Origin of the sequence: Arthrobacter sp. M4 (assembly GCF_020251205.1) — a bacterium.
Taxonomy (GTDB): Bacteria; Actinomycetota; Actinomycetes; order Actinomycetales; family Micrococcaceae; genus Arthrobacter.
This window is the reverse complement of sequence record NZ_JAIWYX010000010.1, coordinates 1-56,911: the sequence shown is the minus strand read 5'-3', so window position 1 is coordinate 56,911 and position 56,911 is coordinate 1. Positions and strand designations below refer to the sequence as shown.

Below are 56,911 nucleotides of genomic sequence, written 5' to 3'. Positions count from 1 at the left end.
CTGGCCCTGGCCTCCGGACTCGGAGGTCTTGAACAGGTCGGCGTACTTGTTGAGGTTCTTGGAGTCGGTGATGTCCGGGTACTGCTTGGCCATCCATGGCGGCACGTACCAGCCGATCACGCCGGTGTTGCCCGTGGGTCCGGCGTCGACGGCGGTCTTCTGTTGCTTGATGTACTTCTCGGTCAGGTCCGGGTGGCCCCAGTTCTCCAGAACGGTGTCCACATCGCCGCTGCCGAAGCCCTGCCAAGCGACTTCTTCCTTGAGGGTCTTGTAGTTGACGGTGCAGCCGAGCTTCTCCTTGGCCACAGTGCCCACCACGTGGGCGTCCGCTTCGTACCCGACCCACGGATTCACAGCGATGTTGAACGTGCCGCAGTTACTCTTGCTGCCGCCGCCTGAGGCTGAGGCTCCGATATCGCCGCCGCAGGCTGTCAGCCCAAGAACCGCTGAGATGGCGAGTGCGGCAAGCGTGCTCTTCCCCGCCCTTGAGGCAAGGTATCTTGATGGTTTTTTCACAGTATTCCTTTGTTGGGGGTCTGCCGAACGGGCAGTTATGGAAGGCTGCCGAACGGGCTGTTATTGGGGGGCTGCCCAACGGGCAGTTATCGGGGGCTGCCCAACGGGCAGTTATCGGGGGCTGCCGAAACGGGCAGCCGCGTGCTGGGTGATGCGGTCGAGCATGACGCCGAGGGCAGTGATCGCGATGCCGGCGGCGAGCCCCTTGCCGAAGAGTTGACTCTGCGAGAAGCCGGCTACGACGAGGTACCCTAGGCCCCCACCACCGACGAGTCCCCCTACGACAACCATCGAAAGGACGTAGAGCAGGCCCTGGTTCGCGGCGAGGACCACGGCTGAGCGGGCCATGGGAAGCTGGACCTTCGAGACCATCTGCCACGGGGTGGTGCCCATCGATTCCGTTGCCTCAATGGTGACCGGGGAGACGCCGCGTATACCGTCCGCGACGAGCTTCGTGGCGATCGGCACACCGTAAGCGAACGCGGCGACGATAGCTGTGAACCGCGTGGGGCCAAAAAGGGCGAGCGCTGGCACGAGGTAGACGAACGACGGAATTGTCTGAAAGGCATCGAGCACAGGGCGGATGACCGAGTCGGCAAGCTTGTTTCGGCCCATCCAGACGCCCAGGCAGATAGCCACGAGCACCACTACGGCCGTTGCCACGAGTGTGGTGGCGAGCGTCTTCATGCTCTCGTTCCACAGGCCTGTGCCGAGGATAACCGCCTCGCAGGCTAGGGTGATGACGGCGGCCCGTCGACCGGCGAGCACAAAGGCGAGACCAAGCAGGACAAGCCCTGTGGCCCACCACGGAGACTGTGCAAGGAGGGACTCCAGAGGGTTGACGAGCAGGGCCGTCACCGATTCCTTGAGCCATCCTGTGAGGCCGGCGAAGGTGCCCACGAACCAGGATGTGAGGGACGATACCGCCTTGCCCAGCGGGCCCCCAAGGTCGGGCGACGACGGGAACTTCGCGAAAGCCAGGAAGTTGTGCGAGAGGTAGATCGCCGCCGCGGTAACTACGGCGCCCGCGAGGATGATCATCCTGCGCCGCCGCTGGCCGCCGAGGATGCCGTTCCGGCTGGCTCCGGATCCACGCTGGATGCGCGCAGCGATGCTCGAGCGTTCAGATGCGGCTGTTGTGGTGCGGTCCAGCATGATGGCCATGAGAACGATGGCAAGGCCGGAGACGAAGGCAGAGCCGACGTCGAGGGACTGCAGCGCCTGCACCACGGGGATGCCGAGGCCGGGGCCGTTGATGAGAGCGGAAATGGTCGCCATGGAAAGCGCAGCCATAGTGCACTGGTTGATGCCAACAACGATCGTGCGGCGAGCCATGGGTAGCTGCGCTTTCGCCAGCGTCTGCCATGAGGTGCTGCCCATGGACGTTACTGCTTCAAGCGTGGTCGGAGAAACGGTCCGGATGCCGTGCTCGGTGATGCGCACAAGAGGCGGGAGCGCGTAAATGATCGTCGCGACGATCGCCACCGCTGGCCCGATGCCGAACACCAGCGCGAGCGGCGCAAGGTAAGCGAAGGACGGTAGCGTCTGCATGACATCCAGCACGGGCGTGACGGCGGCCGATGCTCGGCGGCTTCGCGACATCCAGATACCCAGTGGGAGCCCGACGACGGTACTGAGGCCAACTGCGACGAACGTCACGATGAGCGTGTCGATGCTCTCCCGCCAGTACCCGAAGAAGCCGAAGAGCAGCACGAACACCCCGACCAGGAGCATCGAGCGTACCCCGGCGAAGGCGAACGCGAGCCAGACGAGCAGCACAACTAGCCCGAGCCACCCGACTTCCGGAACCGGCCGCCCGGCCGAGGCTTGGCTAAACAGGTGCTGAAGGAACGTCACCAGCCCATTGATTCCGTCCGTAATCGGCTGGACGACGTAGGCGAAGAACGGCGAATCGTTCCGGGCCGCGTCGAAGCTGTTCCGCACGTTGTTGAGCCAGAGATGGACTTCGGTCTTGTCAGCTCCGCCTAGCTCGAGTGTCTGGGTTCCTCTCTGGGCGGCCCAGAGGACGAGCCAGAAGGCTGCCAAGCCTGCAATAGCCAGGCTGCGCCAGTTTCGGCGGAGGAATCCAGGTGCTGTATTCCCGGCGGAAACCACAGGCGGGGTGGTGGGGGGTCGCCGGCGCGGAGGTTCGGAAGGCTCCTCGCCGGACCGTCGACGGCGGTCGGCCCGTTCTGTTGCGATGCTCACGACGCACCGCCAGAGTTGGACGCCGGGGACGACTCTTCGGCGACGACAACGCGCAGGATGTCGTCGTCGTCGACCAGTCCGAGGAACTGCTCGCCGTCGTAAACCCGCACTGGCATCGCCGAGCGCAGGACTTGCTGGGCAGCGTCCCGCACGATGCGGTTGGCCTGCATCACCGGCCCATCGAGTGGCTCACCGTGGCGAGGCGGGCGCACCACGTAACGCAGCGTTAGGACGTGCGAGCGGGGAACCTCGGAGACGAAGTCACGCACGTAGTCGTCCACAGGGTTAGCCACTACGTCGGCCGGAGTGCCGACCTGGACGATCTCACCGTCACGCATGATGAGGATTCGATCGCCAAGCTTGAGCGCCTCCTGCAGGTCGTGAGTGATGAAGACCATCGTCTTCCCTACTTCCTCATGCAGCCGGACGACCTCATTCTGCATGTCACGGCGGATCAGGGGGTCCAGCGCAGAGAACGGCTCGTCGAAGAGCAAGACCTCTGGATCCACAGCGAGTGCGCGCGCCAGGCCGACGCGCTGCTGCATTCCGCCCGACAGCTGGTCCGGGAACGAATTCTCGTAGCCGGAGAGCCCTACGAGGTCCACCATGTCCTGGGCCCGTGTGAGGCGCTTGGACTTCCCCTCGCCGCGGACTTCCAGGCCGTAGGCGACGTTGTCGATCACCTTGCGGTGCGGCAGAAGGCCGAACTGCTGGAAGACCATTGCCATGTGGTTCCGGCGGAGGGACCTCAGCCTGGCCTTGCTCGCCCGGGTGACCTCCTCACCGTTGATCGTGACGCTCCCGGCTGTCGGTTCGATGAGCCGCGTGAGGAGGCGCACCAGGGTCGACTTGCCTGAGCCGGAGAGGCCCATGACGACGAAGACTTCGCCAGGGGCCACCTCGAAGGAAACGTCCTTGACTGCGGCGAGGCAGCCTGTCTTCTGCTGAAGGTCCTTGCGCGAGAGCTGGGCGTCCGGTGTGCCCATGATCTTGTCGGCCTTCTGGCCGAAGATCTTCCAAAGGCCGTCGACCTTGAGCGCGCTCTCTTTCGCATTAGCGCTGAGGGTCACGTTCCCCACCGTGTGGGTGGTCATGATGACCACCTCTTTCCTGTTCCCCCAACTTCGATGGATCTCAAGTGCATGGCTGTCATGCTCTGCTCCTAGGCAAGGCCGTCGACGCTGATCCGCGGCGGCGTGTTTGGTACTTCGTCGGATTCGTGAAGGTAGACGTCGCCGGTCGCGTGCCTGTCGCCCTCTTCGGTGTCGAAGAGCGCGACCGGCGGACAAGTCTCAAGCCGCGTTGCATCCCCCTGGGCAGCAGCTGAAGCGGAAGGCGGATGGGAGACATCGGCTTGCCCCACGACGGTTTCCGTTCAGCCGTGCTGACTGACGGGGACGACGTCGCCGATTTTTTCGTTGACCCAGTCGTGGAAGGCGCCGATGTGGTGTTCGCTGGGGACCAGGACACCGCCCTTGGCGTAGATCTTGGAGCCCATGGCGGGCTGGCAGCGTTCGCAGGCGTCGAAGTCCTGCTGGTTGACCCGGTGGAACAGTTCCACGGAGGCGCTGACGTCCTTGCCGGATTCCACCACGGACGGCAGGTAGAGCCAGTCGCATTCGACGATGGTGTGGTCCGCGGCCAGCGGGAACATCCGGTGGATGATCACGTGGTCCGGGACCAGGTTCACGAACACGGTGGGCTTGATGGTGATCGCGTAGTAGCGGCGGTCCTGGTCCTCGGACACGCCGGGGATGACGTCCAGGCCCTCGGAACCGTCCACGGTGAAGCCCTTGATGTTCTCGCCGAACTCCGCGCCGTGGCCTACGAAGTACTGCGCGGCCAGCCCGTCGGCAAACTCCGGCAGCACCTCGGTCAGTTCCGGGTGGATCGTGGCGCAGTGGTAGCACTCCATGAAGTTCTCGATGATGAGCTTCCAGTTGGCCTTCACGTCGTACTTGATCCGCCGGCCCACGGACAGGTTGGCCACGTCATACCCGTCGATTTTGTGCACGTCCCCGAGGCGTTCCTCGATCGCGCCCATCACTTCCTCCTCGAAGGAGGGCGGTTCCTCGGCCAGGCACACCCACACGTAGCCCAGGTACTCGCGGACGGGCACCTTGACCAGGCCGTACTCGTCCCGGTCGATGTCCGGCATCTTGGTCAGGTTCGGCGCTGCGATCAGCTTGCCCTCGAAATCATAGGTCCAGGCGTGGTACGGGCACTGGAAGGAACGGGCCGCTTCGCCCTGCTCCTCCATGCACAGCTTCACCCCGCGGTGCCGACAGATGTTGTAAAACGCCCGGATCTGACCCTTTCGGGTGCGGGAAATCAGCACTGATTCCCTGCCGATCTGCACCGTCTTCCACGACCCGGCCTTCTCCAGGTCCGAAGAGCGGATCGCGCAGAACCACATCTGCTCGAAAATACGCTCCTGCTCGGCCCGGAACACCCCCTCGTCCACATACGTGGACCCCGGCAGCGTCGGAATCAGGCTCGGCGTGGTCACCATCTCTGCAGTCAAAACATCCTCCTAGAACAACAAAGCTCGGAAAAGAAGAAACTCAAAAAGGGTTCAGGGACCGGGGTTTGTGTACGCATCAGTCCCCTCACTGCCTCTGCGCTTAGTGCCCGACGGCGGCACTCGCCACTGTGGCTGCCGGTGAGGCCAGGCTGCGGCGCCACTTAGTGAAGAGCCGGGGCTGGTTCATGCCCAGGACCGCCACCGGGGTCTCGCCGCGGTAGTACACGGCCAGGAAGCTGTGATCCTGCGGGTCGCCGGCCTCGATCTCCAGCCGGTCGTGCCCGGCGGTGTGCCCGGCGAACTGGATCTTCACCCCGTGCTGGTCCGACCAGAAGTAGGGCGCCTTCAGCGGCTGCTGCGGAGCGTCGTCATCCAGCAATACCTGCACCGCCAGCGCCGCGCGCTCCAGCGCGCCGGTCCAGTGCTCAATCCTGTGGTGCGTCCCGACGGCGGCATCGAACCAGGCGGCGCAGTCCCCCACCGCCACAACACCCGGAACATTCGTGCGGCCCATCGAGTCGCACAGGACACCATTGCCGAGCTCCAGGCCTGAGTCACCAAGCCACTCGATGTTGGGCTGCGCGCCAATACCAACCACTACGACGTCGGTGGCAAACTCCCTGCCGTCGGCCAAGCGGAGGCCGGTAACTTGTCCGTCGGCGCCATGGAATTCTTCGACAACTGCGTCAGAAATCAGTTCAACCCCGTTGACTGCGTGGAGCCGGGCAACGATCTCCCCCATTTCGTCACCAAGCTGGACGGCGAACGGCACCGGGGTGTTGTTGATCATGGTGACTTCCATGCCCCGGGACGCAGCAGCGGAAGCAACCTCGGCACCTATGAAACCTGCCCCGATCACCGCCATGCGGCCGCCGGCCACAAGCTTCGGGGCCAGGCCCTGAGCATCGGCGATGGTGCGGAGGTAAAAAACATTGTCTCGGTCGGCCAGGGCCGGGAGCTGACGCGCACGCGCTCCCGTGGCGATGACAACTCCGTCGGCGGTGACGTTTTGGCCATCGTGCAAGGTGATCGTCTTTGTGGCCGCGTCAAAACCGACGGCACCGCCGCCTAGGAGCCACTCCGCATGCAGCCCGTCGTCGTCCGACTCCAGGAAGAGGTCTTCGGCCGTGATTGCGCCCAACAGAAAGTCCTTGGAGAGCGGCGGCCGGTCATAGGGACGGTGATGCTCATCGCCAATGATGACCAACCGTCCCGCAAATCCTTGGGCGCGGGCAGCCCGGGCCGCCGAAAGTCCGGCGAGGGAGGCTCCCACGATCGCAAGCGTCTGCATAAATCAACCCATTTCTAATTGCTTGCTACGCAACAACAATCACGATATGCAACAGAGTGACGCACACCACGTGCAATGTCAAGGATGTGCAAACAATGAGAAAAACCTTGACTTTGCCGGTGAGCTAGAGCACTCTGTTGCTTACCGCGAAATCTGTTGATTGTGACGGAACGCCGAGATTAGCTCAGCCAACGTCCGCAAAATTGATCCCTGAACGAGTCATTGATGGCGAAATCATGGTTAGCGAATCCGACAAAGAGCCCAGCCTTCCTCCGAGGCTGACCCGCGTGGACGCCCCGCTAGCTCATGACTTCAATCAAAAGGAAGCACGTATGGCTATAAACAGTGACGTCAAACCCACGCCGGAGAAACGCCCGCCAGCAGGCAACGGCCCCGATGACCTAAGAACAACAGCACTTGCCTCAGACGAGGCGATCGAAACTATCGTTGCCATTCCCGAAGACGAAACCGCAAACACCCTTCAGGATGCTGAGGAGTATGAGCAGATCCTGCAGGAGCTGCGGTTGACCCGGACGGAGCACGCGGTTTCGCAGCGGCGGAATCGGATGTTGTCCCTGGACAAGGTGACTTTCGGGATCACGGGCGCCATCGCCCTGGCCTTCGTGGTCTGGGGCTTCATGGGCCGGGACAGCCTGTCCGAGACGTCCAAGGGCGTGCTGAACTGGGTGATGGAGTACACCGGCTGGCTCTTTATGGTGCTGGCCTCGTTGTTTGTGGTCTTCGTGCTATGGCTCGCAATGGGCAAGTTCGGCAACATCCCGCTGGGCAAGGACGGCGAAAAACCCGAATACCGCACGGTGTCCTGGGTCGCGATGATGTTCGCCGCCGGAATGGGCATTGGCCTCATGTTCTACGGCGTCGCCGAACCCCTCTACCACTACATCTCCCCGCCGCCTGGCACCGTGGACGGCCACACCCCGGCCGCCATCCAGACCGCGATGGCAACCTCCATCTTCCACTGGACCCTGCACCCCTGGGCGATGTATGCCGTCGTCGGCATTGCCATGGCCTACGGCAGCTACCGCCTGGGCCGGCGCCAGCTGATTTCCGTGGCCTTCACCTCGCTCTTCGGCATCCGCACCGTCGAGGGACCGGTCGGCAAAATCATCAACATCCTGGCCATCTTCGCCACCCTCTTTGGCACGGCCGCCTCCCTGGGCCTGGGCGCCCTGCAGATCGGCTCCGGCATGACCTCCAATGGCTGGGTGGGTGAAATCGGCACTCCCGTCTTGGTCGTCATCGTCGCTGTGCTCACCTTCTGCTTCGTCGCCTCCGCCGTCTCCGGCATCAGCCGCGGCATCCAATGGCTCTCCAACATCAACATGGTTCTGGCCGTCGTGCTCGCCCTCATCGTCTTCGTAGCCGGGCCCACCCTCTTCATCCTCAACCTCATCCCCGCCGCCGTGGGCGACTACGTCCGCGACTTGGCTGAAATGTCCACCCGCACCGAAGCCATCGGCGACGAAGCCCTCCGCGCCTGGATGTCCTCCTGGACCATCTTCTACTGGGCCTGGTGGATCTCCTGGACCCCCTTCGTGGGCCTCTTCATCGCCCGCATCAGCCGCGGGCGCACAATCCGCCAGTTTGTCACCGGCGTCCTCCTGGTTCCGTCCATCGTTTCCGTCATCTGGTTCGGCATCTTCGGTGGCACCGCCTTCCACATCCAGGAGGAAGCGGACAAGACTGGCGCCCTGGGCCTGCTCACTATGACTAACGGCACCCCCACCGTGAACTTCGACGGCGCCCTCTTCGACCTCGTCAAGAACCTGAACATCCCCACCTGGGGAATTGCCGCCGTCATAGTCCTGGCTATGGTCCTGGTCGCGATCTTCTTCATCACCGGAGCGGACGCTGCCTCCATCGTCATGGGCTCCCTGTCCTCCAACGGAGCCGAAGACCCACGCCGCGGCGTCGTGATCTTCTGGGGCGCCCTCACCGGGGCCGTTGCAGCCGTTATGCTCCTCGCGGGCGGCGACGAACCCTCCGAAGCGCTCTCCGGCCTACAACGCATAACCATCGTCGTCGCCCTGCCCTTCGTCATCGTTATGCTTCTGCTCTGCGTCGCCCTCACGAAGGACCTCCGCCGGGATCCCCTCTCCCTCCGTCGGCGCCTTGCCGACACCGTCGTCGAGCGCGCCATCAGAACCGGCGTCGAACAACACGGCGGCACGCAATTCAACCTCGTCACCAAACATGAATGCGACCAAAACTGCCCCGAGGGGGCACCCTGCCCAGGCAAGCAAAACATCACCTAGGCAATACTGAATAAGCGGGTGGTCCCGACACTCATCAAAGTGTCGGGACCACCCGCTTTTTGTTTTGGCAGCGTCCACTTTCCGGAACGGCGCCTTGCTTTCCAGCGCTAAGCCCGTCTAGGGTGTGATGGCGATCACTCATGCAGAGGGTGTCCCATTCAGCAACCGAGGAGCACGTCAATGTCGACCATCTCCGATGCATGGCTTCCCTACGTCCGCCACACGCTTGCCGCAGACACCGTAGAGCTGCTGCAGTCGGGGGCGGACTTTATGCACTGCGGCGAGCCCATGCACACCATCGGCGGTGAAGTCAGCAGCATCCAGACGCCGATGTCCACCGAGACCGACCCCACTGATCGGTCGTTCGACATTTACCTTCAGACCCGAGTCCTGCGCTGTGCCTGCGGCTTCCAAATGGAAATCCCGGACTAGCGCAGCCGCCTGGGGCCAATAGACCGACTCGCCCAAGCGCCCGACAACGGGAGACAACGACGGCGGAACCACACGCCGTCGTCGTCTCCCGTTTGGCCTTCATCGCCTTGCAAAGGCGACGGCCGGCAGCGGAAGGACTTATTCCCCAAAACGGGTGACTGCACGGCGATCGCAGTCCTACAATCAAGGCGTCACGGACAGGCTGAGGGGGCCGGATGGATCACGAGCGCACGTGCCTAATCATCGAAGACGACGATGACATCGGCGGGCTCATCAAACTAGTCCTGTCCAAGCTGGGACTCGAGCCGCACGTAGCCACGAGCGGCGCGGAGGGCCTGCGCCTGGTTCCCGCGATCGATCCGGCACTCATCACCCTTGATCTGGGCCTCCCCGATTCCGACGGCGCCATGCTCATCCACGCACTCAAAAACGTTTCGAAAGCCCCCGTAATTGTGGTCAGCGCCCGCCCCGTCCACCTTCCCACCAGCACTCGTACCGCCGCAGTCGCCGACGCTTACGTGGAGAAGCCCTTCAGCCCCCGCGAATTGCGAGCGGTGGCCAGCGCTTTGCTCGACCCCGGCGGCACTCCCCCGCTGCCAACGACGCTCCGGGCCACCGGCTAAACCTCCTTCGACCATCCGGGTACCTGCCAGTTTTGGTACAGATCAGTCCCCTCATAAGCGCGTTTAAGGGTACGAACTGTCGTGACTTGGCCCGGCGGTGGTGGACTGCTGGCACCCTTCGGGATACCTTTGTGCGCATACCTCGCTGAAGTAGTCCGGCGTCCCTCCATGCAGGAGTTGCCATGGCTGCGCCCAGAATTAGCACAACGTCCCGCTTCCATTCGCCGCGAGACCCAGGGTCCGATTCTCAAGCACCCGAGCCCCGTGCGCCCGCGTCGCAAACCCTTGCGGTCCATGCGCCAGCCATGCATTCGACGCTGGGGCATCCCACGCGCGAGCGTAATTCCACGCGGGAGCGCTCTGCTTCGCGGGAGCGTTCCACTTCGCGGTCGGGCGCCCGCGCCCGCCCGCCTCGTGCTGCGACTTTGGGCAAAGACACCGCGGTGGCGGTTGAGGCAGACGCGCTCGACGGCGGACCCGCAACCCAGGTGGTCCGGTTCTCCTTGGATGGGGTCCAGTACGAGATCGCCTTGAACGACGCTAATGCCGATCGTCTTCGCCAGGCGTTGGAACCGTACGTAGCCACCGGGCGGAAGCTGCGGGCACACAAGAAGAAGCCGGATCCGCGGAGCCTGGACGCTGCCACGGCAAAGGCAGTGCGGGAGTGGGCCTCGGCCCAAGGGATAAGAGTGAGCCCGCGCGGCCGGGTTCGCTACGACGTCGTCGATAGGTTCCTGGCGCACGCGGGCGAGTGACTGCTGGACTTTGCCTTACATCAGCACGGGTGCAAGCTCGAAGATCTCCAAGCTGAACCTGCCGTTGCCCTCGTTGAGGAACGGGTGACCGGCGGCGAGCGCCGTGGCCGCCTCCAAGCTTTCCGCCTCCACAATCGAGTAGCCATTCAGGTCCGTGGCCTCGGCTGTTGTCCCGTCGTCCACCAGGGACGTCCGGGCTGCGAAGGGCTGCCCGCCGTCCAACAGGGCCGGGCCCATCTTGGCCATCCATTCGTTCCAGCCCGCCATGGACTCGGCGGATTGTTCCTCGGTGAATTGGTCAATAGGCGTTGCCGGTCCCTTGTAGATAAACATGTACTTGCTCATTGCTCTCCCTTTCCTTTTTCCTCGAGAATTGATTTCAGTGCGGCTAGGTCTTTGCGGGTGGCCCGCTTAATCATTGGGGCCATCACCGCGCCGGCAATGAAAGAAAAGCCCGACGGTTTTCCGTTATTGCGCAATGTCATTCGGGTGGCGCCTTCTCCGGCGTCTTCCCAGGTGTAAGTGGTTTGCATTGGAAACGGACCCTGGGCGGTACGCATTACGAGTTTCCGACCCGGTTCCCATTCGACAAACTCGTACGTGTACTCCAGCGTCCTGCCCATGAATTGGGCTTTGAACGCCAGTTTCGAGCCAACAGCGAGCGGCGGTGGCGTCTCCCAATGCACGGAATCGATGTTGGAATACCACTCAGGCGCATTGTCCGGGTTGGCGGCATAGCCGGCCACCACCTCCCGCGGGCGGTTGATCACCGCTTCACTCGTAACGTCAACCATGGACCTCTCCTCTCACGTTTGCTGCATCCTGACTACCGCTGTGGTGCCCGACGGCGGCACTGCGGCTTGAGAGGGCAGCGAGCCGTTCGAGGCTGGCTCCTGACTCGGCCAGCAGCAACGCGCCTGCTGCATGTGCGTTTGGTTCCTCGTGGTTCTCGGCGACGGCACCCAGGCCAGCCTCCGGATGTGCGCCGACCACGTTTCCAGCCTCGTCCGCGTGTGCTCGGGCCATAGCCTCAGCACTGAGGGCTTCCCGCCCCCTCGCCAGTACGTAGCCGGACAATGCTTCCGGGACATCGAGTGCTTGTCCCGCACTGTCCGTTGCAGAGTAGGCGTGGACCAGCAGCTCAACCGCCAGGAGGGTCGCCACTGTAGTAACAGGAAGTTCGGCGGACCCCAGCCGGACCGTCCCAGCTTCTCCCCTGGCCCGCAGCGACTCAATTGCCGCTTGGCCCAAATCGGCGACCGTCACCTCAGGCGACCCGGCCCTGGCCCCGCCCAGTCCAGTCTCGCTAGTGGAAACAGGCACGCCCAATGGTGCTGCAACCGCATCGAGGGCTCCAACAAGGCGTTCCAGCTGCGCATCCACCGTTTGTTCCGCCGAAGGATTCACGTGAAACATCACCCTCTGGACGTTGAATAGGGCCCTCTGGGTCAGGGCAAGCGCAGCCTCGGCGCTGCCCAATTCGTTAAGGGGGTCGGGTACGGCAGCCCACTCGTCGGGGCCGGCGTCTCCGTGACTTGCCGCCTGCACCAGACGACCAAGGAAGTGCTCCCACCCCTCAGCATGGCTCGCTTCCTGTTCAGCAGTCAGGCCTTCGTGCACCAGCGTGACAGCGGTACCGCCGTCGACCTTTTCCAACGTCACGGTGACAGTGGACGCTCCGGGCGGCAGGCCGGCGTCGGCCTCTTCCCAGCCCCAGGTGTAGACGACCCGCTTGCCTGGCTCAATTTCCTGGTAGGTGCCACTGGCTGAATGGCCCGGAACCACGGTGAGCCGGTATTCGCCGCCCACCCGCAGGTCCACCCGAGCCGCCACGGCCTTCCAGCGGCGCAGCCTTTCCGGCTGGGTGATCAGCGCGAAGGCCTCGTCCGGGTCGACGGGCAGAACGACGGTCTTGCTGAATGTCATTGGATCTTCCCTTGCTGTGTTTGCTGGCTGAGCCGGTTGGCGTCGACCACCAGCAGATCCAGCTCATGCGTCCAGAAAGCTTCGAATTCTCTTCGCAGCCGGACCATTCCTGCGCCGTCCAGCCGGTAGTACCTGTTCCTGCCGTCCTTGCGTGCGGTGACGAGCCCCACCTCCGACAGGAGCAGCAGGTGCTGGGAGATCGCAGACCGACTGACCGAGAAGTGCCCGGTCAATTGCGTCACAGTCATTTCCCCCTCCGCCAAGAGACGAAGCAGTGCGCGCCTGTTGGGCTCCGTGGCGACTTCCAGAAGATCAGGCACAGCAAATACGTTAGTAGCCACTAACGCATTAATCAATGGTTTTGCCGCCCTGCCCAGCTGCTTTTTCGGCACGACGGCGTGTCATGGCAACACGCCGCGTTTGGGCTGGCTGCTGGGAGGGACGGTTTGGCAACCGGGTAGGAAGGACGCCGGGAAACAGAGGCCCAGGCCTAAGCGGGGGCGGATGTGCTGCTGCGGACCACGAGTTCCGGCCGAACTATGGTGGTTGTGCCCTCCATTGCGCCGCTGAGCTGTCCCAGCATGGCGTCCATGCACCGACGTCCGAGTTCCTCGAAGTCCTGCCGCACAGTGGTCAGGGGTGGCATAAAATAACCGGCCTCAGGCTGATCGTCGAAGCCAACTACGGAAACGTCCTGCGGCACCCGCACTCCTGCCTCGCCAAAGGCGCGCAGTAATCCGAGAGCCATCTGGTCGTTGCCCACAAAAACGGCTGTTGCTGTTCTCTCCTCGGCGAGTTGCTGCCCGATCCTGTAGCCGCTGCCCGCGCTCCAATCACCTTTAAGAATGAGGTCATCCGCCAGGCCACTGTCGCGCAGCGCTGCCCGCCAGCCTTCGGCGCGGGCCGTCGCGTCGATCCAGTCCGCCGGGCCGGAAACGTGGGCAATGTGCCGGTGGCCCTGAGCGATGAGATGTTCGACGGCGATACGCGCCCCGAGCGTTTGGTCCACCATGGCACCGCTGTACCGTTCGGCGCCACCTACGCCCACCACGACAAGTGGAAGGTCAAGGTCCAACGGTTCCAAAGCCTGGAGCGTGCCAGGATGCGGAACAAGGACAACCAGTCCGTCGACGCCCTGGTCCATGAAGTGCCGGACCGCGTCGGCGATTGCTTCCGGGCTCACTTCCTTGAGGGCCGCAATACTGACGAAATAGCCGGCATCGCGGGCGGCCTGCTGCACCCCCAGCAGAGTGTTGGCCGGACCGTACTGGGAGAGTTCGCTGCCGAGTACGCCGATGGTCTGCGAGCGCCGGGTCACCAGGCTTCGCGCGGCGGGATTGCGCCGGTAGCCGAGCTCGGCGATGGCAGCTTCCACCTTTTCGCGGGTTTTTGGGCTCACGTTGGGATGGTTGTTCACCACGCGGGAGACGGTCTGGTGGGATACGCCGGCGCGTTCCGCCACGTCCTCCAGCCGTGGCAGGCGCCGTCCATCACTCGGTCCTGCCATTTGATGTGCCCCCTCGGCCCGGAAATTCTGTACGCCCCCAAGCATATTGAATGGGCCGGTGGCATACTTGATCAGCAGGCAGTCGGCTAATCGGGGGAACCGGACTATGACACTCGACACGGCAAGCCTAAGGGTGGCTTTTGCCGTTGTTGCGCTTACGCTCTGCCTGCTTTTCTATTTCGCGGCCTTTCGAGGCACACGCTCGGCTTATAGCGCCTGGTGGTGTGTTGCGCTGACGCTTTTCCTAACCGGCTCGGCCGCCTATTTATTGAACGGAACAGACCACCAGGTGTGGGCCAACCCTTTAGGGAATTTCCTGCTGGTAGCTGGCGGAAGCAGCGTGTGGGCGGGGGCCAGATCACTGCGCAAAGTCCGACAGCATATGTGGTTCCTGCCTGTGCCCGCCGTGATTACCGTGGTGGTTTCTGCTTTTGACAGCCCTGCGTCTAATACGTGGTCCGGTGGCGCTATTTTCCTTGCGTTTATGTCCACGACTATTGGATTGGCAGCGCGTGAATTGTGGCAGCTGGAGGCCGGTTTTTCCCAGGCTCGAATTCCAATGGCCGTTGCCGCAGGACTCATGTCCACGTATTACTTCGGCAGATTTGTCACCTTCGTGATTCAAGGCCCCAATAGTCCCGCGTTCACTACGTTTTTTGGTTCCGCGGTTACAACCCTGGTGACTATGGCGTTGCTTGCCGTGGTGTCGTTCAGCATGTCCGCGCTTAGCAGTGAACAGCAGAACCGGGACCTTCGTGTAGCGGCGTCCCGCGATGGCCTCACGGGCCTGCTGAACCGCCAGACGTTCCTTGAAAGGGCCGCAAGCGAATTGAACCGGCTGCGGGAAGACGGAATCCACGGGACCCTGATCCTGGCAGACCTGGACCACTTCAAGTCCGTCAACGACACCTATGGGCACGCTGCGGGCGACAGCGCCCTGAAAATCTTTGCCAATGCCTGCCAAGCCGCAGTTCGTTCCACGGACCTGGTTGGTCGGTACGGCGGCGAGGAATTCATCATGCTCCTTCCGGGCGCCAACCCGTACCGCGCCACACTCGTGGCCCACGAGATCAGTGCCGACTTGGAGCGCGCGAAAACCCCGAACGGTTTCAGGATGCCTACCGCCAGCTACGGGATAGTGTCCTTGGACAGCCCGCGCGCCGAGTTGAGGGATTTCATCGCTTCGGCCGATGCCGCGCTCTACAAGGCCAAGTCCCAAGGCCGAAACCGCGCGATCCTGGGGGGATTGCTGAGCTCAGGGAGAGCTACCTCGCCGAACTCGCCGGAAACGCGCAGGCCGCCCGGAAGCGCGTGAAATCGCCCGATGCTTCCAGCGAACTCGAGAGATTGCGCGCGCTCCGAAATGGAATCCTGATAGCCACCGAGGGGCGCCTGGTCTTTTATACAAAGAAGTTCGGGGGTTCGACCTCGAGTCTTTCGCTTACAGGAACATTTCATCGTTCGAAGTCCAAAAGCCCTATGGGTCACAAGATCTCGCTCGTCGCGTCCGGCACCAAGGTATCCGTGAAGTGGATTGCTGACGCGATGGCCATGCAGTCATTTACGGAAGCCGTCAAATCGCCTCGCCGCGTCGCACAGCGCGCCTGTCAGTGTCCAACCAACTCCGGCACGCGCCTACAGCAAAGATGAGGTCCCTGATCTTCACGGTCGGGCTCCAAGGACCGGCAAGAACCCACCACCCCTGGCGCGGGAGCCGGATCTCGTAGATCGAACGGTCCATTTGCCAGTCCACCGAAATGGCCCATGGGACGTCGATCCCGTTTTCCTGGGCCTGCGCCCGGACGCTCGTGATGTAGTCCTCGACGGTCCATCCGATGGATTCCGCAGCTTTTGCCAGGGACGCGCGCTGCTGCCGGAATCCGAGCAACACCTCGGCGTAGGCACACCGGCGGGAGTCAGCGAAGTAGATCGTCGAGCCTACGCTGTCGTCTCGTCCCCGGGAATCGCTAGTTGCAGTCGTTCCTATAGGCATGGGGCCCACGATGGAATTCTTTCCTGACCGATAGTGCGCCGTAGCGGTCCTTCGCTACCCTGAACGACATTTCTCCCGCGGCCGGGACAAGGGTGAGCCCCGTCGAGGCGCACTGGCGCCCCTTCGCAGTCGTGATCATGCGGCGTATGTATCATTCACGAATGCTTCGGCCGCCCCCAAAACCTCACGAGAACGCAACTGCTGGATGTAAAGGACAGGAAGTTCTTCGTCCAGACGGGGGTTGGCACCCATCAGCCAGGCCAACGCGACATGCTTGCCTTCGGCAAGCTCAAGGGTCTTCCACACGCGATGACCCAAACGCAGTCGGGATTCGACTTCCGGCCGGGGCTCCGGGCCGTCAGGCTTGGCCCACCGGAACGGAGACGTGCGGTCCTTGACGCCGGCCATGGTCTGGACGACCGTCGTTCCCAAGTTCTCATTGAGCTCCCGCACGAGGTCGTGAATGTTCATCCGGGTGGTACTCAGATGAATGTCATGCCGGGTCGTTGCTTCCATGTCTCAATAATCGCACTCCTGCAAGTTCAAAGCAACTGAAATGCAACAGAAAAGCAGGTGAACTCAAGGGTCTGAAGGATACTAAGGCCACGCTCCAACCGACGCTGCCAGCTTCATTGTCAGAAAGGATCGAGACATCCCGCGCAGCGGCCGGCCCTACCTGCATGACTTCCCGGCAGACATCCGTCCTATTGTGAAACTTCCCATGGCGATGGAAGAGCACGAAGTGCTGGGCATTAAGCGAGTCCGTTCAGCGGCAAAGGCCGTCAATGACCGCCTATCCTCAATGAGCAATGCGCGGTAGACCTCGGGCATGCCTTGTGCGAATTCGTTGGGTTTTCCGTTGGATCCGATCCGGAAGACAAAGCAGGTCAGAAGCTGATGTGCTCCTGACCTGCTGCAATGGTGGGCCCTGTGGGACTCGAACCCACGACCCACGGATTAAAAGTCCGATGCTCTACCAACTGAGCTAAAGGCCCCTGCCAGCCGTCCGGAGACTGCCAGCCCAGTCCATTTCTGGACCTTAATTACTGTACCGCACCGCACGGCGCGGTTTGGCACCCACCGAGGCGTGCCGCCGTCGTACTTCGCTGCCCCAGCACGGGGCCCCCACACGGAACGGGACCAAACCAAAGGCCAGCTGCCGCGCCTCGACCCCCGAACCCCACAGGAGTAGCGTGGGGGCATGAGCGAACAATCAGGATCAAGGACAGGCGGCACAGCTCCACGGCACCATAGGCCGAAGCCCTTTGCGCCGATCGATTTTGAACCGTTCGCCGGTGGCGCCGATCCCGCCAGGGTCTCAGAGGCAGCACATCTCGCGGCGCAGGCGCTGGTGCGCCATGGCCGGGACAGCGGCGATCCCAAAGTGACCCGCAGGCTGGTCAAACTCGCGGACGAACAGGGCCTGGACGCCATCGCAGAGATGTGGGCCGAAAGCCCTGCCCGCTCCCTGCCGGGTGCCTTGTGGCGCCTGTACGCAATCCGTGCCTTCACTGTGCAGAACCCTGAGCGGGTTTCCGTGTACTTCCGGGCTGGCCGGGACATAGCCCAGGTGTCGCATGTTGTCGCCGGGGCTGCCGAGCCCCCGGGAGCCGAAGAGATGAAACAAATGGCCGACGCTATCCTGTCGGGCGCATTCGAAGGCGAATTTGACGTCGCGCTGGAGCGTTCCGCCGCGTTTTGTCGTGTGATTGCGCTGGGTCAGGCCAACATCGCGGACGGGGCCGAGCACACAAACGAGAGCCACGCGAGCAGGCTGACGCACAGTTCCCACAAACTGGTCAAGACCGCCGAGGACCTGGAGCATGCCGCAAATGCCTGGCGTCTGGGCGAACTGGACTAAAGCTGAGCAAACTTGCCGGACGTAGCCACTCAGGCGCCTCATGTCAATGTTGACTAACGTCCGGCAGGGTAGAAAACTAAAAGTGGTGTCGAGCTGCGAAACCCCCGGGCTTCAACTTATAGCCGCTACGAGCGGCCTACCGCCGAGAGGCGTATCCGGTTCGGCACCACTTTTATGCCCTCTTACTGATTGAGCAAGATTCCGCGCCTCTCTGCGTGCGGGACACAACAATTCGGTTCCTGCTTCCCTTTAACTTCCAGCCGGTAAACTGACGTTCGACCAAGGGGATGCGTCAAGTCAATCCGAACCGGCATGCTGGCCCCCCGCCGCCCTCCCGAGACCGGAAGACCAGTGAAGCTTCGCCTCTTTCCCCAGGAACCTGCGGGGCTGAACCTGCTTTCCCAGATGGCGCACCAGATTGCCCTCGGCGCGGCGACCATGTCCGAAATCCTCGGGGCGTCTGCTGCGGACTACGACCGGCTGGTCGAGGATATGCACAACCACGAGGCCAAATCCACTGAGCTGCACTTCGCCCTCCTCACGCATATGCGCACCAGCTTTGTGAACCCCCTGCCGCGCGAAGACATGTATGTTCTGTCCCGCTTCCTGAACGAGGCCATGGAGAAGCTGGACGCGGCCGCGGACCTAGTGGCCCTGTACAAGCTGGACCGCCTGCCAAAGCGGGCTGCGGACCAGCTTGAGATCATCAGCCGCCAGGCGGACCTGACTGTGGACGCGATGCGGCGCCTGGACGACTTGGACGACCTCGAGGATTACTGGATCGAGATCCTGCGCCTGGCAAAGCGCGCCGAACGCACCCATCGTGTGTGGGTGGCGGACATGCTCAAGGAAATGAAGGCAGCGCAGTACTCACGGAACAGGGATGTTGCCACACAGCTGGTGGATGTCACCAAGGACATGCGGCGCGTGGCCACCCAGGTTGGCAGCATCATCGTCAAGGAATCCTGACGTGACGGTGCCTTTCCTGGTGCTGGTGGTGGTCCTGGCCGGCACCTTCGCCTTCGTGAACGGTTTCCGGGACGCCTCCATCGCCGTCGCCCTGTCAGTCCGTACAAGGGCGCTGACCCCCTCTGTCGCCGTGGTGCTGGCCGCCTTGTTCAACTTTGTAGGTGCAGTCCTAAGCGGCGGCTTCGCCCTGGCCACCAGCATGGATTGGATCATCCTGCCGTCCGGGCCCTCCGGGCTGGCGATCCTGGCTTCCGGCCTGCTCAGCGCCATCCTCTGGGGTGTCTATGCGTGGTGGCGTGGAATACCGTTGTCTTCGACGCACGCCCTGGTGGGCGGGATCGCCGGAGCCGCGACGGCGGGAGTCGCCACCGGCACTGGCTCCATCCAGGGCGCGGATGAGTCCGTCCTGACGCAGATTGTCTTGCCGCTGGTCCTGTCCCCCGTGCTGGCCTTCCTGGCGGCCTACCTGCTGATCTGGCCCGTGACATGGGCAGCCCGCTATGCGCAGCCGAACGTCATCAACAGTCGCTTCCGGCGCGCCCAGGCGGTTTCGACGGCGGCAGTCGCCTTTGGCCACGGGATCCAGGACGGGCAGCGGACAGCGGCCGTCCTGATCCTCGCGATGCTGGCCGCGGGAGTCACGCCAAGCCATGAACTCCCGCCGTGGGTACTGATCGTGGCGGCCTCGTTCCTGACGCTTGGCACTTTGTTCGGCGGTTGGCGGATCGCTTACACGCTGGGCTACAAGCTCATCCGCGTCGATCCGCTGCGAGGCTTCGTGGTGCAAGCCCTCACCTCTGTAATGCTGTTCGTCGGCGCCATCACGCTGCATTGGCCACTATCCACCACGCACACGCTCACGTCGGCCACGCTGGGCGCAGGAGCCAACCAGAAGATCTCCACAACGCACCGCCGGCTGGCCCTCCGCATCTTCAAGTTCTGGCTGCTGACCCCGGCTGTGACGGCCTTCGTCGCATTCATTTTCGCCCTGGCCTGTTCACCGCTTACCCGCTAACGGGCGCCGCCGGGAGGCCCACCCTGGCCGATCGCGATAAGTAGGCGATGAACTCCCCCAAACCGTATTCCCACGGCGGAAGCTCGTCACAGCGGGCCACCACGTTGGCAAGGGTTCCAAGCTTCGGGCTCGAAATCTCCACCCGATCCCCCACGCAATGCGTGAACCCGCGACCAGCTTCTGCACGATCCTGCACCGGGGCAAAGAGCGTGCCGGTATAGAGCGCAAAACCATCGGGATACTGGTGGTGCGGCCCTACCGTCGCGGCAATGAGTTCTTCGAACGGCCGGCTAATACGAGACAGGCTGTTACGCCCTTCCAAGCGGAAACCATCCGGACCAAGCACATCAAGCAGGATGTCCTCGTTCCGCAGCGAGTCCAGCGTAAATGTGTCGTCGAATAGGCGGATGAACGGGCCGAGGGCGCTCGACGCGTTATTGTCCTTGGCCTTGCCGAGCAACAGCGCGCTGCGGCCCTCAATGTCGCGCAGGTTGACGTCGTTGCCCAAGGTGGCGCCAACGGGACGGCCGTCGGGCGAGACCAGGAGTACGAGCTCCGGCTCCGGATTGTTCCACTCGGAGGAACCCAGGATCCCGATTCCAGCCCCGTAGCCCACGGACGCAAGCACCGGCGCCTTGGTGAACACCTCCGGATCCTTCCCGATGCCCACCTCAAGGTACTGGGACCACAGTCCTTCTGCCTGAAACACAGCCTTGGCGCGGTCTGCCTCGGGGCTGCCCGGCCGGACATCAGCCAGGCTGCCGCCCAGCGCGGCGCCCACTCGCTCGCGCAGTTCTGCCGCCCTGCGCGGATCTCCGCCGGCACGCTCCTCGATGACACGTTCAATCATGCTGTCCACAAACGTCACGCCGCACGCCTTCACCACCTGCAGGTCGGTGGGCGCCAGGAAGTGTGGCCTGTTGCGGTCGTGGGCCTCCGCAGCCCGCAAGAGTTCAGCCGTCTGCCAACGTGGGCCTGGGAGTCGGCCAACAATGGCGCGTACGACGGCGGCAGGCTCACTGGCGGCGAGCAGCCCGGCGACGGTTGGCGCCTCCTCTTGAAGGTCATAGACGTCGGCGCCGTGAACCGCGGCCACACGGGGCCCGCCGTTGACCGGATCCCATACGCGCCCGACGAGGACAGCCTGCTCCGCATCGATGGGCAGCACTTGCTGCACGTACTCTTCATCGGTTCTCATGCCGTCACCACCTTTTGTACAGGCTGCTGGACCGACCCTAAGGACGGACGTTCCCAGTTGCCATCCACACGCTGCGGAACGCCCCATGGATTCGCGTCGCGAAGGGGCTCCGGGAGCCGATCCTGTGGCCAGCCTTGGAACGCAACAGGCCGCAGGAAGCGGCGGATGGCAGCCGTGCCCACTGAAGTGCTGGCGCTGGAGGCCGCCGGGTAGGGCCCGCCGTGATGCTGGGCGTAACTCACGGTGACGCCCGTGGGCCAGGCGTTCCACAGCACTCGGCCGCTGCGTTCGGTGAGCTTCTCCACCAATTCATCGACGGCGTCATCAGCCGTTCCGTGAATCGCCGTGGTGAGCTGCCCCTCTAGAAGGTCAACGATGGCCTGCAACTCATCGTCGTTGGAATAGCGGACCACCAGGCTGGCCGGACCGAACATTTCGTTCCGCAGCAGTTCCGGTTCGGAGAGCGCCGCGGATGCTTCGGCCACCAGCACGGTTGGACGTGGCGTGGCATCGAAACTCCCCTGGATGAGCTCCCGGACTCCGCTGCGTTCGGCCATTGACCGGACCGAACCTTCGAATCCCGCGGCCAACCGCTCCGTGAGCAGGGGATGCGGTCGCACTGTAGCAAGTGCGTCTCCGAGCGGTGCCTGGAGCTCCTCGTCCGCGCAAGCCGGCACAAACAGCAAGCCGGGCTTTGTGCAGAACTGGCCCATCCCCATAGTGAATGACGCCGCGTACTCGGCGAGGATGGTGTCCCGCCGCTCAGCCCACGCGGAGGGAGTGACCACAACGGCATTGATACCGCCAAGCTCCCCGAAGAAGGGGATGGGTTCCGGCCGGGCAGCGGCGCGATCCATCAGTGCCCGCCCGCCCGCCGTCGAGCCGGTGAAGCCGATCGCCTTGACCCTGGGGTGTTCCACCAGTGCGACGCCGGCCTCCCGCCCAGTGACGAGGGTAAAGAGCCCTGCCGGGGCGCCGGCGTCGCCGAGGCCCCGCGTAACGGCGGCGGCGGTGCGGGCCGCCAGCTCGGGGTGGCCGTCGTGCCCCTTGTGGACAACGGCGCAACCAGCGGCCAGCGCCGAGGCAGTGTCCCCGCCGGCCACACTGAAGGCAAATGGAAAATTAGACGCCCCGAAGACACCCACTACACCGAGGGGCACGTTCATCCGGCGGATGTCTGGCCGTGGACCCATACCCCAATCCGGGTCGGCGTGATCTACTGTCGCGTCGAGGTGCTCACCTCCACGAATCTCCTCGGCAAGGAGCTGCAACTGGAAGATTGTCCGGCGCAACTCTCCGGTTAACCGTTGAGAGCCCAGGTGGGTCTCCTTACAGGCGACGTCGATGAGGGAGCCGGCATCTGCCTCGAGCGCGGCAGCAACTGCGTCAAGCCACTTCGCCCGTGTGGCGGGGCTGATAGTCCGAGCCTCCAGGAACGCGGCGTGCGCGGCGTCAACCGCGGAGGAGAGTTGCGCCGCCGTCGTCCTTTCCCCAAGCAAGGCCTGATTCATCGCTGCCCCACAACAGTCGCCTGCGAAGCGCTGACCGCAGCGCGGCCGCCCACTTCCAACCACCCTGCGCCCGACGGGAATTCCCACCGCTCGCGCGAGGCGGTAAGCATCTCCGCACCTGTGCCCGGACGCTGAGGTGCGGCGTAGCGTCCGCCCACAATCCTCACCGGCTCCGCAAAGTGCTCGTGTAGGTGGTCGACGTACTCGATCATGCGGCCCTCCTGCGTTCCGGTGACAGCCGCGTAATCGAAGAAGGAGAAGTGCTGGACGAGTTCGCACAGGCCCACACCCCCGGCGTGCGGGCAAACGGGGACGCCGAAACGCGCGGCGAGCAGGATGTTCGCGATGTTCTCGTTGACGCCGGCCACGCGTGTGGAGTCGAGCTGCAGGACGTCGATGGCGCCGGCTTGGAGGAGTTGCTTGAAGACGATGCGGTTTGCAACGGCTTCTCCGGTGGCAACCCGTACCGGCGTGACCCCCCGACGGATGGTCGCGTGGCCCAGGATGTCGTCGGTGCTGGTGGGTTCCTCGATCCAGTACGGGTTGAACTCGGCCAGCTCATTGACCCAGGTGATGGCATCTGGGACATCCCAGCGCTGGTTGGCATCGATCGCGATGGGCAGCGGCCCAACCGCTTCCCGCGCCAGGCGGAGACGACGACGGTCGTCCGCAAGGCTGCCGCCCACCTTGAGCTTGATCATCGAGAAGCCCTCGGCAGCTGCCTCGCGGCTGAGCCGCACGAGCTTCTCGTCGCTGTAGCCGAGCCAGCCCGGCGATGTGGTGTACGCGGGGTAGCCATTGGCTTGGAGGGCAGCGATCCGATCGGCTTTTCCGGCCTCGCCTGCTCGGAGGATGTCGAGGGCTTGAGCCGGTGTGAGGGCGTCGGAGATGTGGGTGAAGTCCACCACGTCCACCAGTTCTTCCGGGGTCATGGTGCTGAGGAGCAGCCACAGGGGCTTACCTTCGCGCCGCGCCCGAATGTCCCAGAGCGCGCTCACCACTGCGCCGCAGGCCATGTGGCTCACGCCCTTTTCCGGGCCAAGCCAGCGCAGCTGCGAGTCGTGGACCAGGCGGCGGGAGGCTTCACCGAGGTCGTTCACCAGTTCGTCCGCGTCGCGGCCTACCAGGAGGGAGGCGTATGACTCGATGGCCCGGACAATGATGTCGTTGCCGCGGCCACATGTGAAGACGAAGCCGTGGCCTTCCTCGCCCGAGTCCGTGCGGACAATGACGTAGGCGGCGGAATAGTCGGGGTCCACGTTGACCGCGTCGGAGCCGTCGAGCTCGAGGGACGTGGGGAAGCGGACGTCGTGCGTGGTGATGGATGAAATGCGGGACACGGGACTCTCTCTCGTCGCTGGGATGGGAATCCTATATGAATATGGAAAATCATATAGGAACCATCGGCCCCGTCAAGGGGGCACTAAGGGAAAATGGGTGCGGGAAAACAAAAACCCCCGGCGGGGCCGGGGGTTTTTCACGGGATTTTGCGCCGACGGCAGCTTAGGGGGCCAAGCGAGTCCTGGGTCGGCTGGATCGCGACAGCGGCGATATTCCCGGTTCCCCCGCGTAGGCCTGCGCAAATCGATCAAAGGAATTGAAGATATGGCGGCTCATCGCAGCTTCAGCGCCGGCCGCGTCGCAGGCCGCAATAGCGCTTGCAATCTCGCCATGCTCCTCTACGGTACGGCCGCCGCTGACGTCCGCGCGGTAGAGACGGAACGTGTGCAGGTGGCAATGGGTCTGATCGAAGGCATGCCGCACTACGGAGTTCCCAACCGCTTCCAGGACGATGTCGTGGAAGCGGGCGTCGTGGGCGACGAGGAGTTGCCGAATGTCACCGCCGCCTGACGCGTTTAGCTCATCGATGCTTTGTTCAAGCGAATCAATTTCGGCCCGAAGCGCACTCCCAGGGTTGGCCAGGCGGTCGACCGCGGCCGAGCGGGCCGCCCAGGGTTCCACGAGGAGCCGGAATTCAAAGAGCGAGCGAAGTTCCTCGGGGCCGAGCAGAGGTGTTGTGCTGTAGCCCTTGCCCGGCGTATACACCACCAGGTTGTCGCCCTCCAGGCGTTGCAGGGCCTCGCGCACGGGGGTCTGCGAGACCTCCAACCGTCGCGCGATGGCATCAATATTCAGCCGCTCACCCGGCTCCAGTGCACTTTCCAGGATCAGGGCGCGTAGTACGCCGTAGGCCTCTCCTGCTGCGGCCTTGCCCCGTGGAGACTCGGGGGACGACCCGGGAATATCCATTGCTCGGGGCATTGGCACCTCTCTGTACGACAAGTCTCTAAATCATATGGGGTTGACTCAGATCACACAGTCTATATGATTGCTGGCGTTCCTATATGATTCCGCGGCGGCGGCTCCGCCAATCCCTTGGATCCTTTATTGAGGATCCTCCGAACGCAGCGTCATCGAATCGTCAAAGGAGACTCCCCATGACCGCCCTCGGAAGTAAAACCGGCCTGGCCGGGGCCGGAACTCCCCCACGGAAACGCCTTAGCTCAAGAATGCGCTGGATGATCATCTGGCTAGCCTTTGTTGGGCTGAGCATCAACTATTTGGACCGTTCAAGCCTGAGCGTTGCATTGCCCTTTATGGGCGAGGACTTCAAGCTGAGCGCCACCCAGCAGGGTCTTATTTTCGCCGCCTTTTTCTGGGCCTATGACTTTTGCCAACTCGCCGCGGGATGGTACGTGGACAAGGTGGGCCCACGCCGCTCATTTACGCTGGCCGCCCTTTGGTGGTCCATTTTCACCATGGCGACGGCATTCGCACGTGGCTTTTGGAGCCTGTTCGCCGCCCGTTTCCTGCTGGGTATAGGCGAGAGCCCGGCGCCCAGCACGTCCGCCAAGGTAGTGGCCACTTGGTTCCCGGTCCGCGAGAGGGCCTTCGCCACAAGCATTTGGGACTCAGGTTCACGGGTGGGCGCCGTCATAGCACTCCCGATCGTGACGCTGGTGGTGTCGTTGATGTCCTGGCACGGCGTCTTCATCATTATCGGCGCGCTCGGCATCATCTGGGCGGCTGTTTGGTGGAAGGTGTACCGCGATCCGGACAAGCACCCTGGGATCAGTCCCGAGGAACTCGCCTACATCCAGGAAGGCGGTGCCCGCAGTGCCAACAGTGACGACGACGGCGCCGCAAAGCTGCCTTGGCGGGCATTGTTCAAATACCGCACCATCCTGGCGATGATGTTCGGCTTCTTCTGCCTGAACAGCGCCATCTACTTCTTCATTACGTTCTTCCCGAGCTACCTCGTGAAGGAACGCGGCTTCGACCTGCTCAAGCTCGGCTTCTTCGGCGCCATTCCGGGCATTTGCGCCGTCCTGGCGGGCTGGCTGGGCGGTTACCTGGCCGACCGGGCGGTGGGGAATGGGCACTCGGTCAACAAGGTCCGGAAGACCGCTATCGCCGGCGGCTTGGCGGGCGGGTCTGTCATCATGTTTGCGGCAATGGTCCCTGAAGCATGGATGGCCCTTGCGCTCCTGTCCATCGCCTACTCGAGCCTGACCGTCGCAGCCACAGGCATTTGGTCCCTGCCGGCCGACGTCGCTCCCAGCTCGCGGCACGTCGGTTCAATCGGCGGCCTGCAGAACTTCGCCTCGAATCTGGCCGGCATCTTCACGCCGATCATCATTGGCCTGCTGGTGGATGCCACCGGCTCGTTCATTGCCCCACTGGCGGTGATCGGCTGCATCGCGCTGCTGGGAGCGGTAAATTACGTATTCTTCCTAGGTCGGGTCGAGCCCCTCAAGGTGGATGGTTCGCAGAGCGTCCCCAGCAGCTGACTTCCTGGAAGCTGGCCTTCCAACGCCCCAAACTAGTCCGGGCAGCAAAACAGCTCCGCACCCGACCCTTCTGAACCTCAGATCGGCCGGGTGCGGAGCACTCGTTTTTTCCTTGGATCTACAGAATCAACCGCCAATCGCGGCCAGTGCGTTCACCTGCCCGCGTCCATTGAAGGAGTTGTAGCCGGTTCCCCCGGTGCACACTTGCGGCGCCCCGTTGTCAACGGCTGGGAACCCCGCGTAGACAGACATGTCAGCCGGGCACGCGACAGGATCGGCTGTGCCGGTCAGTCGCGCAGCGACGTTTCCTGGAGATACGACGCCGGCACTCGCCACAAGTGCCGCGACGCCAGCAACGTGCGGGCCGGCCATCGACGTACCCTGCAGGTAGCAATAGCTCGCACCCGAGTCCACAACCTTCAGCGCCGGCGGGCAGAACGCCGCCGCCGGGTACGTGGACAGCACGCGGCCGTTGACAGCGGCAGGGGTCACCTGGAAGCGGCGGTCCCCACCCGGAGCGATGACATCCGTGACACCCGAGCCGTAGTTCGAGTAGTAGGACTTGAAGCCCTTGTTCCCGTTCGCGGAGACTCCAACAACACCCGGAACTTCGGCTGGCACAACGGCGCAGGCGTTCGAAATCTCGCGCGTCACCGGCGTGGTGTCATCCGGGCTCGTGACGTCTTGCGTGGGATGCGCCAGGTCATCTGATGCGTTGCCCAGCGACGCCACAACCGTGGTGCCCTTCTGCTGTGCGAACCTGATGGCTCGGCGTTCGGCTTCCCAAATGGCCTTCTGTTGCGGATCGTTCTTGCAGTTGAAAAGCCACGGGTCGGCGAAGTAGCTGTTGTTGGTTACTTGGATGCCCTTCTCGGCTGCCCACATGAATGAGCACACCACTGCCTCAGGGAAGAAGAAGCCGTCAGCGTTTCCGGCCTTGATGCCTGCGATCTTCACGTTGGGAGCGACTCCCACAATGCCCAGGCCATTCTTTGCGGCGGCGATCGTACCTGCTGTGTGCGTGCCGTGCCCGTTGTCGTCCATCCACGCAGCCGGATTCGTGTCAGGGACGCCACTGATGCAGGAAACGGAGCGGGCAAAGTCCACGTTCGGTGCGAGGTCGGGGTGGGTGAAGTCCAGGCCGGTATCGATGTCACCAACCACCACTGAGGCACTTCCGCCGCTCAGGGCGCGGGCCTCAGGAGCGTGAATCTGGTCCATGTCCCACTGGAGGCCGGACAAATTGTCGCTGCCGGCTGCCGGAGTGGGCGGAGAGACGGGGCCAAGTGCCGCCGCAGCGTCAGCATCGTTGGCTGCCGAGCCTTCAAGTGCAACACCGAACGACGCCGTTCCCGCCGCTGCCTCGACACTCGAGTCCGCGGCGCGGAGCCGGGTGGAGAAGTCGGAGGACGCGGAGGAGACGACGGCGACACCAATGGCGCCATAGTCCTGGACAAGAGTGCCCCCAGCGGCCTTGATGGCATCGAGCGACTTCCCAGCCGCCTTTCCGCCGGAACGGTAGAGAACGAGGTAGTTCTGGGCGCCCGCAGCAGCCTGCGTGCTCGCACCCGCGGTACCCGCCGTCGTCGTTTGCGCAACGGCGGCGGGGACCGTGCCAGCGAGGGTAAGTCCCGCCACAACCCCCACACAAAGCAGGGGCAACCTCAATGAGCGTGATCGCATCTTGTGCCTTTCATTTCGCCGGGGACGCCTATTCGGCTCCCGGACTGATCCGCTCCCGGGAGGGGGTCCCGGGCGTTCGGGAGGCCTCCGGATCGGCGGGGCCTCCACTCACGGAACCGAGACTAGTGGCGCAAATCACATCACGGAAGAGGTTCGGCCGGCTTTTCCCAACTGACCGTCCGTTAAGCCGCAGGCACGAGATCAGCCGCACGCCAGATCCAGCCGCACGCTAGATCCAGCCGCCTACTCGCCGCGCCGCCACGCGTAACGCCGCTCGGGACGGCCAACCCCGCCGTACCGCAGCTGCACCGTCACGCGGCCTTCCTCATTCAGATACTCCAAATATCGGCGAGCGCTGACACGCGAAGTTCCCAGGACATCCGCAGCTTCCGTGGCGGATACATCTGTGCCAGTGTCCTTCAGCAAACTCTCCACCATGCGCAGCGTCTCCACGGAGCAGCCCTTGGGGAGGGGGCGTTCCCGGCGGCTCACGCCGAAGACGCGGTTCACGTCGGCCTGCTCGGCCGTTGTCTTCGAAGACGTCATGGAGCCATACGTCTGTTGGTAGTGCTCCAACCGCTCACGTAGGTCCTCACCGGAGAAGGGCTTCATGAGGTAGTGCACGATTCCGCCCCGTAGGGCCCTGCGGACCGTGTCCATTTCCCGGGCTGCACTGATCACCAGGACGTCCAGTTCCGGCGCAGCCTCGCGCAGTTGGTGGAGAAGGTCCAGTCCGCTGATGTCCGGCAAGTGGATGTCAAGCAGCACAAGGTCCGGCTTGAGCCGCTGGGCCTCCTCCAGCGCCTGAGCTCCCGTATGCGCCACGCCAACCACGGAAAACCCGGGCGTCTGCCGCACAAACCCCGCGTGGACTTTGGCAACCATAAAGTCGTCGTCGACTATCAGGACATTGATCATTCGGGTGTGCTCCGCTTCTGCAGGCGGGCTGTGAAGACAGCGCCTTCGTCGTTGTGGACGCGTACTTCCCCGCCCCGCCTCAGACATACTAGCCGTGTGATCGCCAGCCCAAAGCCCCTGCCGCCGTCGGGCTTTGGCGCTTTGGTGCTGAATCCCTGACGGAAGATATCCGCCATCCGCCCTTCATCCACACCCGGCCCGGAGTCCCGGACCATCACCAGAATGTCGTGCGCCGACTCCGTCAGAGTCACCTGGACGGTGGCGTTCGGCAAGCCCGCGACGGCGTCCAGGGCGTTGTCTACCAGGTTGCCGACCACTGTGGTCAGGTCGCGCGACAGCGGATCGTCAACCCTGCCGAGCTGGGATTCCGGCTGCAACTGGAGGTTGACGACGCGTTCGGCGGCAAGGCTGGCCTTCGCTATAAGGAGGGCCGCGAGGGCCGGGTCCGCGATCCTGGACGTCACGTCATCATAGAGGCGCGTCCTGCTCAGGCTGACGCCGTCAACGAAGCTGACTACCTCGTCGTACTCCTTCAATTGGATCAGTCCGGAGATGGTGTGGAGTTGGTTGGCGAACTCGTGGGTCTGGGCGCGGAGGGTGTCCGTGGTGGTGCGCGTGGCGCCGAGTTCCTTCTCCAGCGTGGACAGCTCGGTCCGGTCACGCAGCGTGGTCACTGAACCGATCACCTTGCCGTGGGTGACTACGGGCTTTCGGTTGAGGACCACCACGCGCTCCCCTACCAGCACCAAGCGGTCGGGGTCGGGCTGGTCCGTGGTCAGGACCTCCCGCAATCCTTCATCTAGGCCCAGCTCGTCGAGCTGGCGCCCCAGGCAGTCTTCCGGAAGCCCCAGGAACTCCCGCGCGCTAGCGTTGGCCACGGTGACCCGCTGATGGGTGTCCAGCGCAATCACGCCTTCCTTCACGCCATACAGGATCGCCTCACGGTGCTCCACCAATCCGGCGATCTCTTCCGGCTCAAGCCCCAGGGTCTGTCGCTTTACCCTGCGTGACAAGAGGAATGACCCCACGGTGCCTAGGGCGAGTGAAACACCAAGGTACGTCAGCAGGTCCGGTGCCGCGTCGCCAAGGCGGTCTATGAGCGAGGGGTACTCCCGGCCTACGGCCACGATGCCCACCATCTTGCCGCCGTCGTCTAATACCGGAACATGGGCCACAAGTGACACAACTCCGCTGGCTTTCACCGCGCCGGTCCAGGCCCGGCCGGCGAGAACCTGGCTGTCGCCGAGTTCCAGCGGCGTTGCCAGCTGCGACGGGTCCGGGGAGGTCAGGATGGTCCGATCCGGCTTGGCCAGGATCACAAAGCTTGATCCGGACACAGTTCGCGCCGATTCGGCAACGGCGGGCAGCGCGGCTCCGTGCCCGGGCGCGGCCGATGGCAGGAGGGCCCGAACAAGCGGCATGGCAGCCACCGACTCAGCCGCGGACAACGCACGGCGGCCTTCGACGCGCTCGAAGGTATCCACGGATTGTGCCAGGGACACGGCGATGACGCCCACCAGCACTGCCAGGACTATCAGCAATTGAAGGCCAAGGTATTGACCGGCGAGAGACACCCGGTGCCGTCGGAAAAACCGCCGCACTTTCCTGGGCACATCAATTCCTTCCGCGGCCGACGTTTGGCAGGCCATTCTGCTCCGCGACATTCGTCCGCTCGCGGTTCGTGTTCCATTATCAGTCCGCAAAACCGCGCGGACACGTGAACACAATGAACACAATGAACACAACGATCTTTGAGAACACAACCGTGACCTGCATCACTCTCCGCCATAACGTGATCTCACTCCCCCAATGATGAGAAGAGGACACAATGCGTCGACTGAACGCACTCCGGCTGGCTGCGGCCGCCGTTGGCATCGCGCTGGCAGCCACTGGCTGCGGCGTCACAGGTTCAGCCTCCGGCTCCGCGAGCGGCAGCGCAGCCGCCACGAATGCCGGACCCGTCACAGGCCTGAGGATCATGGTCCCCAACACCCCGGGCGGCGGCTACGACACCACGGCCCGTGTGGCAGCGAAGGTGATGGAAGAGACCAAGGTTGCTACCGGCGTCGAGGTCTTCAACCTGGCAGGCGCGGGCGGTACCGTTGGCCTGGCCCGCACCGTCAATGAAAAGGGCAACAAGGACCTCACCATGCTGATGGGCCTGGGTGTTGTTGGTGCCAGCTACACCAACAAGTCCGAGGCAAAGCTCACCGCCACCACGCCGCTGGCCCGGCTCATCGAAGAACCCGGCGCCATCATGGTCCACAAGGATTCGCCCTACAAGAGCATCAACGACCTGGTTGACGCATGGAAGAAGGACCCGTCCAAGATCAGCGTCGGCGGCGGTTCCTCGCCGGGAGGCCCCGACCACCTGCTCCCCATGCAGCTGGCCCAGGCCGTCGGCATCAATCCGAAGAACGTCAACTTCGTCTCCTTCGACGGCGGCGGCGACCTGCTTCCGGCCATCCTCGGCAACAAAGTTGGCTTTGCTGCCTCCGGTGCCGGCGAGTACCTGAACCAGATCAAGTCTGGCGAGATCCGGGTGCTGGCCACCAGCGGTTCCAAGCGGCTGGAAGGCGTCGATGCCCCCACGCTGAAGGAATCCAACATCGACCTCGTGTTCTCCAACTGGCGTGGTATCGTCTCCCCTCCAGGCGTCAGCGACGCGGACAAGGCCAAGCTGATTGCCGCCCTCGAAAAGATGCACGGGACCCCGCAGTGGCAGGAAGCGCTCAAGACCAGGGGCTGGACCGACGCCTTCATCACTGGAGATGAGTTCGGCACCTTCCTGAAGGACCAGGACAAGCGCGTTGCGAGTGTCCTAACGGCACTGGGCCTGGCGTGAGCTCCCAAACCTTGAAGCTCAAGGGCCGCTCCGAGCTGGGCATCGCAGCCCTGCTCGGAGCGGTGGGTGGCGTCGTGGTCTGGGACGCCCTCCGCTTGAGCGTCCCGTACTCACATTCAGACCCTGTTGGACCGCGGACCGTGCCGCTCATCGTGGGCGGCCTCCTCCTGGTCTGCGCAGTCCTGCTGGCTATTAATGTCCTGCGGGGCGGCCGCGGCGAGGCGGAGGAGGGCGAGGATGTGGACCTCAGCCACCCCTCAGACTGGAAGACCGTCGTCCCCCTGCTGGCAGCCTTCCTTGCAAACATCCTGCTCATCGACACACTCGGCTGGGTCATCTCCGGAACCCTGCTGTTCTGGGGCAGTGTGTGGGCGCTTGGCAGCAGGAAGTACATCCGCGACGGCTTGATTTCGATCGTGATGTCCGTGGCCACGTTCTACGGTTTCTACCTTGGCCTGGGCATTCACCTGCCGGCGGGCCTCCTGGCAGGAGTTCTCTGACATGGATGCACTTAACCTGCTGATGCAGGGCTTCGCCACCGCTGCGACGCCCATGAATCTGCTCTTCGCGTTCATCGGGGTGCTCCTGGGCACCGCGGTGGGCGTCCTCCCCGGCATTGGTCCCGCGATGGCGGTGGCACTGCTGCTACCGCTCACGTACGGCCTGGAGCCCACCAGCGCCTTCATTATGTTCGCCGGCATCTACTACGGCGGCATGTACGGCGGCTCCACCACCTCGATCCTGCTCAACACGCCGGGCGAATCGGCCACGGTCATCACGGCCATCGAGGGCCACAAGATGGCCAAGGCCGGGCGTGCCGCCCAGGCACTCGCGACGGCGGCAATCGGCTCCTTCGTGGCCGGCACCATTGGCACGGCCCTCCTGGTGGCATTTGCCCCGATGGTGGTGCAGTTCGCGGTCAGCCTGGGCCCGCCCAGCTACCTGGCCATCATGGTCCTTGGCCTGATCGCCGTCACTGCTGTCCTTGGTTCCTCCAAGCTCCGGGGCTTCTCATCGCTTGGCCTGGGCATGGCCATCGGCCTGGTGGGACTGGATCCCGTCACCGGCCAGCAGCGCATGGTCTTCGGCCTGCCCCTGCTTGCCGACGGCCTGGACATCGTGGTGGTGGCTGTAGCGATCTTCGCCGTTGGCGAGGCCCTCTGGATCGCCGCGCACCTGCGCCGCAAGCCCATGGAGACAATTCCGGTGGGTGCGCCGTGGATGGGCAAGCAGGACTGGAAGCGTTCGTGGAAGCCCTGGTTGCGCGGCACCGCGTTGGGCTTCCCGTTCGGTGCCCTGCCCGCCGGTGGCGCCGAGATCCCCACGTTCCTGTCCTACGTGACGGAGAAGCGGCTCTCCAAGCACAAGGAAGAGTTCGGCCACGGCGCCATCGAAGGTGTCGCCGGGCCGGAAGCAGCCAACAACGCCTCGGCGGCGGGCACCCTGACACCCATGCTCGCCCTGGGCCTGCCCACCAACGCCACGGCGGCAGTTATGTTGGCGGCTTTTGTGCAGTACGGAATCCAGCCCGGTCCGCTGCTGTTCCAGAACGAACCCCAACTCGTGTGGGCACTCATCGCCAGCCTCTTTATCGGCAACACTCTGTTGCTCCTGATCAACCTGCCCCTCGCTCCGATGTGGGCCAAGCTGCTGCAGATTCCGCGTCCTTACCTCTACGCCGGAATCCTGTTCTTCGCCACGTTGGGTGCCTACGCAGTGAACCTGCAGGCGTTTGACCTGGCGATCCTGCTGGTCCTGGGGCTGCTGGGCTTCGCGATGCGCCGCTACGGTTTGCCGGTCCTGCCGCTGATCATCGGCCTCATCCTGGCTCCCCGCGCCGAAGGCCAGCTGCGCAAGTCCCTGCAGCTCAGCGCCGGCGACATCTCCGGTCTTTGGAGCGAACCGATTGCCATCTTCGTGTACGGGATCGTCGCTTTGATCCTGGCCTGGCCGCTGTTCGCGTTCGCTTGGCGCCGCTTCCGGCCGGCTCCTGTTGCCGGCGGACCTGGCGCTCCGCTTGCCGGGGGTCAGGCGGCCGCTATCGTTGGACCCGCCGCCGCAACGGAAGGTTCGACGGCGGCAGCCGGCCAGCTGCCCAGCCCTGCGGACACGAAGGACGCACCCCGGCAGCCCGCCGATGGTGGGGATTCAAGGGGGGATTCTAGTGGGGATTCCACCGATCAGAACCGTGTCCAGGCACCACCGCCAAAGGCCCGCCTCTAGGGCGAGCCAGTACAGCCCGGAGAAACCGCGACGGCGGCAGTCACCCCTAAGTGACTGCCGCCGTCGTCGTTTCCGGACAAACCAAATCCACGTGTTTGTGCAGAGATCAGGCCCCTGCCCCCGGTCCTTAAGGGCACCAACTGTACACAAACTCCGCTCTGGAAGGGCTGGCCTCGAAGGGCCTATCCAAAGCGGCCGGAGACGTAGTCTTCCGTGGCCTTCTGCGAGGGGTTGCTGAAGATGCTGTGCGTGTCGCCGAATTCGATCAGCTTGCCGGGCTTACCTGTACCGGCAATGTTGAAGAACGCAGTCTTGTCCGAAACACGTGCGGCCTGCTGCATGTTGTGCGTAACGATCACCACGGTGAACTGGTCCTTGAGCTCGTTGATGAGGTCCTCAATGGCCAGGGTAGAGATCGGATCAAGCGCGGAGCAGGGTTCGTCCATAAGGATGACCTGCGGCTCAACGGCAATGGCGCGGGCGATGCAGAGGCGCTGCTGCTGTCCACCGGAAAGGCCGGATCCCGGCTTGTCCAGGCGGTCCTTGACCTCGTTCCAGAGGTTGGCGCCCAGCAATGACTTCTCCACAAGGGCATCCGCCGCCCCCTTGGTGATCTTCTTGTTGTTCAGCTTCACGCCAGCCAGCACGTTGTCGCGAATGGACATGGTGGGGAACGGATTGGGCCGCTGGAACACCATTCCGATCTGGGCGCGGACGGATACGGGGTCCACACCATGGCCGTAGAGGTTGTCGCCATCCAGGAGCACTTCACCTTCCACGCGTGCGCCCGGCAGAACCTCGTGCATGCGGTTCAGGGTGCGCAGGAAGGTGGACTTGCCACAGCCGGACGGGCCGATGAACGCGGTCACGGACTTGGCCTCGATGTTGATGTTGACGTCTTCCACGGCTAGGAAGTCGCCGTAGTAGACGTTGAGGTCCTTGACGTCGATGCGCTTAGACATGGTGTTCCTTCATTGCCGGGATGTGAAAAGTATGCAGCGGCCACATGGCTAGCGGCCAGTCTTCGGAGCGAAGACGCGGGCGACGAGACGCGCGACCAGGTTCAGCAGCATGACCAGGATGATCAGCACCAGAGCAGCGCCCCAGGCCCGCTGCGCGGACGGCTCCGGGTTGGAGGGCGAGGTGGGGTTGAGGATCTGGGTGTAGATGAACGTCGGCAGGGACGCCATCCATCCGCCGAACACGTTGTTGTTGATGGTCGTGGCGAAACCAGCGGTGACCAGGATAGGCGCGGTCTCACCGATAACGCGGGCGATCGCCAGGGTAACGCCGGACGCAATGCCGGAAATCGCCGTCGGGATAACCACTTTCAGGATGGTCCGCCACTTGCGAACGCCGAGTGCATAGGCTGCCTCGCGGAGCTCGTTGGGAACGATCTTCAGCATTTCCTCGCTGGAGCGGACCACCACCGGGATCATCAGGACTGAGAGGGCGACGGCGGCAACGGCGCCTGTTTTGGTGCCAGGGCCCACCAGAGCGAAGAAGAACGCCGCGGAGAACAAACCGGCCACGATGGACGGGATACCGGTCATCACGTCAACGAAGAAGGTGATGGCTCGGGCAAGCGCGCGGTCGTTACCGTATTCCACCAGGTAGACGGCAGTAAGCAGGCCCACAGGGACGGAGATGATGGTGGCAACCAGCGTAATCTGCAGGGTGCCCATCAATGCGTGGTACACACCACCCAGGACCTTGGTCCCTTCCTCCACACTCTTGTTGTCGAACGTGCCTGTGACACCGTTCATCGAGGTGGTCAGGAAGCCCGGCGTCAGGAGGCCGGGGATACCGCTGGAAAGTACCGTCCAGATGACGGAGACCAACGGCAGCAGGGCAATCAGGAATGAGCCGACAACCAGGCAAGTGGCCAACTTATCCTTGGCCTTGCGGGCGCCTTCGGTGATGCCAGTGAGCGAGACCAGGCCGATGGTGAAGAGGATGGCGGAGACGATGCCCCAACCGAACGGGTTGAAGCCAATGAGGGCCATGACCGCGGCGCCAACCACCAGTGCGGCGGCCAGGATCACGTACGGGGCGGCCTTGGGCAACTGGCCTTTAGTGAACGCCGAGCGCTTGCGGGCTACGGGTGCTGTGGCAGTCATTTAGTTGGCTCCCGAGAATTCTTTGTGCTTGGTAATGATCCAGCGCGCCACCATGTTCACACCAAGCGTGATCACGAACAACACAAGGCCGGCAGCGATCAAGGTGTTGACCTTGAGGCCGCTGGCTTCTGGGAAGTTCAGTGCGATTTCCGCGGCGATGGTCTGGTTGCCGCTCTGGATCAGGCTCGCGGTGAGGGCGCCCGAGGACAGGACAAGGGCGACGGCCATAGTCTCGCCCAGCGCGCGGCCGAGGCCGAGCATGACGGCGCTGATGACGCCCGGCCGGGCAAACGGGAAGACGGCCATGCGTATCATTTCCCAGCGTGTGGCACCGAGGGCCAACGCGGCCTCTTCGTGCAGCTTCGGAGTCTGCAGGAAGATTTCGCGGGAAATCGAGGTGATGATGGGCAGGACCATAACTGACAGGACGATGCCTGCCGTCAGGATGGTCTTGCCAGTCGCGGAGGCAGGACCCTGGAAAATGGGCAGCCACCCCAGGTTGGAAGCCATCCACTCATAAGCCGGGGCGATTTCCTTGGCCAGGAAGGCCGCGCCCCAGGCACCGTACACAACGGAGGGGATGGCTGCGAGGAGGTCCACAACGTAGCCCAGGCCGGAGGCCAAGCGACGGGGAGCGAAGTGCGAGATGAACAGGGCCACGCCGATAGCGATCGGAGTCGCGATGACCAAAGCGATTACTGCGGCGATCAGCGTACCGACGACGATGGGGCCGATGTAGGCAAAAAAGCCGTGCCCACCCTGGATCTTGTCAGGCGGAGCGACAAGCGCTGGCAGGGCCTGGACAACCAGGAACAGCGCGACGCCGAAAAGTACTGCGAGGATGAGGCATCCGGCTGCCAAGGCAGCGCCGGAGAAGACCTTGTCCCCGGTGCGCCCGGCACCTTGGGTGGTCAGGGGGGTGTTGGTCACGTCACGATCCTTCCGGCTCGATCAGTACCGGCTGTCTCATCTAGGTCTCCGACAAGCAACAGCGGCAAAACGGTTGTTACATGGCTAAGTTCCCTGCCCCGCTGGCTGGTCATTGCCAACCCCGCGGGACAGGGAACTGATTAGCTCAGGCGTGTGATTCCACTATGCCGTTATCGGCAGTGGAGTCCTAGGCCTTGGCCTTGATGGAGTCGATAGCAGCCTTGGCCTTGGTCTGCAGGGACTTGGAGAGCGGTGCGGACTTGGCGGCGTCGGCGGCAACCTTCTGGCCCTCGTCAGAGACGACGTAGGACTCGAAAGCCTTCACCAGGTCTGCGGTTTCCTTCTTGTCGTAGGTGGTGCAGACGACGTGGTAGGAAACGAGGACCACAGGGTAGGCGCCGGAGACGGTGGTCTTGCGGTCCAGCTTGATGGCAACGTCGTTGGCGGCGCGGCCGTCAACCGGCTTTCCGGCTTCCACAGCCTTGGCAGCGGCGTCAGCGGAGATCTTGACGAACTCGGAGCCAACCTTGATCTGGGCGGTACCCAGCTTGCCGGAGACAGCGGAGTCGTCAGCATAGGTCACGGCACCGGGGGTGTCGGTGACGGTCTTCACGACGCCGGAGGTGCCCTTGGCGTTCTCGCCCTTCAGGGAAGCAGGCCAGACGCCAGCAGCCTTGTCGGTCCAAACCTCAGGAGCGGCAGAGGCGAGGTAGTCAGTGAAGTTGGAGGTGGTGCCGGAGTCGTCGGAACGGTTGACCGGGGTCACCTTGAGGTCCGGCAGTTTCGCGTCCGGGTTCAGGGCTGCAATTGCCGGGTCATTCCACTTGGCGACCTCGCCGCGGAAGATCTTGGCAACCGTGGGGGCGTCGAGCTTCAGTTCCTTGACATCCGGGAGGTTGAAGGCGACGGCGATCGGGGAAATGTAAACCGGCACGTTGATGGCACCCTCAGGGCCGCACTTGGCCTTGGAGCTGGCCAGCTCGTCATCCTTGAGGTAGGCGTCGGAACCGGCGAACTGCGCCGAACCGTCGATGATGGCCTTGCGGCCTGCGCCGGAGCCGTCAGGAGAGTACTGCACGGTGGCGCCCTGGTTTGCAGCGGCGAAGCCAGCCTTCCAGGCGTCCATTGCTGCGCCGGTGGAGGAGGCGCCGATGCCGGTGAGCGTACCGGTGACCTTCATAGCGGCAGCGGACTGGGTGTTCGCGTTAGTGCCGGTCGCGTTGTCGGAACCGCAGGCGGTGAGCGCGAGGGCGCCAGCTGCGATGACCGCGAGGGCGGCCTTGCGGCCGTAGCGAGTTGCCTTCACTGAATGTACCCCTTCCAGGGATTCTCGATGCGAGCCGAACCGGAGACGTCGGCCTTCGAACGATGCGTACGTTTGAGTACCTTGATTGAAGCTATGGCGCCTAGGTAAAGGAATTTGTGGTGCAAAGTGAACGGAAGGTTAACTGCGGCCGACGATTGAATGACATTGCCGCGCCCAATATTGCGTTAGCTGCATCACAGGAATAAAGCGGTCCGCGGCGTGGGGGGTCCCGCCAAATAGACTGGTGGGATGGCCCCCCAGCTTGGACTCGCAGCTAGTCGGAAATACCTGCGCACGCGGTTCAAGACGGGCCTGCTCCGTTCCAGGAACTCACTGCTTCCCGCCATTCAGATGACTGCGTGCGCCGTAGGGGCGTATGCCTTTGCTGAGTACGTTCTGGGCCACACAGGGCCCCTTTTCGCCGCAACGTCTTCCTTGATCGCCTTGGGTTTCTCCCGGGATCCCCGGCTGCGGCGCGTCCTCGAGGTCGGTGTGGGCTGCACGCTGGGCATTGTCATCGGCGACCTCCTACTCCACTGGCTCGGGGCCGGGATCTGGCAGGCCGCCGTCGTTCTTTTCCTGTCCATCGTCGTCGCCCGTTTCCTGGATAGCGGCACCATCTTCACCACGCAGCTGGGACTTCAATCCCTGCTGGTCGTCCTGCTTCCCGCGCCCGCCGGCGGGCCGTTCACGCGGAGCCTCGACGCCGTCGTCGGGGGCGTTTTTGCCCTCCTGGTGACGGTGCTGATGCCCAAGGATCCCCGACGCGAACCGCGGCAGGACATGAAGAAGATCCTGCATGAGCTCGCCGAAGTCCTGCGCGAATGCGCATCGGCAATGATCCACAGCGACTCGACACAGGCCTGGCATGCCCTCATTCGCGGCCGTAACTGCCAGCCACTGATCGACCGTATGCGCCAGACCCTCCGCGCCTCGGACGAAGTGGCGACCCTCGCACCTGCCTACCGCCGCCACCGCGAGGAACTCGCCAAACTATCCCAATCGCTCGATTTCATCGACCTTGCCCTACGTAACAGCCGGGTCTTCGCGCGTCGGCTCACCAGTGCCATCAACCACACCGCGCTCTCCGACGAGGCAACGGACAGCATTTCCGAAGTGCTCCAGGAAACTGCCGCGGCTATCGATGAGCTGTCCCTCGGCCTGGCAGAGGTGCACGACGGTGTCCGGCGCACCCACTTGCGCGGCGCCCGCCAGGAGTTGTCGGACATCGCCACCCGTCTGCATCCAAAACTTCTGGACGTGCAAAGGCTGGAGGGCGAGACCGTGGTGATGCTCTTCAGGCCACTGATGGTTGACTTGCTGGAGGCCAGTGGAATGGAGTCGCGGGAAGCCCGGGACATCCTGCCGCCGCTTTAGCCAACGGACGACGGCGCCGGCGCCCCGACCAGGCCGCGTCACTTTGGATGTCGGACCCCGCCACTAGTGTTGGGTCCATGGCTTCAAAGACTTCCCGCAGTTCCAAGGCAGCCGCCTACAAGTGCGCCGAATGCGGCTGGACAACCGCCAAGTGGGTGGGCCGCTGCGGCGAGTGCCAGGCTTGGGGAACCGTGGAAGAGGCCGGCGTTACCGTTGCCCGTACGACGGCGGCAACAACGGTTTTGGAGCCAGCGCGCCGAATTGCCGAGGTTGATGCGACGACGGCGGCTTTCCTCTCCACCGGTGTGGACGAACTGGACCGTGTCCTGGGCGGCGGATTGGTGCCCGGCGCTGTCATCCTGCTGGCTGGCGAGCCCGGGGTGGGGAAATCGACCCTCCTGCTGGACGTCGCCGCGAAGTTCGCCAGCACCGGCCAGGAAGTCCTTTATGTGACAGGCGAGGAGTCGGCTGCCCAGGTGAAGCTGCGGGCGGAGCGGATCGACGCCGTGGCCCACTCCTTGTATCTGTCGGCCGAAACGGACCTGGGACAGGCGCTGGGGCAGGTGGAGAAGCTCGAACCGAAGCTGCTGGTGGTGGACTCAGTACAGACCCTTAGCAGCGCAGACGTCGAAGGGAGCGCAGGAGGTGTCTCCCAGGTCCGCGAAGTAGCTGCTTCGCTTATTGCAGCGGCCAAGCGCCGGAATATGACAACCCTACTTGTGGGGCACGTGACCAAGGATGGGTCCATCGCCGGGCCGCGACTGCTGGAACACCTTGTGGACGTTGTGTGCCAGTTCGAAGGCGAACGCCACTCCAGGCTGCGGTTGCTAAGGGCCGTGAAGAACCGCTACGGAACCACGGATGAGGTGGGTTGCTTCGACCTCACTGAAGCCGGGATCGAGGGACTTGCCGACCCCACCGGGCTGTTTGTCACCAGGACGCGGGAGCCTGTGTCCGGAACGTGTGTCACGGTCACCATGGAGGGTCGGCGCCCTCTGCTTGCCGAGGTGCAGTCGTTGCTGGCCGAAAGCCCAAACGCCCAGCCTCGCCGGGCCACCAGCGGACTCGAATCCAGCCGGGTTGCCATGCTGCTGGCGGTCCTGCAGCAGCGGGCCGGCTGCCAACTGCACAAAGACGATTCCTACGTTGCCACCGTGGGCGGCGTGAAGTTGAGCGAACCGGCAACTGACTTGGCCGTTGCCTTGGCCGTGGCGTCGGCCAAGGCGCGGATGGCCCTTCCCCAGCGGCTGATCGCTTTCGGGGAGGTGGGATTGGCGGGAGAGGTGCGTCCGGTGCCCGGAATCAACCAACGGATCCAGGAGGCCCAGCGCCTCGGGTTCACGCACGCCGTGGTGCCCGCAAGCCCCAACGGTCCCGGGCCCGTGCCCAACGGCATGTCAGTACGGGAAGTGGGCCATCTTGCGGAGGCTCTGGACCTGCTGTTCGGCAAGACCCCGGCGCCTGCTGAACCGCTGGCCGAAGTGACATACCTGAGGCCCAAGCAGCGCGGACCGGCGTAGGTGTGAGCGGAGGTGGCGTCCGCAAGCCGCACATTCGCCCAGGTCGATTAGTGACCTGGCCCCAAAGGGCGGCGGCAAAATGCACAACTTCACTCCCGCCGTCGAACGCGTTTCCCCGGCCCCTCCGGCATGGCGATTTTGGGGCACTTTGAGGCTTGCTGGTGCGGTTAAAGACCCCTCAAACCTCTATCATGGTGAATGCCGCCGCCACGGCATTTTTGTGTTCCCGCCGGCGGAGGCGGACTTGGCACATTACTGCGGGCCCCGGCCAGCACCCTTCGAAAAGGACCACCCATGGCTCGAAGCCCCGAGGAAGCGCTCAAGGCGACGCTGGGCAGAGTTGCTCCCGGAACGCCGCTGCGTGACGGCCTTGAACGCATCCTGCGGGGTCGGACAGGTGCCCTCATCGTCCTCGGTTCGGACAGGACCATCGATTCGATCTGTTCGGGCGGCTTCGATATCGGGATCGAGTTCTCACCCACCAGGCTTCGGGAACTGGCAAAGATGGACGGCGCCATCATTTGCGACAAGGACGCCAGCAACATCGTGCGGGCTGCGGTGCAACTGGTCCCCGATGCCAGTATCGAGACCCAGGAATCAGGCACCCGGCACCGAACCGCCGAGCGTGTGGCTATTCAGACCGGCGTTCCCGTGATCTCGGTCAGCCAGTCGATGCAGATTATCGCCCTGTACGTGAACGGCCTTCGCCATGTCCTGGAGGGTTCCGAGAAAGTCCTGGCCAGGGCCAACCAAGCCCTCGCTACCTTGGAGCGCTACCGGGCGCGCTTGGACCAGGTCACCAGTTCCCTCTCCGCGTTGGAGATCGAGGCAATGGTCACCATTCGGGACGTTTCAGTCACACTGCAGCGCCAGGAAATGGTTCGCCGCATCTCCGAGGAGATCTCCAGTTATGTGCTTGAACTCGGCGAAGACGGCAGGCTCCTTTCCCTCCAGCTGGAGGAGCTGACCGTTGGGCGAGGCCCTGGAAGCGACGTCGTTATTCGCGACTACGCGGGACTCAACGCCACTCCGGACGAGATCGAAGAGGCCGTAAGTGCCCTGACGAACCTCGGCCCCACGGAGTTAATCGACCTCAGCAAGATCGCCGGGATCATCGGTTTCGCCGGAGGCGTTGAAAACCTCGACGCCGTTGTGCAGCCCCGCGGCTACCGTCTCCTGTCCGGGCTGAAATCAGTCCCACGAGCGGTGGCGGACAGGCTCGTGGACCATTTTGGTGGTCTGCAAAACCTGATGGCTGCAACCATAGAGGACCTCATGACCGTGGACGGCATCGGTGACCAGCGCGCCCGCACTGTGCGCGAGGGCCTTAGCAGGATGGCCGAGGCCAGCCTCCTGGATAGGTTCCTCTAGTCGTCGACTATTCAGCCGGAACCCCGGCCTAGTGTGCGCGAGGGCCTTAGCAGGATGGCCGAGGCGAGCCTCCTGGATAGGTTCCTCTAGTCGTCGACTACTCAGCCGGAACTCCGGCCTAGTGTGCGCGAGGGCCTTAGCAGGATGGCCGAGGCCAGCCTCCTGGATAGGTTCCTCTAGAGGTCGATTGCTCAGGCGGAACCCCGGCCTAGCCGAGCTGGAAGACCGCTTTTTGGCTCTGCTTGTTGCCGAGTTTGGCGGTGAATACGTAGGTAGCCCCGCCGCCGCCGGGTTTGGCCGCCACAGGACTGCAGCCCTCCACTGTCCGGTTCCTTTCCCAGGGGAAGTTTGCGGTCTCGCTCTTGCCGGGCTGGATTGTTTTGATGAGGTCCTCGCTTGCGGCCTGGCAGTCGCGGGAAGAGAAGATCCGGTCAGCACCACTCATGATGGCGAATTCCATCTGGGACGTGCCGAGATTGACGTCGCAAGGGACCGAACCATCATTGGTTACTTTGAGGCTCAGCAGCGGGTTTTCGCCAGGCGCGTAGGTGGCCTTGTCTGTCGACGCGGTAACGGACACCTGGCTCAAGTCGCAGCCCGAGCTCGGCGTGGGGGTTGCTGTCACCGGGGACTGCCCTTGGGCGGCGCCCTGACCTCCGGAACTACTTCCCTGGCCGGATGTGCCCGTCCCGCTTTGGGACACCACTGGCTGGGTTCCGCCACGCAGGATCCCGCTCGCCGCCGCTACACCGCTAGCCACAACAGACAGCACCAGAAGCAGCAGGACACCCACAAACAAACGTCGACGGCGGTAAACGGCCGGGCTCTGGCGCCGTTCCGGCTGCCGACCGGATGACTTTCGCGATCGGACAGGCGACGTGGCGGCCCGCGGTGTGCGCCCGCTTGCCCGTGACCTGCCCTGATTGACCATTCTTCTAGGCTAGAGAGGCGTCGGGCATCTCACGGCCGCACCACGCCGCGCAGCCCTGATCCCGCGGGATATGACTTTTGTCATCAGCCGCTGTGCCTGCCACGGCATGTGCCACACAGCGTCAACTACAGTGGACAGCGGAATTCCAGTGTTGGCTGGCCACAATCCGGGGAGGAGGGATGGAATGCTCATCGATGATCGAGACTTGAACTCTGGCAGAGACGCCGCACGGCCGAACTCCGCTAGTCGCTCTCGCGCCAAGCAATCAGCCGCCTCCGCTGCGCCTGCAGCGGTGATTCCGCCCGCCGTCGTAGCTTCTCCTGCTCTGCCAGCCGAACCTGGCGAGTTGGCAACCATGCACCGGGACGTCACGTCGTGGTTCTCAGGCATTGCGCGGGACCTCCCCTGGCGGTCCGCGGACTGCTCCGCCTGGGGGATCCTCGTCAGCGAGGTAATGCTGCAGCAGACACCAGTGGTTCGGGTCCTGCCGGTGTGGCAGGACTGGATGGAACGTTGGCCAACTCCGGCCGACCTTGCCTCAGAAGCCCCGGGCGAAGCCGTGCGGCACTGGGGCCGGCTCGGCTATCCGCGGCGTGCGCTCCGCCTCCATGCCGCCGCCGTTGCCATCCGGGACGAACACAATGGCGAGGTGCCCGCGGACTTCGACCACCTCCTGGGTCTTCCCGGCGTCGGTTCCTACACTGCTGCCGCGGTGGCTGCTTTCGCCTTCGGGCAGCGGACCACGGTGGTGGACACCAACATCCGCCGCGTCCACGCCCGGCTCATCTCCGGTCTCGCCCTGCCCTCGCAATCCTTGGCAGCTGCCGAGATGCGCCTGGCCGACTCCTTGCTCCCACAGGATCAAGAGCTTTCCGTTCGTTGGAATGCGGCCGTTATGGAATTAGGTGCCTTGGTATGCACTGCGCGGGCGCCCAAGTGCCAGGAATGCCCCGTGCGTCCATCGTGTGCTTGGCTGGCAGCGGGCGAACCTCCTCCGACTTACACACCCAAGGGCCAGGCCTGGCACGGCACCGACCGACAGGTGCGCGGCGCCGTGATGGCCGTCCTCAGGTCAGCAAGCTCGCCGGTGATCCGTGAGGCCTTCGGCACTTCCCCCGCGGACCTGGGTTTCGCCCCGGATGGCGTGGCGATCCCACTGGCTGCCCTGCATCGGCTCAACCCCGCTCCGGAACAGCTTGAGCGGGCCCTTGACGGCCTGCTGGCCGACGGCCTGGCAGAAGAGCACGACGGTGGGCTCCGCCTCCCAGCCTGAATCTCGTCCAGGTCCTTCGTCAGTGCCCTGACCAACTCCGGCGACCCTCGCCACTTGCGGCGAGCGCTGGCCGCATCCGGTCATGATCCGATTGCAAAACAGCATCGGGATCCAAACAAATCGGCATCGGCTTCTGCACGAATCTGCATCATCGATTCGACGGAATAACGATGTGGGGCCAGATGTACCACGGCCCGGATAAGGGGGCTTGCGCGGATCTACGCTAAAGCATGCGCACCCTTCGGTTGGCAGCGGCCCTGGCCCTCATGGCCCCTCTGGCCACGGCCTGTGTGCCCCAGATTACGCCGTGCCCGGCCATCGCACAGGCGCCCGTGGTCAGTGTGACTGTGCAAAAGAGTTATGTACCGTTTGTGCGGACCCTCCACCTGGAGGCGTGCCAGTCCGGCACGTGCAAAGAAGGTGAACTTGAGCTGATGCCGGGTACCACGCCAATCGACCAAGGCTGCCGCGATAAGCCGGAGGGTGTCTGCTCAGCGACTTCCTCCCCGGACGGAACCCTCCACGGCCAACTTTGGATGGATGCGCTAACCGAGGAACCAATTGCTGCCACGCTCACTGGGACCGGCAGCAGCGGCGCCCGATTGCCTGTCCGGACATTGACCTTCAAGCCCAAGGAGACGTATCCGTTCGGCCTGCAGTGCGGCAAGGTCTTAACGGCCAACCTGCTCCTGGACGCCAAGGGTTTGAGGCAGGCCTGAGCCCAAGCTGAATCGGAATGCACCCGCAGCCAATCAGCCGCCGACCGTCCTCACTGTGCCTGGATCTCTCCGAAACCCCTGGCCACCAGCCCTCCCACGTACCTCACTGCCCGTTCAGCGTCGGCGCCTCTGGCCTCGACACGCAACGTTCCGCCTTGGCGGACCGCGAGCGCCATCAGCGCCATAATCGACGTTCCATCAACGCCGTTGACAGTGACGTAAGCATCCAGTGAGGACAGCCCTCCTGCGATCTTTGCCGCCGGGCGGGCATGCATCCCCATGGGATTGATGAGTTCGAATTCCCCGGTTTCCAGCGGACCTTCGGGAACCGTTCCCGCCCCTGTGACGCCGTCACCGTTCCCAACTCCGACGGCGGTACCTGCCCATGCGGCGCCCGCAGCCTCAGCTGCGGCTTTGACTGCGTCACGTGGTTCGCCGGATTCAGCTGCCACCGCCGCCGCAACAAGGCCCTCGATGAGCGGAGCATCAGCCAGCAGGATTTGTTCAGGCGTGCTGGAGAACTCCAGCGCTGATTCCGCTGTCATCACGGCCGATCCAAGGTCGGTGAGGACAACAACGCCGTCTCCGGCTGAACGGGCGAGCGCTTCGTCCAGCGCCGCCATAACCTTCTCCAGGCTGGTTCCAATCCGTTCGTCGTCTGTGCCGCCCGCGGCAGCGAGGACAACATTGGGCGCCATTTGGGCGGCAAGGTCAACGGCGCCCGAGGCAATTTTGGAGCTGTGCGAGACCACCACCAAGCTCACTGTCATTCCGGGCTCTCCGGGAGCGTCTCTCCTGCAGCGTCTGCGGCCGCCTTGAGCAGCAGGGCGGTGGACGCGGCCCCGGGGTCACGGTGGCCGGCGCTGCGTTCGCCCAGGTAGCTGGCCCTGCCCTTGCGGGCAACCAACGGATCGGTGGCCACGGCGCCTGCTGCTGCGGCTTCAGCGGCAGCCCGGAGGACGGGACCGGGTCCGTCTACAGCTGCCGCCTGCGCAGCCTCCACAGCCGGACTCCAAGCGTCCACCATGGTCTTGTCGCCGAGCTCTGCCTTGCCGCGGGCCACAATGCCGTCCCGCGCGGCTTCAAGGGCAGTGGCCAGCGCGCCGCCGTCGAGCTCTGTGGCGTCACCCATGGAAGTGGCGGCGCGCAGGTATGCCGTCCCGTACAGCGGTCCCGCGGCTCCTCCCACCTTGGACATCAACGCCATGGCGGCGAGTTTCAGAGCAGCGCCGGGAGTCTCGGGCGGAGTCTCAGCCAGTTTGGCCACAACGGCTTGGAAGCCACGGTCCATGTTCTCGCCATGGTCCGAGTCGCCGATTGCACGGTCCAGCTCAATGAGTTCTTCCCTGTGTTCAGTCATGGCCTTGGCTGAGAGCGTCAGCCAGGCAATGGCCCATTGAACGTCCAGCACCATGGTCACACCCCCCACCGAAGCGCCGCAGTGTGGACAGGAGCGTCCCACAAGTCCGTGAACTCATCATCGAGGCGGAGCACGGATATTGAGCACCCCTGCATTTCCAGCGATGTCACGAAGTTGCCCACCAATGACCGATCGATGGCGGCCCCGCGATCTTGCAGAATGGCGGCCGCGCGGCGGTAGACGATATAGAGCTCGCTCTGCGGAGTACCGCCCATGCCGTTGACGAAGAGCAGAACTTTGTCCCCGTCTTGAATCCCCAGATCATCCAACACGGGGCCCAACAAGCGGTCCGTGATAGCGTCTGCCGGCTCCATGGAAATGCGATGGCGGCCCGGTTCGCCATGGATGCCGATGCCGATTTCGATTTCGTCGTCCGCCAGGTCGAAGCTGGGTGTGCCTGCGTGCGGCACCGTGCAGGCCGACAGGGCAACCCCCATTGTGCGGACGTTGCTGTTTACGCGCTCCGCTATCGCCGTCACTTCTTCAAGTGTGTCTCCCCGCTCCGCTGCGGCCCCGGCGATCTTCTCGACGAGGACCGTCCCGCCCACACCGCGTCGCCCTGCCGTGTACAGCGAATCCTCAACGGCGACGTCATCGTTGACCAGCACGCTGCGCACGTGAATACCCTCCGCCTGCGCCATTTCCGCCGCGGTCTCGAAGTTCAGCACATCGCCGGTGTAGTTCTTCACAATATGGACGACGCCTGCGCCGGAATCGACGGCGGCCGTTGCGGGAAGGATTTGGTCCGGCGTTGGCGATGTGAAGACGGCGCCAGGAACTGCTGCGTCAAGCATGCCGCGCCCGACGAATCCCGCATGCAAGGGCTCGTGTCCGCTGCCTCCGCCGGAGACCAGGGCAACTTTACCTTGCACTGGCGCGTCCTTGCGGGTGACAAACTTTGGTTCAGGATGGACGGTCACAATGTCCGCGTGGGCCAGGCCAAAACCTTCTACGGATTCATCCACCACAGACCGCGGATCATTGATGAGCTTTTTCATCGCAACTGCTCCCTGCATCTTTCCGGCAAGTGTGCTTTGACCCTACTACCCGGACATGACAGTGGATAGACAGCTATCCGCTATGTGGAAGGCGGAAGGGACAGCCCCCAATGACTGTCCCTTCCGCTGGCTTGAAACCATCCAAACAGCCACTCGAGGGTGGCTGAGGCGAACCGGAGAAGCCAATCCCGGTCAGTTTCCAGATGCTTGCTTCTCCTTGCCTGCCGTCTTGACTGAACTCGCAACACGAACGTAGTCGGGCCAGAACGGCGCCCAGTCCTCGGATACCAGTGGTTCCGTGGGTCGGGAGCCGGTAGCGGCCTTGGGTGTTGGGAGGGTGGTCTGGAAGGCGGAAAAATCCGGAAAGATGGTGCGATTGTTGCTGGGGTTGTGGTGCACTGTTGCCTCCATGGAGGTCGGCGGAACGGAGCCGGCTTCCTTGATCCATCTGATAGCTGCAAGATCTCCCCCAAGATCCTGCGATAGAGGAGTTTCCGGGCTACTCCCCTGACGATGATGACCGGCGTCGCCGCCAGCCGCCACGCACGTGGTTACGCGGCACGCGCAACCGTACTCAGCCGCGTCGCCGCGGTGGATACGTCATGACAAGCTTCCTCAGTTTATCCATCAATTTGAAATAAGGGAAGTGGAGAATGACGGGAAGTGTTGTTTCCAGTTGGCAGAGGGCCAGGAGCCGGGGATACCCAGGTTGGTTACAGGAACTTGATCATTCGGGTGTTGCCGAGTGTATTGGGCTTCACGCGAGCCAAGTCAAGGAATTCGGCGACGCCTTCGTCATGGGAACGCAGCAGCTCCGAGTAAACCTCGGGATCGACGGCGCTCTGGTCCGCCATAACGTCGAAGCCGTGGCGCTTGAAGAAGTCGACTTCGAATGTAAGGCAGAATACCCGGGATACGCCGAGGCTCTTGGCAACGTCCAGCAAGTGCCCTACGAGCGCGTGACCAACGCCGTGGCCGCGCCAGTGATCGGCCGCGGCCAAGGTCCTGACCTCTGCCAGGTCCTCCCACATGACATGGAGCGCACCGCAACCAATAACTTCCCCTTCAGGCGTTTCGGCGATCCGGAATTCCTGCAGGCTCTCGTAGTAGGTCACTGTTTCCTTGGCCATCAGGATTCGCTTTTCGGCCAGCGGAGATACCAGGCGCTTGATGGCAGCCACATCGCTGGTGCGGGCGGGGCGAATACTGAAAGTCGACGTCACAGTCCCCATCCTATGTCGCCGAAGCTGGCCCCCGGCGGCACTGCCGGCCGAGGAGCGACAAGCGCAACGCAAGGCGGACCCCGCCCAACAGAAAGCCCCCCGCGGCACTGCCGGCCGAGGAGCGACGAACGCAACGCAAGGCGGACTCCGGCCCAACAGAAAGCCCCCCGCGGCACTGCCGGCCGAGGAGCGACGAACGCAACGCAAGGCGGACTCCCGCCCAACAGAAAGCCCCCTGCCGGCACCTTATGGTGCCGGCAGGGGGCTTCACTGTGGTTGTTTGCCTGCGTCGCTTAGGCGCTCGGAGCGATTTCCGGGATGCGCGGTTTGGCGTTCCCGGCAAAGGTGAACTTGGCCTCGTCACCCTCGCCGTCAACGTCTACCACCACGATGTCACCGGAGTGCAGCTCGCCGAAGAGGATCTTCTCGGAAAGCTGGTCCTCGATCTCGCGCTGGATGGTCCGGCGCAGGGGCCGGGCACCCATGGCCGGGTCGTAGCCACGGGTCGCCAGGAGCACCTTGGCGGCCTTCGTGAGCTCGATGCCCATGTCCTTGTCCTTGAGGCGTGCCTCGAGGCGGGTTACGAACAGGTCCACGATCTCGATGATCTCGTCCTGGGTCAGCTGCGGGAACACCACCACGTCGTCCACGCGGTTGAGGAACTCGGGGCGGAAGTGCTGCTTGAGCTCCTCGGTTACCCGGGCCCGCATCCGTATGTAGCCGGTCTGCGTATCGGTTCCCGATTGGAAGCCCGTGGCGACGCTCTTGGAGATGTCCCGGGTACCCAGGTTGGTGGTCATGATGATCACGGTGTTCTTGAAGTCCACCACGCGGCCCTGGGAGTCGGTCAGTCGGCCGTCTTCCAGGATCTGCAGGAGGGAGTTGAAGAGGTCGGCGTGCGCCTTCTCGACTTCATCGAACAGAACCACCGAGAACGGACGCCGCCGGACCTTCTCCGTCAGCTGGCCACCCTCTTCGTAGCCAACATAGCCCGGAGGGGCACCGAACAGGCGGGAAACGGTGTGCTTTTCCGAGTATTCGGACATGTCCAGCGTGATGAGGGCGTCCTCTTCACCGAACAGGAACTCGGCCAATGCCTTGGCCAGCTCGGTCTTGCCGACGCCGGTGGGCCCAGCGAAGATGAACGAGCCACCAGGACGCTTGGGGTCCTTGAGTCCTGCACGCGTACGGCGGATGGCCTGGGAGAGTGCCTTGATGGCCTCGTCCTGTCCAACGACACGCTTGTGCAGTTCGTCTTCCATCCGGAGCAGTCGCGAGGACTCTTCCTCGGTGAGCTTGAAGACCGGGATGCCGGTGGAGTTAGCCAGGACTTCGGCGATCAGATCCTCGTCCACCTCGGAAATGTCGTCCATGCCGCCGGACTTCCAGTTGCGTTCCTTCTCGGCACGCTCGGCAATGAGCTTCTGCTCCTTGTCGCGCAGCGAGGCGGCACCTTCGAAGTCCTGGGCGTCGATGGCCGATTCCTTTTCCATCTTCACCTTGGCGATCCGCTCGTCCATGGCCTTGAGCTCCGGCGGAGCGGTCATGCGGCGGATGCGGAGCCGGGCGCCGGCCTCGTCGATCAGGTCAATGGCCTTGTCCGGAAGGAAGCGGTCCGAGATGTAGCGCTCAGCCAGCTGGGCGGCCGACGCCAAGGCACCGTCTGTGATAGTCACGCGGTGATGCGCCTCGTAACGGTCCCGCAGGCCCTTCAGGATCTCAATGGCGTGCGCCACGGATGGTTCCTTGACCTGAATCGGCTGGAAGCGGCGCTCCAGCGCGGCGTCCTTCTCAATGTGCTTGCGGTACTCGTCCAGGGTGGTGGCGCCAATGGTCTGCAGTTCACCACGGGCAAGCATAGGCTTCAGGATCGAGGCCGCGTCGATGGCACCCTCTGCAGCACCTGCGCCCACCAGCGTGTGGATCTCGTCGATGAAGAGGATGATGTCTCCGCGGGTCCGGATTTCCTTCAGGACCTTCTTCAAGCGCTCTTCGAAGTCACCACGGTAGCGGGAACCGGCAACCAATGAGCCAAGGTCAAGCGTGTAAAGCTGCTTGTCCTTGATGGTTTCCGGGACGTCGCCGCGGACGATCGCCTGGGCGAGCCCTTCGACGACGGCAGTCTTACCAACGCCGGGCTCACCAATCAGGACTGGGTTGTTCTTGGTCCGGCGGGAGAGGACCTGCATGACGCGTTCCATCTCCTGCTCTCGCCCAATTACCGGGTCCAGCTTGTTCTCGCGTGCTGCCTGGGTAAGGTTGCGGCCGAACTGATCCAGCACCACGGATCCGGCCGGCGTGCCTTCCTGCTGGCCTGCGCCGACACCGGCGCCCGTGGATTCCTTGCCCTGGTAGCCGGAGAGGAGTTGGATGACCTGCTGGCGTACGCGGTTCAGGTCCGCACCAAGCTTGACGAGCACCTGGGCTGCAACGCCTTCTCCTTCACGGATCAGGCCCAGCAGGATGTGCTCAGTACCGATGTAGTTGTGGCCGAGCTGAAGAGCTTCGCGCAGAGAGAGCTCCAGCACCTTCTTGGCACGCGGGGTGAAGGGGATGTGGCCCGAGGGGGCCTGCTGGCCCTGACCGATGATCTCCTGCACCTGTTCGCGGACACCATCCAGCGAAATGCTCAGGGATTCCAAGGCCTTGGCAGCTACGCCTTCACCCTCGTGGATAAGGCCCAAGAGGATGTGCTCGGTACCGATGTAGTTGTGGTTGAGCATGCGTGCCTCTTCCTGGGCAAGCACCACCACGCGACGGGCACGGTCCGTAAATCGCTCAAACATTTCGCCACACTCCTAGCTACGACGTACTTTGATGCTACGTGCCATAGCAAAGTTTTTGGGTCGTGTTCGCCACGGGGTGAACACGCGCAGACGGGTGTCGTGGCGTTCCGCCCGTCAGCTACAGGGCACTGGTCAAACCACCCTGCTCTCCCCCTGAGCCGCGCATCGCGGGCAGACCCGACGATATCTAGCCATCCAAAGCGTCCGGTGGGCGAACCACCTGTGGCGAGCTTGTGCCTAGGGACAGAACCGATAAACGTCGCTAAGATACAAGTGGCGCCACCCCACAAGAGGACCAAATTAGGCAAACATTGGCCCCGGGCTTCCTGAACTGCCTGGTCTGACATGGTAATCATCCGATTAGGCGATGAAGATCTGGGCGGGAATCCCTTAAAACAAACCGCTAAGGGTTCCGGACAGTCGGGCCGTCATTCAATCGGTTTTATCCGGGAGGCCCAGATCACCTTAGGCTTTGGCAGGACAAATCTCGCATCCGAAATCGCCCTTAAAGACCAAGGCCCCGGCATTGTTGCCGGGGCGTTGATTTTCCTGGTCAGGAATTGGCCTTCTGGTAGGCCTCCTGGATTTCAGCCTGAATGCGGCCGCGGCTGTTGACCGTGTAGCCGTTCTCGCGGGCCCACTGCCGGATCTTGGCGGAATCCTGATTCCTTCCGGCAGCCACCTTTGTCCTGGTAGTGCGGCCGCCGGAGGTCTTGCGGGCCTTCGCGATAAATGGTTCTAGAGCGGTGCGCAGCTTGGAAGCGTTACTTGTGGACAGGTCCATTTCGTAACTTGCGCCGTCGAGGCCAAAACGCACGGTCTCGTCCGCCTGGCCTTCATCCATATCATCGACAAGGATGATTTTGACTTTCTGTGCCATGAAAGACTCTCTTTACTGGGGGATGGGTTATCAAATAGCAGGACTTTCTATAAAGAAATTATCGTCCTGTTCATGGCAACGCGTCAAAGAGGCAATTCGTTCCAGTGGATAAGCCGCCCAAGCCAATAGGGGCAGGGCACACCTACAAAAGGACCAGAACACTCAGTTAAATGGCCCAACGCACTCAATCCAATACCCAGAGCACTCGTTCAATAGGTGTGTGGCACTCAGGTCATGAGTGAAGAACACTCAGATCACAAGAAACGAAATATGCCGGTTGGGAGACTGGCTATTTAGCCTCTGACGCGTCATCGCCTGATGCATCGGCGCCGGACTTGCCTCGGCCGGGGTCGTCAAACTTGCCCTTGCTGGGCAACGACGTGGCTCCTCCGCGTCCTTCGCCTGCTTGAGCCAAGCCGGATGCATCCTGCTCCTGCTGGGCGCGTGCCTCGGCCTGGCGTTCGGCCCTGTCCGCGTTGAAGATCGACTTCATTGCGAACCAAAAGAGCAAGCCAACAACAATTGAGGGGGCCAGGACGGCGATGTATTCCACGTTTAGTGACCTTCGGGCTTAAGAAGGGGAAAGAGAATGGTCTCGCGAATGCCAACGCCCGTGAAGAGCATCACAAGACGGTCGATTCCAAGGCCGATGCCGCCCATGGGTGGAGCGCCGTATTCCAGGGCACGGAGGAAGTCCTCATCGAGCTGCATGGCCTCGTCGTCGCCCTCAGCCGCCAGACGCGATTGTTCGGTGAGCCGTTCGCGCTGGATGACGGGGTCAATTAGTTCTGAGAATGCCGTGCCGCGCTCCATGCCGCCAATAATGAGGTCCCATGCCTCGATGAGGCGGTGGTTCTCCCTGTGCGGACGGGCCAGCGGCTGTGCCGATGGCGGATAGTCGTACACAAAAGTGGGGTTGATGAGGGTGGGTTCTACGATCTCGCCGAACAGCTCAACAACGGCTTTCTCCTGTGTCCACAACGCGTCGGTCTTTACCCCGTGCGCGTCGCCGATCTCAAGGAGCCGCTCCAGCGGCGTGTCGGGCGTAATTTCTTCACCCACGGCCTCAGAAAGGCCGGGGTACACGCCCAGCCAGCGCCATTCGCCGTCGAGGTTAATCTCGCCGGCCTCAGTCTGGACGGTACGCGTGCCCACCACGTCAGCAACGTCGAGGATGAGCTCCTTCATGCGCTCAGCCATAACGAACTGGTCTGCCCAGGCCTCATAGCATTCGAGGGTGGTGAATTCGGGGCTGTGCGTGGAGTCCACACCCTCGTTGCGGAACACGCGTCCCATGTCGTAGACACGGTCGATTCCGCCAACCACCGCACGCTTCAGAAATAGCTCCGTGGCGATGCGAAGGGTCATCTTCTGGTCGAAGGCATTCAAGTGTGTCTCGAACGGGCGGGCGGTTGCGCCGCCGTGGACCAGCTGCAGGACCGGTGTTTCCACCTCCACATAGTTGTGGCGGTGGAGGGTTTCCCGGATGGAGCGCGTGATGGCGGCGCGGGTGTAGACCATCTCGCGGGCCTCGTCGCGAACCATGAGGTCCACATAGCGCTGGCGCACACGGGTTTCCTCGTTCAGGCCGGCGTGCAGGACAGGCAGCGGCCGGAGCGCCTTGGAAGCCATCGCCCACGATTCGGCCATAACGGAAAGTTCGCCGCGGCGGGACGAAATGACCTCGCCCTTGATAAACACGTGGTCGCCAAGGTCAACAAGTGCCTTCCACTGTGCCAGGGCTTCTTCGCCTATATTGGCGAGGCTGAGCATTGCCTGCAGGCGCGTCCCCTTGCCATCCACGCCGCCTTCCTGAAGGGTGGCAAAGCACAGCTTGCCGGTGTTGCGGACAAACACAACGCGTCCAGTGATTCCAACGACGTCGCCGGTTGTGTCATCAGCTTCCAGGTACGCGTACTTCTCACGGATCTCGCTCAGGGAGTGCGTGCGCTCCACGCCCACCGGGTAGGCCTCGACTCCGGCGTCAATGAGTTTGCTGCGCTTGTCCATTCGGATGCGCATCTGTTCGCTGGCGTCGGCGGGCTCAAGGGAGTGGGGGTTTTCTGCAGTCACAATACTCAAGTTTACCGGGCGTACGAGTCTCGCCGTTCGGCGCTGCCGGAGCCGGAAATGCCGGCGCGCGCCAATCCGGCGGGACAGCGCTCGTAGACTCTGCAGGTGGACACGCGCGCGGTGGAAACGCTCGACGGCGAAGGCTGGCTAGAGGTGCACAGCTTCCCGGCCCACCTGGGTTAGGTTGGGCGGGATGGGGCAATTCCAGCACACAACCGCGCCAAGAGTCCGCCTACTACAAAGTCACCGCAGAATTTCTGCGTGAGGCTGTGCCCGGCGGCCGACTGGACGTGTCGCCGAAATGCGTTCAGGGGGCAGGGCCAGCCGCCGTGAAGGAACTTGTCAGCGACATCGCGAACTACTTCCGCGGCGGGTCACCGGCGTGGTTCGCAGCGCCACGCCGGCGACTATCCGCAGGGTCCTGGCTCCGTTAGGCTCACAACATGACCCGCGAAAACATCACCACCCGGGATGGCGCCACTCTTGAGCTCTTCACTACCGGCCCCGACTCGGGAGACTCCGGCCCGGGCGTCGTTGTGGTTCCGGCGTCGATGGTCACTGCATCGGACTACACCCGGTTCGCGCAGAAGCTCAGTGCAGCCCTAAAACGGCCGGTGCACACGTTCAACCGTCGCGGGCGCGGCGGATCATCCCCGCAGCCTGCGGACTACACCATCGACGTAGACATCCGCGACCTTTCGGCGGTCCTCAAACACACGTCCAGCACCGACGTCTTTGGTCACAGCTTCGGTGGCGCAGTGGCGCTCCATGCAGCGCGGACGCTCCCCGTAGAACGCCTGGCCGTGTACGACCCCGCAGTTTCCGTCAACCACAGCGTCAAGGCTGATTGGACGCCGGAGTATGAACGGGCTGCAGCGGCCGGGGACTACGACCGGGGGTTGGCTGTACTCATCAAAGGCGTGGAGACCGGCGGCGCGTTCGCCCGGATGCCTTTGTCAATGCTGACCCTAGCCACAAAGTTGGCCGCTGGCACCCCAATGGGAAAGCAAGCCCGTGAATTGATGCACGCCGGCGTCCGCGAGATCAAGGCCGTTATCGCAGCAGACATGCCCGCTGAGCCGTTTCTGGCGCTACCGCTGGAAACCCTGATTGTGGTTGGCGAAAAAAGCCCTGCCTACTTTGGCGTGGCCTGCGGCCAAATCCACGACGTCCTATCCGGTTCCAGCTACACCATCCTCCCCGGCTATGGCCACGACGGTGTCATTCGGGCACCCGAGAAGCTGATCACGGAACTTGCCGAATTCTTCGCCGGCTGAGGAGGCTTCGCTGTAGGTTCGACGGCGGTTTGGGTCACCGCTGCTGCTGGGTGTTGGAGGACTTTCTTCGGTGCGTGGGAGCCGTGGTTGGGGCGCACGACGCCGGTGGGGCGGCCTTTGTGGCCGAAGGGCGCCGGGTGCTGGAAAGGGCGAGGTGCGTGGTGCGCGGCGGGATCCAGGTCCTGCGCGCGTGTTTGGCGGGTTTAGCGGTCCCGGGGCCGGGGTTGTGTTGCTGGGGTGGCCGTGGGGGCGGGGACCCTGCCGGGCGGGCCTGGGCCTGCGCGCGTGTTTGGCGGGGGTTGGGGTGTGGGGTGGGTGTTAAGTGTGGGAGGGCCCCGCACCTTGGTGCGGGGCCCTCGACCTGAATGGTTGTCCGGCGGTGTCCTACTCTCCCACACCCTGGCGGGTGCAGTACCATCGGCGCTGTGGGTCTTAGCTTCCGGGTTCGGAATGGGACCGGGCGTTTCCCCCACGCTATGACCGCCGTAACCCTTTCAACCCCGGCCCCCCGGGGGGCGTTTTGCCCTGGCGGGGGGTGGGTAAGTTTTGTGGTTACAACAACTGGTTTATTCGGTTGTGTTGTGTTGTTGGTTGGGAACCGCATAGTGGACGCGTAGCACATTGAGGGGCAATGAGGATGTG

The 56,911-nt window shown here is 63.4% G+C and carries 52 protein-coding genes, 1 tRNA gene and 1 rRNA gene (1 of these 54 cut by a window edge); 18 read left to right on the top strand and 36 right to left on the bottom strand.

Features of this window, described 5'->3' with window-relative positions:
* The 6 genes from LD110_RS17175 to LD110_RS17150 form a co-directional block, all read right to left on the bottom strand.
* On the bottom strand, positions 1–516 hold the 5' portion of the coding sequence (locus LD110_RS17175; protein WP_225500399.1) for an ABC transporter substrate-binding protein. The gene continues 468 nt to the left of window position 1, outside the view; the window shows 516 of its 984 coding nt (coding positions 1–516); the start codon lies at positions 514–516; its stop codon lies beyond the left edge, outside the window.
* Positions 517–627: 111 nt separating this feature from the next.
* Positions 628–2,724, bottom strand: coding sequence for a proline/glycine betaine ABC transporter permease (locus LD110_RS17170; protein WP_225500397.1), 2,097 nt, complete (start codon positions 2,722–2,724; stop codon positions 628–630).
* Positions 2,721–3,818, bottom strand: coding sequence for a glycine betaine/L-proline ABC transporter ATP-binding protein (locus LD110_RS17165; RefSeq protein ID WP_225500395.1), 1,098 nt, complete (start codon positions 3,816–3,818; stop codon positions 2,721–2,723). The genes LD110_RS17170 and LD110_RS17165 overlap by 4 nt, the downstream gene beginning before the upstream one ends.
* Before the next feature lie 68 nt (positions 3,819–3,886).
* The gene (locus LD110_RS17160; protein ID WP_225500393.1) at positions 3,887–4,087 is read right to left on the bottom strand and encodes a hypothetical protein; all 201 of its coding nucleotides are present in this window, start codon (positions 4,085–4,087) and stop codon (positions 3,887–3,889) included.
* Between the two features lie 12 nt (positions 4,088–4,099).
* Positions 4,100–5,236, bottom strand: coding sequence for an aromatic ring-hydroxylating dioxygenase subunit alpha (locus LD110_RS17155; RefSeq protein WP_374200358.1), 1,137 nt, complete (start codon positions 5,234–5,236; stop codon positions 4,100–4,102).
* A gap of 112 nt (positions 5,237–5,348) precedes the next feature.
* Positions 5,349–6,539, bottom strand: coding sequence for an NAD(P)/FAD-dependent oxidoreductase (locus tag LD110_RS17150; protein ID WP_225500389.1), 1,191 nt, complete (start codon positions 6,537–6,539; stop codon positions 5,349–5,351).
* Positions 6,540–6,871: 332 nt separating this feature from the next.
* Here LD110_RS17150 and LD110_RS17145 point away from each other — a divergent pair, with 332 nt between their 5' ends.
* From LD110_RS17145 to LD110_RS17130, 4 genes are all read left to right on the top strand, one after another.
* Entirely contained in the window at positions 6,872–8,815 is a 1,944-nt protein-coding gene (locus LD110_RS17145; RefSeq protein WP_225500387.1) for a BCCT family transporter, read from the top strand.
* Positions 8,816–8,995: 180 nt separating this feature from the next.
* The gene (locus LD110_RS17140; RefSeq protein WP_225500385.1) at positions 8,996–9,247 is read left to right on the top strand and encodes a hypothetical protein; all 252 of its coding nucleotides are present in this window, start codon (positions 8,996–8,998) and stop codon (positions 9,245–9,247) included.
* A 215-nt stretch (positions 9,248–9,462) separates the two neighbouring features.
* Positions 9,463–9,870 (top strand): response regulator transcription factor, encoded by a 408-nt coding sequence (locus LD110_RS17135; RefSeq protein ID WP_225500383.1) that lies wholly within the window; start codon positions 9,463–9,465, stop codon positions 9,868–9,870.
* A 443-nt stretch (positions 9,871–10,313) separates the two neighbouring features.
* Positions 10,314–10,625 (top strand): Lsr2 family protein, encoded by a 312-nt coding sequence (locus LD110_RS17130; protein ID WP_225500381.1) that lies wholly within the window; start codon positions 10,314–10,316, stop codon positions 10,623–10,625.
* Between the two features lie 15 nt (positions 10,626–10,640).
* On the opposite strand, the gene LD110_RS17125 is transcribed toward LD110_RS17130, so the two are convergent.
* From LD110_RS17125 to LD110_RS17105, 5 genes are all read right to left on the bottom strand, one after another.
* Positions 10,641–10,970 carry a YciI family protein gene (locus LD110_RS17125; RefSeq protein ID WP_225500379.1) on the bottom strand — a complete coding sequence of 110 codons (330 nt, stop codon included), beginning with the start codon at positions 10,968–10,970 and terminating at the stop codon, positions 10,641–10,643.
* A complete protein-coding gene (locus LD110_RS17120; protein ID WP_225500377.1) occupies positions 10,967–11,419 on the bottom strand; it encodes an SRPBCC family protein in 453 nt (150 codons plus the stop codon). Before LD110_RS17120 ends, LD110_RS17125 begins: the two co-directional genes overlap by 4 nt.
* Positions 11,412–12,551 (bottom strand): SRPBCC domain-containing protein, encoded by a 1,140-nt coding sequence (locus LD110_RS17115; RefSeq protein WP_225500374.1) that lies wholly within the window; start codon positions 12,549–12,551, stop codon positions 11,412–11,414. The genes LD110_RS17120 and LD110_RS17115 overlap by 8 nt, the downstream gene beginning before the upstream one ends.
* The gene (locus tag LD110_RS17110) at positions 12,548–12,871 is read right to left on the bottom strand and encodes a helix-turn-helix transcriptional regulator (RefSeq protein WP_225500372.1); all 324 of its coding nucleotides are present in this window, start codon (positions 12,869–12,871) and stop codon (positions 12,548–12,550) included. The genes LD110_RS17115 and LD110_RS17110 overlap by 4 nt, the downstream gene beginning before the upstream one ends.
* Before the next feature lie 170 nt (positions 12,872–13,041).
* Positions 13,042–14,058, bottom strand: a complete 1,017-nt coding sequence (locus LD110_RS17105; protein ID WP_225500370.1) for a LacI family DNA-binding transcriptional regulator — start codon at positions 14,056–14,058, stop codon at positions 13,042–13,044.
* Positions 14,059–14,164: 106 nt separating this feature from the next.
* Between LD110_RS17105 and LD110_RS17100 the strand changes: the two genes are divergently transcribed.
* Positions 14,165–15,373 carry a GGDEF domain-containing protein gene (locus LD110_RS17100; RefSeq protein ID WP_225500368.1) on the top strand — a complete coding sequence of 403 codons (1,209 nt, stop codon included), beginning with the start codon at positions 14,165–14,167 and terminating at the stop codon, positions 15,371–15,373.
* Between the two features lie 258 nt (positions 15,374–15,631).
* Here LD110_RS17100 and LD110_RS17095 read toward each other — a convergent pair whose 3' ends face one another.
* From LD110_RS17095 to LD110_RS17085, 3 genes are all read right to left on the bottom strand, one after another.
* On the bottom strand, positions 15,632–16,051 hold the full coding sequence (locus LD110_RS17095) for a hypothetical protein (protein ID WP_225500366.1): 420 nt from the start codon (positions 16,049–16,051) through the stop codon (positions 15,632–15,634).
* A gap of 135 nt (positions 16,052–16,186) precedes the next feature.
* Entirely contained in the window at positions 16,187–16,567 is a 381-nt protein-coding gene (locus tag LD110_RS17090) for a hypothetical protein (protein ID WP_225500364.1), read from the bottom strand.
* A 403-nt stretch (positions 16,568–16,970) separates the two neighbouring features.
* Positions 16,971–17,046: transfer RNA gene (locus tag LD110_RS17085), tRNA-Lys, on the bottom strand.
* A 206-nt stretch (positions 17,047–17,252) separates the two neighbouring features.
* Between LD110_RS17085 and LD110_RS17080 the strand changes: the two genes are divergently transcribed.
* The 3 genes from LD110_RS17080 (at position 17,253) to LD110_RS17070 (ending at position 19,896) form a co-directional block, all read left to right on the top strand.
* On the top strand, positions 17,253–17,912 hold the full coding sequence (locus LD110_RS17080) for a hypothetical protein (RefSeq protein ID WP_225500362.1): 660 nt from the start codon (positions 17,253–17,255) through the stop codon (positions 17,910–17,912).
* 351 nt (positions 17,913–18,263) lie between these two features.
* A complete protein-coding gene (locus LD110_RS17075; protein ID WP_225500360.1) occupies positions 18,264–18,881 on the top strand; it encodes a DUF47 domain-containing protein in 618 nt (205 codons plus the stop codon).
* A gap of 1 nt (position 18,882) precedes the next feature.
* Positions 18,883–19,896: an inorganic phosphate transporter gene (locus tag LD110_RS17070; RefSeq protein WP_225500358.1), complete on the top strand. Its 1,014-nt coding sequence runs from the start codon at positions 18,883–18,885 to the stop codon at positions 19,894–19,896.
* Here the strand turns inward: LD110_RS17070 and LD110_RS17065 are convergent.
* The 4 genes from LD110_RS17065 to LD110_RS17050 all read right to left on the bottom strand — a co-directional run bounded on the left by LD110_RS17065 (position 19,886) and on the right by LD110_RS17050 (position 24,867).
* Positions 19,886–21,094: a fumarylacetoacetate hydrolase family protein gene (locus LD110_RS17065; protein WP_225500356.1), complete on the bottom strand. Its 1,209-nt coding sequence runs from the start codon at positions 21,092–21,094 to the stop codon at positions 19,886–19,888. The genes LD110_RS17070 and LD110_RS17065 overlap by 11 nt on opposite strands.
* Entirely contained in the window at positions 21,091–22,605 is a 1,515-nt protein-coding gene (locus LD110_RS17060) for an aldehyde dehydrogenase (NADP(+)) (RefSeq protein WP_225500354.1), read from the bottom strand. The genes LD110_RS17065 and LD110_RS17060 overlap by 4 nt, the downstream gene beginning before the upstream one ends.
* Positions 22,602–23,945: an enolase C-terminal domain-like protein gene (locus LD110_RS17055; protein WP_225500352.1), complete on the bottom strand. Its 1,344-nt coding sequence runs from the start codon at positions 23,943–23,945 to the stop codon at positions 22,602–22,604. Before LD110_RS17055 ends, LD110_RS17060 begins: the two co-directional genes overlap by 4 nt.
* 163 nt (positions 23,946–24,108) lie before the next feature.
* Positions 24,109–24,867 carry a GntR family transcriptional regulator gene (locus LD110_RS17050; protein ID WP_225500350.1) on the bottom strand — a complete coding sequence of 253 codons (759 nt, stop codon included), beginning with the start codon at positions 24,865–24,867 and terminating at the stop codon, positions 24,109–24,111.
* A 176-nt stretch (positions 24,868–25,043) separates the two neighbouring features.
* Here LD110_RS17050 and LD110_RS17045 point away from each other — a divergent pair, with 176 nt between their 5' ends.
* The gene (locus LD110_RS17045) at positions 25,044–26,396 is read left to right on the top strand and encodes an MFS transporter (RefSeq protein ID WP_225500348.1); all 1,353 of its coding nucleotides are present in this window, start codon (positions 25,044–25,046) and stop codon (positions 26,394–26,396) included.
* Between the two features lie 126 nt (positions 26,397–26,522).
* On the opposite strand, the gene LD110_RS17040 is transcribed toward LD110_RS17045, so the two are convergent.
* The 3 genes from LD110_RS17040 to LD110_RS17030 all read right to left on the bottom strand — a co-directional run bounded on the left by LD110_RS17040 (position 26,523) and on the right by LD110_RS17030 (position 30,571).
* Positions 26,523–28,079 (bottom strand): S8 family serine peptidase, encoded by a 1,557-nt coding sequence (locus tag LD110_RS17040; RefSeq protein ID WP_225500346.1) that lies wholly within the window; start codon positions 28,077–28,079, stop codon positions 26,523–26,525.
* Between the two features lie 243 nt (positions 28,080–28,322).
* Complete coding sequence (locus tag LD110_RS17035) at positions 28,323–28,997, bottom strand: response regulator (RefSeq protein WP_225500345.1); 675 nt, start codon at positions 28,995–28,997, stop codon at positions 28,323–28,325.
* On the bottom strand, positions 28,994–30,571 hold the full coding sequence (locus tag LD110_RS17030; RefSeq protein WP_225500524.1) for a sensor histidine kinase: 1,578 nt from the start codon (positions 30,569–30,571) through the stop codon (positions 28,994–28,996). Before LD110_RS17030 ends, LD110_RS17035 begins: the two co-directional genes overlap by 4 nt.
* A 254-nt stretch (positions 30,572–30,825) precedes the next feature.
* Here LD110_RS17030 and LD110_RS17025 point away from each other — a divergent pair, with 254 nt between their 5' ends.
* Genes LD110_RS17025 through LD110_RS17015 form a run of 3 tightly spaced genes read left to right on the top strand, consistent with a single transcriptional unit; the run spans position 30,826 to position 34,065 of the window.
* Positions 30,826–31,842 (top strand): tripartite tricarboxylate transporter substrate binding protein, encoded by a 1,017-nt coding sequence (locus tag LD110_RS17025; RefSeq protein ID WP_225500343.1) that lies wholly within the window; start codon positions 30,826–30,828, stop codon positions 31,840–31,842.
* On the top strand, positions 31,839–32,342 hold the full coding sequence (locus tag LD110_RS17020; protein ID WP_225500341.1) for a tripartite tricarboxylate transporter TctB family protein: 504 nt from the start codon (positions 31,839–31,841) through the stop codon (positions 32,340–32,342). Before LD110_RS17025 ends, LD110_RS17020 begins: the two co-directional genes overlap by 4 nt.
* A 1-nt stretch (position 32,343) precedes the next feature.
* Positions 32,344–34,065 carry a tripartite tricarboxylate transporter permease gene (locus LD110_RS17015; RefSeq protein ID WP_225500339.1) on the top strand — a complete coding sequence of 574 codons (1,722 nt, stop codon included), beginning with the start codon at positions 32,344–32,346 and terminating at the stop codon, positions 34,063–34,065.
* 182 nt (positions 34,066–34,247) lie between these two features.
* Here the strand turns inward: LD110_RS17015 and pstB are convergent, their stop codons facing one another.
* From pstB to pstS, 4 genes are all read right to left on the bottom strand, one after another.
* Positions 34,248–35,027 (bottom strand): phosphate ABC transporter ATP-binding protein PstB, encoded by a 780-nt coding sequence (pstB, locus tag LD110_RS17010; RefSeq protein WP_225500337.1) that lies wholly within the window; start codon positions 35,025–35,027, stop codon positions 34,248–34,250.
* A gap of 48 nt (positions 35,028–35,075) precedes the next feature.
* Positions 35,076–36,185, bottom strand: coding sequence for a phosphate ABC transporter permease PstA (gene pstA, locus LD110_RS17005; RefSeq protein ID WP_225500335.1), 1,110 nt, complete (start codon positions 36,183–36,185; stop codon positions 35,076–35,078).
* Positions 36,186–37,115 carry a phosphate ABC transporter permease subunit PstC gene (pstC, locus tag LD110_RS17000; RefSeq protein WP_225500333.1) on the bottom strand — a complete coding sequence of 310 codons (930 nt, stop codon included), beginning with the start codon at positions 37,113–37,115 and terminating at the stop codon, positions 36,186–36,188. It abuts the gene before it with no gap.
* A 187-nt stretch (positions 37,116–37,302) separates the two neighbouring features.
* On the bottom strand, positions 37,303–38,421 hold the full coding sequence (gene pstS / locus LD110_RS16995; protein WP_225500332.1) for a phosphate ABC transporter substrate-binding protein PstS: 1,119 nt from the start codon (positions 38,419–38,421) through the stop codon (positions 37,303–37,305).
* Between the two features lie 249 nt (positions 38,422–38,670).
* Here pstS and LD110_RS16990 point away from each other — a divergent pair, with 249 nt between their 5' ends.
* The 3 genes from LD110_RS16990 to disA all read left to right on the top strand — a co-directional run bounded on the left by LD110_RS16990 (position 38,671) and on the right by disA (position 42,689).
* The gene (locus LD110_RS16990; protein WP_225500331.1) at positions 38,671–39,798 is read left to right on the top strand and encodes an aromatic acid exporter family protein; all 1,128 of its coding nucleotides are present in this window, start codon (positions 38,671–38,673) and stop codon (positions 39,796–39,798) included.
* Between the two features lie 77 nt (positions 39,799–39,875).
* Positions 39,876–41,318, top strand: a complete 1,443-nt coding sequence (radA, locus tag LD110_RS16985) for a DNA repair protein RadA (RefSeq protein WP_225500330.1) — start codon at positions 39,876–39,878, stop codon at positions 41,316–41,318.
* Between the two features lie 294 nt (positions 41,319–41,612).
* Entirely contained in the window at positions 41,613–42,689 is a 1,077-nt protein-coding gene (gene disA, locus LD110_RS16980; protein ID WP_225500329.1) for a DNA integrity scanning diadenylate cyclase DisA, read from the top strand.
* A 208-nt stretch (positions 42,690–42,897) separates the two neighbouring features.
* Here the strand turns inward: disA and LD110_RS16975 are convergent, their stop codons facing one another.
* On the bottom strand, positions 42,898–43,620 hold the full coding sequence (locus LD110_RS16975) for a hypothetical protein (protein ID WP_225500328.1): 723 nt from the start codon (positions 43,618–43,620) through the stop codon (positions 42,898–42,900).
* 355 nt (positions 43,621–43,975) lie between these two features.
* Between LD110_RS16975 and LD110_RS16970 the strand changes: the two genes are divergently transcribed.
* Both LD110_RS16970 and LD110_RS16965 read left to right on the top strand, forming a co-directional pair.
* Positions 43,976–44,893, top strand: a complete 918-nt coding sequence (locus LD110_RS16970; RefSeq protein ID WP_225500522.1) for an A/G-specific adenine glycosylase — start codon at positions 43,976–43,978, stop codon at positions 44,891–44,893.
* A gap of 230 nt (positions 44,894–45,123) precedes the next feature.
* Complete coding sequence (locus LD110_RS16965; RefSeq protein ID WP_225500326.1) at positions 45,124–45,612, top strand: hypothetical protein; 489 nt, start codon at positions 45,124–45,126, stop codon at positions 45,610–45,612.
* Between the two features lie 50 nt (positions 45,613–45,662).
* Here the strand turns inward: LD110_RS16965 and dhaM are convergent, their stop codons facing one another.
* The 9 genes from dhaM to lysS form a co-directional block, all read right to left on the bottom strand.
* Positions 45,663–46,382: a dihydroxyacetone kinase phosphoryl donor subunit DhaM gene (dhaM, locus tag LD110_RS16960; RefSeq protein WP_225500324.1), complete on the bottom strand. Its 720-nt coding sequence runs from the start codon at positions 46,380–46,382 to the stop codon at positions 45,663–45,665.
* A complete protein-coding gene (gene dhaL / locus LD110_RS16955) occupies positions 46,379–47,026 on the bottom strand; it encodes a dihydroxyacetone kinase subunit DhaL (RefSeq protein WP_225500322.1) in 648 nt (215 codons plus the stop codon). The genes dhaM and dhaL overlap by 4 nt, the downstream gene beginning before the upstream one ends.
* A 2-nt stretch (positions 47,027–47,028) precedes the next feature.
* Positions 47,029–48,030: a dihydroxyacetone kinase subunit DhaK gene (gene dhaK, locus LD110_RS16950; RefSeq protein WP_225500321.1), complete on the bottom strand. Its 1,002-nt coding sequence runs from the start codon at positions 48,028–48,030 to the stop codon at positions 47,029–47,031.
* 192 nt (positions 48,031–48,222) lie between these two features.
* Positions 48,223–48,429 carry a hypothetical protein gene (locus tag LD110_RS16945; protein WP_225500319.1) on the bottom strand — a complete coding sequence of 69 codons (207 nt, stop codon included), beginning with the start codon at positions 48,427–48,429 and terminating at the stop codon, positions 48,223–48,225.
* Positions 48,430–48,743: 314 nt separating this feature from the next.
* Entirely contained in the window at positions 48,744–49,253 is a 510-nt protein-coding gene (locus LD110_RS16940) for an amino-acid N-acetyltransferase (RefSeq protein ID WP_225500318.1), read from the bottom strand.
* Between the two features lie 293 nt (positions 49,254–49,546).
* On the bottom strand, positions 49,547–52,039 hold the full coding sequence (locus LD110_RS16935) for an ATP-dependent Clp protease ATP-binding subunit (protein ID WP_225500317.1): 2,493 nt from the start codon (positions 52,037–52,039) through the stop codon (positions 49,547–49,549).
* A gap of 553 nt (positions 52,040–52,592) precedes the next feature.
* Positions 52,593–52,919, bottom strand: a complete 327-nt coding sequence (locus LD110_RS16930) for an Lsr2 family protein (RefSeq protein WP_225500308.1) — start codon at positions 52,917–52,919, stop codon at positions 52,593–52,595.
* A 289-nt stretch (positions 52,920–53,208) separates the two neighbouring features.
* A complete protein-coding gene (locus LD110_RS16925; RefSeq protein ID WP_225500532.1) occupies positions 53,209–53,472 on the bottom strand; it encodes a hypothetical protein in 264 nt (87 codons plus the stop codon).
* A 2-nt stretch (positions 53,473–53,474) separates the two neighbouring features.
* A complete protein-coding gene (gene lysS / locus LD110_RS16920) occupies positions 53,475–54,941 on the bottom strand; it encodes a lysine--tRNA ligase (protein ID WP_225500520.1) in 1,467 nt (488 codons plus the stop codon).
* A 494-nt stretch (positions 54,942–55,435) separates the two neighbouring features.
* Here lysS and LD110_RS16915 point away from each other — a divergent pair, with 494 nt between their 5' ends.
* A complete protein-coding gene (locus LD110_RS16915) occupies positions 55,436–56,269 on the top strand; it encodes an alpha/beta fold hydrolase (RefSeq protein ID WP_225500307.1) in 834 nt (277 codons plus the stop codon).
* Between the two features lie 371 nt (positions 56,270–56,640).
* Here the strand turns inward: LD110_RS16915 and rrf are convergent.
* A 5S ribosomal RNA gene (gene rrf, locus LD110_RS16910) occupies positions 56,641–56,757 on the bottom strand.
* Positions 56,758–56,911: the final 154 nt, after the last annotated feature.

Bases quoted from the DNA above. Each gene is read 5' to 3' on its own strand.
- LD110_RS17155 (WP_374200358.1), bottom strand. From the start codon at position 5,236: ATGGTGACCACGCCGAGCCTGATTCCGACGCTGCCGGGGTCCACGTAT.
- LD110_RS17015 (WP_225500339.1), top strand. From the start codon at position 32,344: ATGGATGCACTTAACCTGCTGATGCAGGGCTTCGCCACCGCTGCGACG.
- pstB (WP_225500337.1), bottom strand. From the start codon at position 35,027: ATGTCTAAGCGCATCGACGTCAAGGACCTCAACGTCTACTACGGCGAC.
- LD110_RS17045 (WP_225500348.1), top strand. From the start codon at position 25,044: ATGACCGCCCTCGGAAGTAAAACCGGCCTGGCCGGGGCCGGAACTCCC.
- dhaK (WP_225500321.1), bottom strand. From the start codon at position 48,030: ATGAAAAAGCTCATCAATGATCCGCGGTCTGTGGTGGATGAATCCGTA.
- LD110_RS17025 (WP_225500343.1), top strand. From the start codon at position 30,826: ATGCGTCGACTGAACGCACTCCGGCTGGCTGCGGCCGCCGTTGGCATC.
- LD110_RS17065 (WP_225500356.1), bottom strand. From the start codon at position 21,094: ATGAGAACCGATGAAGAGTACGTGCAGCAAGTGCTGCCCATCGATGCG.
- LD110_RS17060 (WP_225500354.1), bottom strand. From the start codon at position 22,605: ATGAATCAGGCCTTGCTTGGGGAAAGGACGACGGCGGCGCAACTCTCC.
- LD110_RS17035 (WP_225500345.1), bottom strand. From the start codon at position 28,997: ATGATCAATGTCCTGATAGTCGACGACGACTTTATGGTTGCCAAAGTC.
- LD110_RS17090 (WP_225500364.1), bottom strand. From the start codon at position 16,567: ATGGAAGCAACGACCCGGCATGACATTCATCTGAGTACCACCCGGATG.
- LD110_RS17095 (WP_225500366.1), bottom strand. From the start codon at position 16,051: ATGCCTATAGGAACGACTGCAACTAGCGATTCCCGGGGACGAGACGAC.
- LD110_RS16935 (WP_225500317.1), bottom strand. From the start codon at position 52,039: ATGTTTGAGCGATTTACGGACCGTGCCCGTCGCGTGGTGGTGCTTGCC.
- disA (WP_225500329.1), top strand. From the start codon at position 41,613: ATGGCTCGAAGCCCCGAGGAAGCGCTCAAGGCGACGCTGGGCAGAGTT.
- radA (WP_225500330.1), top strand. From the start codon at position 39,876: ATGGCTTCAAAGACTTCCCGCAGTTCCAAGGCAGCCGCCTACAAGTGC.
- LD110_RS17080 (WP_225500362.1), top strand. From the start codon at position 17,253: ATGAGCGAACAATCAGGATCAAGGACAGGCGGCACAGCTCCACGGCAC.
- LD110_RS17165 (WP_225500395.1), bottom strand. From the start codon at position 3,818: ATGACCACCCACACGGTGGGGAACGTGACCCTCAGCGCTAATGCGAAA.
- dhaL (WP_225500322.1), bottom strand. From the start codon at position 47,026: ATGGTGCTGGACGTTCAATGGGCCATTGCCTGGCTGACGCTCTCAGCC.
- pstA (WP_225500335.1), bottom strand. From the start codon at position 36,185: ATGACTGCCACAGCACCCGTAGCCCGCAAGCGCTCGGCGTTCACTAAA.
- LD110_RS17150 (WP_225500389.1), bottom strand. From the start codon at position 6,539: ATGCAGACGCTTGCGATCGTGGGAGCCTCCCTCGCCGGACTTTCGGCG.
- LD110_RS16970 (WP_225500522.1), top strand. From the start codon at position 43,976: ATGCACCGGGACGTCACGTCGTGGTTCTCAGGCATTGCGCGGGACCTC.
- LD110_RS17100 (WP_225500368.1), top strand. From the start codon at position 14,165: ATGACACTCGACACGGCAAGCCTAAGGGTGGCTTTTGCCGTTGTTGCG.
- LD110_RS16930 (WP_225500308.1), bottom strand. From the start codon at position 52,919: ATGGCACAGAAAGTCAAAATCATCCTTGTCGATGATATGGATGAAGGC.
- LD110_RS17140 (WP_225500385.1), top strand. From the start codon at position 8,996: ATGTCGACCATCTCCGATGCATGGCTTCCCTACGTCCGCCACACGCTT.
- LD110_RS17105 (WP_225500370.1), bottom strand. From the start codon at position 14,058: ATGGCAGGACCGAGTGATGGACGGCGCCTGCCACGGCTGGAGGACGTG.
- LD110_RS17145 (WP_225500387.1), top strand. From the start codon at position 6,872: ATGGCTATAAACAGTGACGTCAAACCCACGCCGGAGAAACGCCCGCCA.
- LD110_RS16990 (WP_225500331.1), top strand. From the start codon at position 38,671: ATGGCCCCCCAGCTTGGACTCGCAGCTAGTCGGAAATACCTGCGCACG.
- LD110_RS17050 (WP_225500350.1), bottom strand. From the start codon at position 24,867: ATGCCCCGAGCAATGGATATTCCCGGGTCGTCCCCCGAGTCTCCACGG.
- LD110_RS17125 (WP_225500379.1), bottom strand. From the start codon at position 10,970: ATGAGCAAGTACATGTTTATCTACAAGGGACCGGCAACGCCTATTGAC.
- LD110_RS17135 (WP_225500383.1), top strand. From the start codon at position 9,463: ATGGATCACGAGCGCACGTGCCTAATCATCGAAGACGACGATGACATC.
- LD110_RS16965 (WP_225500326.1), top strand. From the start codon at position 45,124: ATGCGCACCCTTCGGTTGGCAGCGGCCCTGGCCCTCATGGCCCCTCTG.
- LD110_RS17040 (WP_225500346.1), bottom strand. From the start codon at position 28,079: ATGCGATCACGCTCATTGAGGTTGCCCCTGCTTTGTGTGGGGGTTGTG.
- LD110_RS17120 (WP_225500377.1), bottom strand. From the start codon at position 11,419: ATGGTTGACGTTACGAGTGAAGCGGTGATCAACCGCCCGCGGGAGGTG.
- lysS (WP_225500520.1), bottom strand. From the start codon at position 54,941: ATGCGCATCCGAATGGACAAGCGCAGCAAACTCATTGACGCCGGAGTC.
- LD110_RS16915 (WP_225500307.1), top strand. From the start codon at position 55,436: ATGACCCGCGAAAACATCACCACCCGGGATGGCGCCACTCTTGAGCTC.
- dhaM (WP_225500324.1), bottom strand. From the start codon at position 46,382: ATGACAGTGAGCTTGGTGGTGGTCTCGCACAGCTCCAAAATTGCCTCG.
- LD110_RS16975 (WP_225500328.1), bottom strand. From the start codon at position 43,620: ATGGTCAATCAGGGCAGGTCACGGGCAAGCGGGCGCACACCGCGGGCC.
- LD110_RS17115 (WP_225500374.1), bottom strand. From the start codon at position 12,551: ATGACATTCAGCAAGACCGTCGTTCTGCCCGTCGACCCGGACGAGGCC.